The organism is Roseateles sp. 22389 (assembly GCF_052044995.1).
Taxonomy (GTDB): domain Bacteria; phylum Pseudomonadota; class Gammaproteobacteria; order Burkholderiales; family Burkholderiaceae_C; genus Roseateles.
This window is the reverse complement of the sequence record NZ_JBQEOF010000006.1, coordinates 57,672-113,621: the sequence shown is the minus strand read 5'-3', so window position 1 is coordinate 113,621 and position 55,950 is coordinate 57,672. Positions and strand designations below refer to the sequence as shown.

At 70.5% G+C, this 55,950-nt stretch carries 49 protein-coding genes (2 of these 49 running past the window's edge); 17 read left to right on the top strand and 32 right to left on the bottom strand.

From position 1 onward, the window contains the following. The 4 genes in view from ACTJKJ_RS10615 to ACTJKJ_RS10600 are tightly spaced (at most 10 nt apart) and all read left to right on the top strand, a layout consistent with a single transcriptional unit that may run on beyond the window. Positions 1-443, top strand: partial view of a glycosyltransferase gene (locus tag ACTJKJ_RS10615; RefSeq protein ID WP_297382026.1) — the final stretch only. The gene continues 856 nt to the left of window position 1, outside the view; the window shows 443 of its 1,299 coding nt (coding positions 857-1,299); its start codon lies beyond the left edge, outside the window; it ends in the stop codon at positions 441-443. After that, positions 440-1,699, top strand: coding sequence for a GNAT family N-acetyltransferase (locus ACTJKJ_RS10610; RefSeq protein WP_297382029.1), 1,260 nt, complete (start codon positions 440-442; stop codon positions 1,697-1,699). The genes ACTJKJ_RS10615 and ACTJKJ_RS10610 overlap by 4 nt, the downstream gene beginning before the upstream one ends. 10 nt (positions 1,700-1,709) lie before the next feature. After that, the gene (locus ACTJKJ_RS10605) at positions 1,710-3,164 is read left to right on the top strand and encodes a lipopolysaccharide biosynthesis protein (RefSeq protein WP_440820415.1); all 1,455 of its coding nucleotides are present in this window, start codon (positions 1,710-1,712) and stop codon (positions 3,162-3,164) included. Next, the gene (locus ACTJKJ_RS10600; RefSeq protein ID WP_297382033.1) at positions 3,157-4,503 is read left to right on the top strand and encodes a 3-deoxy-D-manno-octulosonic acid transferase; all 1,347 of its coding nucleotides are present in this window, start codon (positions 3,157-3,159) and stop codon (positions 4,501-4,503) included. Before ACTJKJ_RS10605 ends, ACTJKJ_RS10600 begins: the two co-directional genes overlap by 8 nt. 118 nt (positions 4,504-4,621) lie before the next feature. On the opposite strand, the gene ACTJKJ_RS10595 is transcribed toward ACTJKJ_RS10600, so the two are convergent. Further along, on the bottom strand, positions 4,622-5,851 hold the full coding sequence (locus ACTJKJ_RS10595; protein WP_440820414.1) for a glycoside hydrolase family 99-like domain-containing protein: 1,230 nt from the start codon (positions 5,849-5,851) through the stop codon (positions 4,622-4,624). A 5-nt stretch (positions 5,852-5,856) separates the two neighbouring features. Then, positions 5,857-6,951, bottom strand: coding sequence for a hypothetical protein (locus ACTJKJ_RS10590; protein ID WP_440820413.1), 1,095 nt, complete (start codon positions 6,949-6,951; stop codon positions 5,857-5,859). A 209-nt stretch (positions 6,952-7,160) separates the two neighbouring features. On the opposite strand from ACTJKJ_RS10590, the gene ACTJKJ_RS10585 reads away from it, so the two are divergent. After that, the gene (locus ACTJKJ_RS10585; RefSeq protein ID WP_440820411.1) at positions 7,161-8,822 is read left to right on the top strand and encodes an asparagine synthetase B family protein; all 1,662 of its coding nucleotides are present in this window, start codon (positions 7,161-7,163) and stop codon (positions 8,820-8,822) included. On the opposite strand, the gene ACTJKJ_RS10580 is transcribed toward ACTJKJ_RS10585, so the two are convergent. The 17 genes from ACTJKJ_RS10580 to ACTJKJ_RS10500 all read right to left on the bottom strand — a co-directional run bounded on the left by ACTJKJ_RS10580 (position 8,716) and on the right by ACTJKJ_RS10500 (position 30,086). Further along, the gene (locus ACTJKJ_RS10580; protein ID WP_440820410.1) at positions 8,716-10,038 is read right to left on the bottom strand and encodes an AAA family ATPase; all 1,323 of its coding nucleotides are present in this window, start codon (positions 10,036-10,038) and stop codon (positions 8,716-8,718) included. The genes ACTJKJ_RS10585 and ACTJKJ_RS10580 overlap by 107 nt on opposite strands. 187 nt (positions 10,039-10,225) lie before the next feature. After that, positions 10,226-11,188 (bottom strand): polysaccharide deacetylase family protein, encoded by a 963-nt coding sequence (locus ACTJKJ_RS10575; RefSeq protein WP_440820409.1) that lies wholly within the window; start codon positions 11,186-11,188, stop codon positions 10,226-10,228. Then, complete coding sequence (locus tag ACTJKJ_RS10570) at positions 11,188-12,504, bottom strand: putative O-glycosylation ligase, exosortase A system-associated (RefSeq protein ID WP_440820408.1); 1,317 nt, start codon at positions 12,502-12,504, stop codon at positions 11,188-11,190. Before ACTJKJ_RS10570 ends, ACTJKJ_RS10575 begins: the two co-directional genes overlap by 1 nt. Continuing rightward, positions 12,497-13,657 carry a glycosyltransferase family 4 protein gene (locus ACTJKJ_RS10565; RefSeq protein WP_440820521.1) on the bottom strand — a complete coding sequence of 387 codons (1,161 nt, stop codon included), beginning with the start codon at positions 13,655-13,657 and terminating at the stop codon, positions 12,497-12,499. The genes ACTJKJ_RS10570 and ACTJKJ_RS10565 overlap by 8 nt, the downstream gene beginning before the upstream one ends. A 47-nt stretch (positions 13,658-13,704) precedes the next feature. After that, positions 13,705-14,913, bottom strand: a complete 1,209-nt coding sequence (locus ACTJKJ_RS10560; RefSeq protein WP_440820407.1) for a glycosyltransferase family 4 protein — start codon at positions 14,911-14,913, stop codon at positions 13,705-13,707. Positions 14,914-14,935: 22 nt separating this feature from the next. Beyond that, positions 14,936-16,855: an XrtA/PEP-CTERM system amidotransferase gene (locus tag ACTJKJ_RS10555; RefSeq protein WP_440820406.1), complete on the bottom strand. Its 1,920-nt coding sequence runs from the start codon at positions 16,853-16,855 to the stop codon at positions 14,936-14,938. Between the two features lie 21 nt (positions 16,856-16,876). Then, complete coding sequence (locus ACTJKJ_RS10550) at positions 16,877-18,073, bottom strand: TIGR03088 family PEP-CTERM/XrtA system glycosyltransferase (protein ID WP_440820405.1); 1,197 nt, start codon at positions 18,071-18,073, stop codon at positions 16,877-16,879. After that, positions 18,070-19,680, bottom strand: a complete 1,611-nt coding sequence (xrtA, locus tag ACTJKJ_RS10545; protein WP_440820404.1) for an exosortase A — start codon at positions 19,678-19,680, stop codon at positions 18,070-18,072. The genes ACTJKJ_RS10550 and xrtA overlap by 4 nt, the downstream gene beginning before the upstream one ends. 79 nt (positions 19,681-19,759) lie before the next feature. Then, positions 19,760-20,995 carry a TIGR03087 family PEP-CTERM/XrtA system glycosyltransferase gene (locus ACTJKJ_RS10540; protein WP_091732851.1) on the bottom strand — a complete coding sequence of 412 codons (1,236 nt, stop codon included), beginning with the start codon at positions 20,993-20,995 and terminating at the stop codon, positions 19,760-19,762. A gap of 10 nt (positions 20,996-21,005) precedes the next feature. After that, positions 21,006-22,136, bottom strand: coding sequence for a FemAB family XrtA/PEP-CTERM system-associated protein (locus ACTJKJ_RS10535; protein WP_440820403.1), 1,131 nt, complete (start codon positions 22,134-22,136; stop codon positions 21,006-21,008). Beyond that, positions 22,133-22,993 carry an XrtA system polysaccharide deacetylase gene (locus tag ACTJKJ_RS10530; protein WP_440820402.1) on the bottom strand — a complete coding sequence of 287 codons (861 nt, stop codon included), beginning with the start codon at positions 22,991-22,993 and terminating at the stop codon, positions 22,133-22,135. The genes ACTJKJ_RS10535 and ACTJKJ_RS10530 overlap by 4 nt, the downstream gene beginning before the upstream one ends. Next, the gene (locus tag ACTJKJ_RS10525) at positions 22,990-24,078 is read right to left on the bottom strand and encodes an XrtA/PEP-CTERM system-associated ATPase (protein WP_440820400.1); all 1,089 of its coding nucleotides are present in this window, start codon (positions 24,076-24,078) and stop codon (positions 22,990-22,992) included. The genes ACTJKJ_RS10530 and ACTJKJ_RS10525 overlap by 4 nt, the downstream gene beginning before the upstream one ends. A 13-nt stretch (positions 24,079-24,091) precedes the next feature. Beyond that, the gene (locus ACTJKJ_RS10520) at positions 24,092-25,708 is read right to left on the bottom strand and encodes a TIGR03016 family PEP-CTERM system-associated outer membrane protein (protein WP_440820399.1); all 1,617 of its coding nucleotides are present in this window, start codon (positions 25,706-25,708) and stop codon (positions 24,092-24,094) included. Further along, positions 25,668-26,645, bottom strand: a complete 978-nt coding sequence (locus ACTJKJ_RS10515) for an XrtA-associated tyrosine autokinase (RefSeq protein ID WP_440820398.1) — start codon at positions 26,643-26,645, stop codon at positions 25,668-25,670. The genes ACTJKJ_RS10520 and ACTJKJ_RS10515 overlap by 41 nt, the downstream gene beginning before the upstream one ends. A gap of 13 nt (positions 26,646-26,658) precedes the next feature. Further along, the gene (locus ACTJKJ_RS10510; protein WP_091732827.1) at positions 26,659-28,251 is read right to left on the bottom strand and encodes an XrtA system polysaccharide chain length determinant; all 1,593 of its coding nucleotides are present in this window, start codon (positions 28,249-28,251) and stop codon (positions 26,659-26,661) included. Positions 28,252-28,390: 139 nt separating this feature from the next. Beyond that, positions 28,391-29,029, bottom strand: coding sequence for an XrtA/PEP-CTERM system exopolysaccharide export protein (locus tag ACTJKJ_RS10505; RefSeq protein WP_091732823.1), 639 nt, complete (start codon positions 29,027-29,029; stop codon positions 28,391-28,393). 175 nt (positions 29,030-29,204) lie between these two features. Next, on the bottom strand, positions 29,205-30,086 hold the full coding sequence (locus ACTJKJ_RS10500; RefSeq protein ID WP_297387779.1) for a ThiF family adenylyltransferase: 882 nt from the start codon (positions 30,084-30,086) through the stop codon (positions 29,205-29,207). Between the two features lie 373 nt (positions 30,087-30,459). Between ACTJKJ_RS10500 and ACTJKJ_RS10495 the strand changes: the two genes are divergently transcribed. Further along, positions 30,460-31,416: a PEP-CTERM sorting domain-containing protein gene (locus ACTJKJ_RS10495; protein WP_297387782.1), complete on the top strand. Its 957-nt coding sequence runs from the start codon at positions 30,460-30,462 to the stop codon at positions 31,414-31,416. A gap of 65 nt (positions 31,417-31,481) precedes the next feature. Here ACTJKJ_RS10495 and ACTJKJ_RS10490 read toward each other — a convergent pair whose 3' ends face one another. The 6 genes from ACTJKJ_RS10490 to ACTJKJ_RS10465 all read right to left on the bottom strand — a co-directional run bounded on the left by ACTJKJ_RS10490 (position 31,482) and on the right by ACTJKJ_RS10465 (position 40,247). Next, a complete protein-coding gene (locus ACTJKJ_RS10490; RefSeq protein ID WP_297387785.1) occupies positions 31,482-32,798 on the bottom strand; it encodes a type II toxin-antitoxin system HipA family toxin in 1,317 nt (438 codons plus the stop codon). A gap of 1 nt (position 32,799) precedes the next feature. After that, positions 32,800-33,168, bottom strand: a complete 369-nt coding sequence (locus ACTJKJ_RS10485; RefSeq protein ID WP_440820397.1) for an XRE family transcriptional regulator — start codon at positions 33,166-33,168, stop codon at positions 32,800-32,802. A gap of 89 nt (positions 33,169-33,257) precedes the next feature. Then, on the bottom strand, positions 33,258-34,670 hold the full coding sequence (locus tag ACTJKJ_RS10480; RefSeq protein ID WP_147241964.1) for a TolC family protein: 1,413 nt from the start codon (positions 34,668-34,670) through the stop codon (positions 33,258-33,260). 94 nt (positions 34,671-34,764) lie between these two features. Further along, positions 34,765-35,973 (bottom strand): HlyD family type I secretion periplasmic adaptor subunit, encoded by a 1,209-nt coding sequence (locus ACTJKJ_RS10475; protein ID WP_147241965.1) that lies wholly within the window; start codon positions 35,971-35,973, stop codon positions 34,765-34,767. Between the two features lie 10 nt (positions 35,974-35,983). Then, on the bottom strand, positions 35,984-38,374 hold the full coding sequence (locus ACTJKJ_RS10470) for a type I secretion system permease/ATPase (protein WP_440820396.1): 2,391 nt from the start codon (positions 38,372-38,374) through the stop codon (positions 35,984-35,986). A 19-nt stretch (positions 38,375-38,393) separates the two neighbouring features. Continuing rightward, positions 38,394-40,247 carry an O-linked N-acetylglucosamine transferase, SPINDLY family protein gene (locus tag ACTJKJ_RS10465; RefSeq protein ID WP_440820395.1) on the bottom strand — a complete coding sequence of 618 codons (1,854 nt, stop codon included), beginning with the start codon at positions 40,245-40,247 and terminating at the stop codon, positions 38,394-38,396. A 434-nt stretch (positions 40,248-40,681) separates the two neighbouring features. Between ACTJKJ_RS10465 and ACTJKJ_RS10460 the strand changes: the two genes are divergently transcribed. Next, positions 40,682-41,194: a hypothetical protein gene (locus ACTJKJ_RS10460; protein ID WP_440820394.1), complete on the top strand. Its 513-nt coding sequence runs from the start codon at positions 40,682-40,684 to the stop codon at positions 41,192-41,194. A gap of 194 nt (positions 41,195-41,388) precedes the next feature. Here ACTJKJ_RS10460 and ACTJKJ_RS10455 read toward each other — a convergent pair whose 3' ends face one another. Then, positions 41,389-41,901, bottom strand: coding sequence for a DUF1993 domain-containing protein (locus ACTJKJ_RS10455; protein ID WP_091733819.1), 513 nt, complete (start codon positions 41,899-41,901; stop codon positions 41,389-41,391). A gap of 132 nt (positions 41,902-42,033) precedes the next feature. Between ACTJKJ_RS10455 and ACTJKJ_RS10450 the strand changes: the two genes are divergently transcribed. From ACTJKJ_RS10450 to ACTJKJ_RS10420, 7 genes are all read left to right on the top strand, one after another. Next, positions 42,034-43,041 carry a D-2-hydroxyacid dehydrogenase family protein gene (locus ACTJKJ_RS10450; RefSeq protein WP_091732794.1) on the top strand — a complete coding sequence of 336 codons (1,008 nt, stop codon included), beginning with the start codon at positions 42,034-42,036 and terminating at the stop codon, positions 43,039-43,041. Then, positions 43,038-43,673 carry a chromate transporter gene (locus ACTJKJ_RS10445; RefSeq protein ID WP_440820393.1) on the top strand — a complete coding sequence of 212 codons (636 nt, stop codon included), beginning with the start codon at positions 43,038-43,040 and terminating at the stop codon, positions 43,671-43,673. Before ACTJKJ_RS10450 ends, ACTJKJ_RS10445 begins: the two co-directional genes overlap by 4 nt. Beyond that, positions 43,670-44,245 (top strand): chromate transporter, encoded by a 576-nt coding sequence (locus tag ACTJKJ_RS10440; RefSeq protein ID WP_440820392.1) that lies wholly within the window; start codon positions 43,670-43,672, stop codon positions 44,243-44,245. The genes ACTJKJ_RS10445 and ACTJKJ_RS10440 overlap by 4 nt, the downstream gene beginning before the upstream one ends. Before the next feature lie 54 nt (positions 44,246-44,299). Then, complete coding sequence (locus tag ACTJKJ_RS10435; protein WP_440820391.1) at positions 44,300-44,578, top strand: hypothetical protein; 279 nt, start codon at positions 44,300-44,302, stop codon at positions 44,576-44,578. A 91-nt stretch (positions 44,579-44,669) separates the two neighbouring features. Continuing rightward, a complete protein-coding gene (locus ACTJKJ_RS10430) occupies positions 44,670-46,799 on the top strand; it encodes an acyl-CoA dehydrogenase (RefSeq protein WP_440820390.1) in 2,130 nt (709 codons plus the stop codon). Positions 46,800-46,984: 185 nt separating this feature from the next. Continuing rightward, the gene (locus ACTJKJ_RS10425) at positions 46,985-48,244 is read left to right on the top strand and encodes a hypothetical protein (protein ID WP_440820388.1); all 1,260 of its coding nucleotides are present in this window, start codon (positions 46,985-46,987) and stop codon (positions 48,242-48,244) included. A 66-nt stretch (positions 48,245-48,310) separates the two neighbouring features. After that, positions 48,311-48,679, top strand: coding sequence for a glyoxalase superfamily protein (locus tag ACTJKJ_RS10420; RefSeq protein ID WP_091732772.1), 369 nt, complete (start codon positions 48,311-48,313; stop codon positions 48,677-48,679). Between the two features lie 17 nt (positions 48,680-48,696). On the opposite strand, the gene ACTJKJ_RS10415 is transcribed toward ACTJKJ_RS10420, so the two are convergent. Further along, entirely contained in the window at positions 48,697-49,014 is a 318-nt protein-coding gene (locus ACTJKJ_RS10415; RefSeq protein ID WP_440820387.1) for a YciI family protein, read from the bottom strand. Positions 49,015-49,028: 14 nt separating this feature from the next. Further along, positions 49,029-49,676: an FMN-dependent NADH-azoreductase gene (locus tag ACTJKJ_RS10410; protein WP_440820520.1), complete on the bottom strand. Its 648-nt coding sequence runs from the start codon at positions 49,674-49,676 to the stop codon at positions 49,029-49,031. 147 nt (positions 49,677-49,823) lie between these two features. Here ACTJKJ_RS10410 and ACTJKJ_RS10405 point away from each other — a divergent pair, with 147 nt between their 5' ends. Further along, positions 49,824-50,771 carry a LysR family transcriptional regulator gene (locus ACTJKJ_RS10405; RefSeq protein WP_440820386.1) on the top strand — a complete coding sequence of 316 codons (948 nt, stop codon included), beginning with the start codon at positions 49,824-49,826 and terminating at the stop codon, positions 50,769-50,771. An 8-nt stretch (positions 50,772-50,779) separates the two neighbouring features. On the opposite strand, the gene ACTJKJ_RS10400 is transcribed toward ACTJKJ_RS10405, so the two are convergent. Next, positions 50,780-51,724, bottom strand: coding sequence for a LysR family transcriptional regulator (locus tag ACTJKJ_RS10400; protein WP_440820384.1), 945 nt, complete (start codon positions 51,722-51,724; stop codon positions 50,780-50,782). 86 nt (positions 51,725-51,810) lie between these two features. Between ACTJKJ_RS10400 and ACTJKJ_RS10395 the strand changes: the two genes are divergently transcribed. Next, positions 51,811-52,704 (top strand): twin-arginine translocation signal domain-containing protein, encoded by an 894-nt coding sequence (locus ACTJKJ_RS10395; RefSeq protein ID WP_440820382.1) that lies wholly within the window; start codon positions 51,811-51,813, stop codon positions 52,702-52,704. A 356-nt stretch (positions 52,705-53,060) separates the two neighbouring features. Continuing rightward, positions 53,061-53,831, top strand: a complete 771-nt coding sequence (locus tag ACTJKJ_RS10390; protein WP_440820381.1) for a hypothetical protein — start codon at positions 53,061-53,063, stop codon at positions 53,829-53,831. A gap of 24 nt (positions 53,832-53,855) precedes the next feature. Here the strand turns inward: ACTJKJ_RS10390 and upp are convergent, their stop codons facing one another. From upp to ACTJKJ_RS10375, 3 genes are all read right to left on the bottom strand, one after another. Further along, entirely contained in the window at positions 53,856-54,488 is a 633-nt protein-coding gene (gene upp / locus ACTJKJ_RS10385; protein ID WP_091732743.1) for a uracil phosphoribosyltransferase, read from the bottom strand. A 104-nt stretch (positions 54,489-54,592) separates the two neighbouring features. Continuing rightward, positions 54,593-55,348, bottom strand: a complete 756-nt coding sequence (gene rlmB, locus ACTJKJ_RS10380) for a 23S rRNA (guanosine(2251)-2'-O)-methyltransferase RlmB (RefSeq protein ID WP_440820380.1) — start codon at positions 55,346-55,348, stop codon at positions 54,593-54,595. A gap of 39 nt (positions 55,349-55,387) precedes the next feature. Further along, on the bottom strand, positions 55,388-55,950 hold the 3' portion of the coding sequence (locus ACTJKJ_RS10375; protein WP_440820379.1) for a DUF1624 domain-containing protein. Its footprint extends 238 nt past the window's final position; the window shows 563 of its 801 coding nt (coding positions 239-801); its start codon lies beyond the right edge, outside the window; it ends in the stop codon at positions 55,388-55,390.

Here is a 55,950-nt window from a genome sequence, read left to right as displayed (position 1 = left end):
TGCTGGCGCTGGCGCGCCGGCTGGACGTGGCCGACCTGGTCGAGGTCGCGCCGCCGCTGCCCTATGCCGACGCGCTGGCCGAGATGCTGCGCGCCGACGCGCTGCTGCTGCTGCAGTCGAACGACTGCAACGACCAGATTCCCGCCAAGGCCTACGAATACCTGCGCGCGCGCCGCCCGGTACTGACGCTGGCCGACCCGGCCGGCGACACCGCGCAGCTGATGCGCCGCGCCGGCCTGCCGCAAATCGCGGCGCTGGAGGACGGCCCCGGCGTCGCGGCGGTGCTCGACCGCTTCCTCGATGACCTGTTCCATGGCCGTGCCGCGCTGCCCGCGGCCTCGGCCATCGCCGCCGCCTCGCGCGAGTCGCGCACCGGCGAGCTCGCCCGCGTGCTCGACGAAGCCTGCGCCCCCCAGATGCCCACCGCCGAGGCCCGCCCATGACCCCGACGACACCCCACACACCGGCCACGCCGCCCCTATCCACCAACGCCCGCTGGACGCTCATCCCATTGCCGGACGCGGCCGCCTTCGCGCCGCACGCCGCCGCCTGGGATGCGCTGCAGGCGCGCGTGGCCGACCTGCCCTTCCTGGAGAGCGCCTTCCTTGCGCCGCTGCTGCGCTCCTTCGGCACCGGCCGCGAGCGGCTCGCGCTGTTCGGTGACCCGAAGGCGCCGCGCGCCGCGGCCATCGTAGCGCCGGCCGGCGCCGGGCAGTGGTCGACCTTCCAGCCCTCGCAGCTGCCGCTGGGCGCCTGGCTGAGCGACGCCGGCGCGCCGCTTGAGGCCCTGGCCGACGGGCTGCTGCGCGCGCTGCCGCTGTCGGCGCTGGCGCTGGGCCTGACGCAGCTGGACAGCCTCTTCCATCCACGCGCCGACGATGGCGCGCGCTGGCGCGGCCAGGACTACATCGACACCGCCTGGGTGGACCTCGCCGGCGACTTCGAGACCTACTGGGAAGCCCGCGGCAAGAACCTGCGCCAGAACCTGCGCAAGCAGCAGAAGAAGCTGGACACGGCCGGCACGGTCACCCGGCTCGAATGCCAGACGCGGCCCGAGGACGTCGCGCCGGCGCTGGTGCGCTACGGCCAGCTCGAGGCCAGCGGCTGGAAGGGCTCCGAAGGCACGGCGATCGCGCCCGGCCATCCGCAGTACGAGTTCTACCGCGCGATGCTCGAGGCCTTCGCGCGGGACGGCCGCGCGCGCCTGTACCAATACTGGTTCGACGACGCCGTTGTCGCGATGGACCTGTGCATCGAATCGGGCTCGAAGATCGTGATCCTCAAGACCGCCTACGACGAGGCGCACAAGGCGGTGTCGCCGTCGACGCTGATGCGGCAGCTGCAGTTCCAGCAGCTCTTCGAGGCCGCCGCCGCGGGCGGGCCGATCCGCCGCATCGAGTTCTACGGCAAGGTCATGGAGTGGCACACGCGCTGGACCGCCGACGCGCGTCCCATCCACCACGCCACGCTGTACCGCTGGGGCTGGGTGCCGCGGCTCAAGCAGTGGCTGCGCCGCGGCCCGGCCACGGCGACCGCGCAGCCGGCCGAAGCCGGCCCGGCCGCCGCCGAAGCGCTGGCACCGACGGCCTCAGCCACGACGGCGCCCGCCCCGACCGGTGCGCCGGTCAACACGCCCCACGCGGGCGCCGCGACGGGCGCGCCGGGCGCTTCGTCCGCACGGGCGGAGTCCGCGCCATGAAGGGCGACGCATGAGCAAGTCGCCGACCGTGCGCGGCGCGCTGGCCTGGTCCTTCGCCGAGCGCTACCTGAGCCTGCTGATCACCGTCCCGACGACGATGATCCTGGCGCGGCTGCTGACGCCGACCCAGGTCGGCGTCTATTCGCTGTGCGCGGTGGTCACCAACCTGGCCTCGATCCTGCGCGACTTCGGCGTCAGCGAATACCTGATCCAGGAGCGCGAACTGGACCGCGAGAAGCTGCGCAGCGCCTTCACCATCACGCTGCTGATGGCCTGGGGCATCGCGCTGGCCATCCTGGGCAGCCGCTTCCTGCTGGCCGACTGGTACCACGAGCCGCTGCTGGCCGACCTGCTGCTGGTGCTGAGCCTGAATTTCGTGATGCTGCCGCTGGCCTCGCCGACCTTCGCGCTGCTCAACCGCGAGATGGCCTTCCACCAGGTCTTCATCGTCCAGGTCAGCGCCAATGCCGCCAACGCCGTCACCAGCATCGCCCTGGCCTGGCGCGGCCATGGCGCGATGAGCCTGGCCTGGGGACCGGTGGCCGGGATCGCGGTCCAGGTCGCCGTGCTGGTCTGGCTGCGGCCGCGTGACGCGCTGCTGCTGCCGCGGCTGCGCGGCGTCGGCCGCCAACTGCGCTTCGGCGCGATGTTCACCGGCTCGCGGCTGGTCGAGTCGGGCTCGCGCAACGGCCATGAACTGATCATCGGCAAGGTCTTCGGCTTCACCGCGCTGGGCCTGTTCAGCCGCGCCACCGGCTTGATCGACCTGCTGGCGCAGACCGTCAGTTCCGCGATCCTGCGCGTGGCCACGCCGGCCCTGGCCGCGGACCACCGCGCCGGCCACAGCCTGGTGGCGCCCTACGCCAAGGGCACCGCCATCTTCACCGGCATCGCCTGGCCCTTCATGGGCGGCGTGGCGCTGCTGTCGGGCGACATCATCGCGCTGCTGTTCGGCCCGCAGTGGCACGAGGCCGCGCCGCTGGCGACGCTGCTCGCGCTGGCCGGCCTGCCCTACGCGCTGACGATGCTGGCGCCCAACGCGCTCGCGGCCACCGGCCAGATCCGCCGCCGGCTGTCGGTGGCGCTCTGGTACGGGCCGACGCACCTGGCCTGCGTGGGCCTGGCCGCCGTGTGGAACCTGCATGCGGTGGCCGCCGTCTTCGTGATCGGCAACCTGGTGCAGGTCGCGATGTACACCCGCCACCTGACCGAGGTGCTGCAGGCCCGCCCGCGCGAACTCTTCGGCCCGAGCGCCGTCAGCGCGCAGCTCGCGCTGGGCTGCTGCGCCGGCCTGGGCCTGGCGCAGCTGGCCAGCCACGAGCTCGGCCTGCCGCTGGTGCCACGCCTGGCCCTGTGCGTCGTGGCGGGCGCGCTGGCCTGGCTGGGCTGCGCCACGCTGCTGCGGCATCCGGCGATGACCGAGGTGCGACGCGCCCTCACCCATTTGCGGAGCCGCCATGCCTGAGCTGACCCCGTCCCTGCCCGCGCCGGTGGCGCCGGCCCCGAGCCGGCGCGGCGAAGCGCTGCGCTGGGCGCTGTTCCGCGCGCTGGAGCGCCTGAGCGACCTGCGCGGCAACAACACGCTGGGCGCGTTCGCGCTGACGCCGGCGGACGCGCGCGGCCCGGCGCTGTGGTTCTACGTCACCACCATCGGCGAGCTCAACGCGGTGGCGCCGATGATCGAATGGCTGACCGCGCAGCGCCCCGACCTGCGCCCGGTGCTGATCACCGAGCACGCGCATTATCGCGAGGCCTACCTGGCGCGCCTGCCGCAGGCGGCGGTCTGCATCAGCCGCGGCCACAGCAGCGACGCGCGCCGGCTCGCGCGCGTGCTGCCGCCGGCGATGCTGGCGCTGGCCGAGATCCCCTGCCTGCCCTCGGAGGCGCCCTGCCGCTTCTCCTACGCCTTCCTGCGCGAGGCGCGCCGCCGCGGCGCCGCCACGCTGATGCTCAACGGCTGGCTCTATCACTACGACCCGCCGGCGCGGCTGGACCAGCTCGAGCGTCGCCTGCTGGAGCGCGACTTCCTCGGCGCCTTCGACCTGCTGTGCGTGCAGGACGCCGAGACCGCGCGCGCGCTCCAGGCCCGCGGGGCGCCGCGCGAGCGGCTGCAGGTCACCGGCAACATGAAGTTCGATGCGATGCGGCGGGCCGACTGGCGCGTCGAGCAGGCCACGCGCAGTCCGCGCCTGCTGGGCGAGCTGCTGGCCACCGACCGTCCGGTGATCGTGGGCGGCTGCGTCACCGAGCTGGCGGAGCAGCGCCAGGTGCTGGGCGCCTTCGAGCAACTGCGCCGCACGCATCCGCGCGCGCTGCTGATCCTCGCGCCCCGTCATCCGGAGAACCTGGAGCGCATGAGCGCGCTGCTGGCGCAGCTCGGCGAGGCCGGCCTGGTGGTGGCGCGGCGCTCGCAGCTGGAGGACGGGCCGCTGGCGCCGCAGGTGCAGTGCCTGGTGCTGGACACCGTCGGCGAGCTGCGGGACTTCTATGCCGCGGCCAGCGTCGCGCATGTCGGCGTGGACCACAACGTGCTGGAGCCGCTGGGGCTCAACAAGCCGCTGACGATCCGCGGCGGCTGGGACACGACCTATCCGTCCTACCCCGTCTACCGGCTGCTGCGCGACCGCGGCGTGCTGCACGAGTGCGATGACGAGGCCAGCATGTGCGACTACTGGCTGGCCGCCATCGACCGCGCCCCACGCATCGCCGAGGACCTGCGGCGCACCGAGGAGGCGCTCGCGTCGATGCGGGGCTCGGTGGCGCGGCATCAGGCCGCCTGCGCGGCCTGGATCGGGCGGCGCTGAGCCGGCAGCGCCGGAACCCGGGCCGCTCGACGATTCGATGACTCGATGACTCGACGACTCGATGGCCCGGTGCCCCGCGCTCAGGGGCGTCGTCGATGGCTCCAGCCCGTGATGCCGCTCAGCGGCCCGGGCGCAGCGCGTCCCGGGTCGCTTCCAGGTAGGCGTGGCCGTTCATCGTGTCGGGCTCGAGGTGGTTGCCCTCGGCCCATTCGTTCCACGCATTGATGAACACCACCTGGCGCTGGGGCGGCTGGTGCTGGCGCGTCCAGGCGAGCGCCGCCTCGAGCCAGCGCCGGTAACGCGCCGGCGTGTTGTTCATCAGGATGGTCGCGCCGGCCGAGCGCCGCGCGCTGTTGTCGAAGCCCGGGCTGACGCAGCGCAGGAAGGGATAACGCGGCGCGGGCTTGGCCAGCACGCCGTCGACCATGCGCTGGTAGTCGAAGAAGTTGTGCTCGCCGTAGGCCTTGGGCAGCAGGCCCAGCGCCATCAGCAGCCGCGATTTCCAGCCGGTGAAGTGCCGCCCGCCCAGGCGCCGCCAGTCGGGCGCGAACTCGATCGACAGGTCCAGCCCGACCTCGCGCGGATCGGCGCCGGAGCCGCTGCCGCTCCATTCGAACTGGGCCAGCGTCAGCTCGCCGACGCCCTCCTCGCGCGCGATGCGACGCCAGGTCTCGAGCGTGCGGCGCGGATCGGGCAGGTGGTCGACCTTGTAGACGATGAACAGTGGCTTGCCGTCGATGCGGATGTAGCGCGGATCGCGGAAGTGCGGCAGCAGCGTGCGGATGTGGGCCTCGTCGTCCTCGTCGGAGTAGCGCTGCTGCATCAGCATCTCGCGCTCGCTGCCGTTCCAGGCGCGGCTCCAGTTCTCGTTGGCCCAGGCCAGGCAGTAGGGGAAGTCGGGCTCGCCGCTGGCGCGGATCTCCTCGACCGGGCGCTCCAGCAGCCGGTGGCCGTTGAACCAGTAGTGGTAGTAGCAGAAGCCGCCGATGCCGTACTGCCGCGCCAGCGCCGCCTGCGCGGCGCGCGCCTCGGGCAGGCGCAGGTCGTAGAAGCCGAGCTCGCCCGGCAGGTGCGGCTGATGATGGCCCTTGTAGAGCGGCCGCGCCTTGGCGACGTTGCGCCACTCGGTGAAGCCCTTGCCCCACCAGGCGTCGTTCTCCGGGATCGGGTGGAACTGCGGCAGCACGATGGCGATCGCCAGCGGCTCGTCGGGCGAGGACGCGGGCAGCGATCCGGCCTCCACCGGGGCGCTGGAACCAGCGGTGTCAGCGGCGCCGACGGCATCAGCGGCGGCTGGCACGGCAGCGGCGACGGGCGGCTGCGGCGTGGCGAGGGCATCAGGGGTCATGCGGCTCATCGGACAGCGGGAGCTTGCAGCGCCTCGCGCCATTGGGCGGCGATGGCGCGCGTGGAGTAGTCGCGCTCGATGGCGGGCATCGCGGCGCGGGCTCGGGCGGCCAGCGGGGCCGGGTCGACGAGGTGCTCGGCGAGGCGGTCCCACTCGTCCAGCGCGCAGAAGGCGCGCCAGGGCTGGTAGTCGGGCAAGGGATCGGCCATCACCGGCACGCCCTGGGCCAGCGCCAGCAGCATGCGGTTGTTGCTCTTGGCCATCGTGAAGGCGGTCATGCGGGCCGGCAGCAGCACCAGGTCCTGCTCGCCCAGCAGCGACAGGAAATGCAGCCGGTCCCAGGGCCGGTAGCGGTGCGGGAAGGCGGCGCGACCCAGCAGCTCGCGGTAGCGCTGCTCGGAGTTGCTGACCACCGTCAGCCGCAGCGGCTGCCGCCGCGACGCGACTTCCAGCAGCGGCAGCAGGCGTTCGAGCTCGGCCATGCCGCCGGTCGCGTAGGCGCTGCCGTGATTGCCGAACCACATCAGCTGCCGGGCTTGGCGGCGCTGCGCGCGGTGCTCGCGCAGTTCGCGCCAGGCGCGCCAATGGCCGCCCCAGCGGCCCGGATGCAGGCGATGCGGCAGCGATTCGAAGTCGCGCGCCGCCGCCGGCGTCTCGACCGGATCGCCGACGACCCGCACCGGCGCGGCGGTCCGCAGGTCCGGCGGCAGTTCGGCCTCCAGCAGCGGCTTCAGGCCCGGCGAGGAGACGGTGAACAAGCTGAACAGCGGCAGCGCCTCGCGGTAGGCGGCCAGCAGCTCGGCGCGGGCCGGATCACCGGATTCGTTCAGGAAATAGTTGTCGAAGCTGTCCAGCACCAGCCGGGCGCCGCGCTCGCGCGCCTGGGCCAGTTGCGCGGTCCGCGCGCGCAGCGCGCCGGGCGATCCCGCATCCAGCAGCCACTTCGCCTGCACCACCAGCACGCCGCCTGACGGCAGCGCCGGCGATGACGCTGCCGGATCCAGCACGCGCGACGCCAGGCCCGAGCGCCGCAACTCGCGGCTCGGCATCAGGCAGCGCAGGCGCACGCCGGCGTAGGCCGGGTTCAGCGCGTGAGGCATCCAGTGAATCTGCAAACCGGCTCCAGCACCCGCCACCGGCGGCGGGCAGGCCGCGATTGTGCGGCATGGCCGGGACGCGCACCGGGCCCGCGCTCCCCGCGAACCCAGGGGTCCGCGCGGGTGGAAGCGCCGCGTTTCCACGACAGAATCCCCCAGCCCGCGCGCGCACCCTTTCCGCACCGCGGTCGGACCCCGGACCGCCCAGAACGATGACGAGCACCGCCCTTTTCCTCTCCACCGGACAACCGGCCCTGCCGGGCCTTCCCGCCGACGCCCCGGCCGCGCAACGCGACGCCGCCTGGCAGACGCTGCTGTCGGCGACCGATCCGGCACCGGCGCTGGCGCAGGTCGGCGGCCGCTTCTCGGTGGCGTGGCGCCAGCCCGGCGGCCGCACCGTGCTGGCGACCGACCGCTTCGGCATCGAGCCGCTGTGCTACCGCATCGTCGGCCATGAGCTGCAGGTCGCCACCCGCGCGGACGACCTGGCCGGCGACGAGGTCGACCTCGATCCGCAGGCGCTGTTCGACTACCTCTATTTCCATGTCATCCCGTCGCCGCGGACGGTCTTCCGCAACACCTTCCGCCTGCCGCCGGGGCATGTGGGCATCTTCGAGCGCGGCGAGCTGCGCGTGCTGCCCTACTGGACGCCGACCTTCCGCGCCGAGCCGGCACCGCGGCTCGAGGACCTGAAGGACGAGTTCCGGCAGATCCTGGAGCGCTCGGTGCAACGGGCGATGCAGGCGCCGGACGCGGCCTGCTTCCTGAGCGGCGGCACCGACAGCTCGACGGTCGCCGGCATGCTGAGCCGCGTCGCGGGCCGGCCGGCGGACACCTACTCGATCGGCTTCGAGGCCGAGGGCTACGACGAGATGGCCTTCGCGCGCGTCGCGGCCAAGCACTTCGGCTGCCGGCATCACGAGTACTACGTGACGCCCCGGGACCTGGTCGACGGCATCGCCAAGGTCGCGACCCACTACGACCAGCCCTTCGGCAACAGCTCGGCGCTGCCGGCCTACTACTGCGCCCGGCGCGCGCACGACAACGGCGTGCGGCACCTGCTGGCCGGCGATGGTGGCGACGAGCTCTTCGGCGGCAACACCCGCTACGCCAAGCAGACGGTGTTCTCGTGGTACGGGCGCGTGCCGGGACCGCTGCGGGACTTCGTGCTGCAGCCGGTGTTCGGCTCGCCGGTGGGCAAGCTGCCGCTGCTGAAGAAGGGCGCGAGCTACATCGACCAGGCCCGCGTGCCGATGCCCGACCGCCTGCAAAGCTACAACCTGCTGACGCGGCTGGGCCTGGGCGAGGTGCTGGAGACCGACTTCCTGCGACGCGTCGATCCGCTGGGTCCGCAGAAGCAGCAGCGCCAGGTGTGGAACGCGATCAAGACCGGACGGCTGGTCGACCGCATGCTGGCCTTCGACTGGCGCTACACGCTGGCGGACACCGACCTGCCCAAGGTGGTGGGCACGACCTCGCTGGCGGGCACCTCGGTCGGTTTCCCGATGCTGGACGACGAGCTGCTGGCCTTCTCGGAGCGCCTGCCGGCGGACTACAAGCTCAAGGGGCTGAAGCTGCGCTGGTTCTTCAAGGAGGCGCTGCGCGGCTTCCTGCCCGACGAGATCATCGTCAAGAAGAAGCAGGGCTTCGGCCTGCCCTTCGGCGTCTGGGCGACGCGCGACGCGCAGCTGCGCGCGCTGGCGGAGGATTCGCTGGGCAGCCTGGCCACGCGCGGCATCGTCCGGCCGGCCTTCATCGAGAGCCTGCTCAAGCAGCGACTGCCGGAGCACCCCGGGTACTACGGCGAGATGGTGTGGATCCTGATGATGCTGGAGCAGTGGCTGCGAGGGCGGCGGCCGAACTATCGGTTGTGAGTCTCGACAGCTCCAGCTCCCTCAGCCACACCGCGGCTTGTGCGTCCTCCAACACGTAGGGGCCGTCGCCGCTCCACACCAGGTTGGCCTCGCAGAGCCGGGTGAGCGCAACGCGGATGTCGCCCGGCGAGGTGGGCCGCGCCGGCGTGCCCGGCATCGCTGCCAGCAGCGCCGAGATCCGCTCCCCCGCCGCCGGAAAGAACGGCGCGAAGGACGGCCCTGCCTCCGCCATCGATCGCAGCACCGCCTGGTCCAGCGGATCCAGCTTCATCAGCCGATGCAGGAACTCCTGCCGCTCGGCATCGATGTGCCGGCGTGCCATCCGCAACAGCAACTGCTCCTGGCTCTCCGCGGTGGTCGCCACCCGGGCGCTGGCAGCCTGGCAGGCGATGTGGAACACCTCCGGCCGGCGCAGGCAGATCTCGAAGGCCTGGCCCATGGCGTCGAGCGCGGGGAGAAAGGCCGGCGCGTGGGCGGCCCGCTCCCATTCGAAGTAGTCCTCGCCCCCCAAGGTCGGCATCGCCTTCAATGGGGCGCAGTAGAACGCCTCATGCTTGTAGCGGACCAGCCGCTCGATCTTCGCGTGGTGCGAGCCGGTCATCAGCAGCCGGAACATCAGCAGCTCCCGATTGCTCAACTGGTCGCGTGCCGACTTGAGCATGAACATCACTTCGCGCCCGTAGGCGGTGGTCTGCGTGTGCTGGGCTTCGTCGACGATCAGCACGACGGTGCGCCGCGTCAGGTTCGAAAGGCGCTCCAGCGATTGGCGCAGCGAGGGTTGCAGCGCCGGCGCCGGGGCGGCCTTGTCCATGTCGAGTTCGAGGCCCGGCACCTTCAGTCGGGACAGGCGGAACCGCTCCAGCACCGCTTGCGCCGCGGATTTGCGCGCCTTCAGCGCGCGGGCCACCAGTCCGACGATCACGGCGCCCGGGTCCTCGGCGCGGTGCTCCCAAAGGTCGGCGTAGAGGACAAGCGCGCGATGCTGACGCTCGAGTGCGGGAATCAGGTCATGGCGGATGAAGGTGCTTTTCCCCGTGCGGCGGGGCGCGGTGAGGAACATCCCGGAGGCGTAGGAGCGCGACATCAGGCTCGCGGCCAGATCCTCGGCCAGCGCCGGACGGTGGAAGACCCGCTCATCGATCGCGGGGCCGGCGCGGTGCTCCGGCTCGCGCGCCGCGCGGATGCGATCAAGGATGCGATGAAGGACTTGCAGCATGGGTTCACCTCCAGGCCGTCCATTCTTGGGCCGCCAGCGCGCGGTGAATTTCACCCAGGTCATGTCGGCCGGTCGCTCGTTGCGCCGCGCCGACGATCGCGTGATCCACTACTTTGCGTGATTGCGCCCATCCGCTGGCGCGCCATCGGTCACGCGCCATCGGTCACGCGCCCTCGAGGGCGCGCGCTCAGACGACCGCCGCCGGCCCGCCCATCCGCGCGTTGCGCATCATGCGGGCCGCGAACATCGCGGTCGATCGCCCCCAGGGCGTGTAGCGCGGCAGCTGGAAGCAGTCCGCGCCCGGCAGCGCCACGCCGGCCGCGGTGCTCACCGCGGCCTCGAAACCCAGCTCGCGCAGCATGGCCGCATGGCCGGCGTCGTAGTCGCGCACCGGCCGCCCGTTCGGATACGCGAAGCTGCGCACCGGCCGGTCCAGCAGCGCGGCCAGGTGGTCGCGCCCGGCGCGCACCTGCTCGCGCGCGCCGTCCGGCGTCAGCGTCGTCAGCACCGTGTGGTCCACCGTGTGGCCGCCGATCTCATGGCCCGCGTCGGCCAGTTGCCGCAGCTGCGCGTCGGTGAGCATCAGGTCGTCCGGCATCGCGCCCACCGGCAGCGCCGCCAGCATCCGCCGCAGCTGCGCCTCGCGCTCGTCCGGCGCCAGGTACTTCAGCTGCACCTGCAGCGCCGACACCGCCTTCAGCCGCTCCTCCACCGTCGCCACCGGATGCACGCCCATGCCCACCGCCGCCAAGTCCAGCACCGGCCCCGGCACGCGCCGCACGAATTCGATCACCGTGTCGCTGAACATGCGGCCGCCGTTGAGGTAGCCGGTGGCGACGAACACCGTCGCGCGCGCGCCGTGGCGCGCCAGGATCGGATGGGCCACGGTCCAGTTGTCGGCATAGCCGTCGTCGAAGGTGATGCAGGCCGCGCGCCGCGGCAGGCGACGCTCGCGCAGCGCGGCCGCGGCGTCGCTGACGGTCATCAGCGTGAAATGCCGCGCCAGGAAGGCCACCTGCGCCTCGAAGCGCGCCGCGTCGATCTCGCCCGGGCGCAGCGCGTCGGGCGACGGCAGCACGCGGTGGTAGATCAGGATGCTCAGCGCGGACTCGCCGCGCGGCCAGCCCAGCAGGCTCAGCCCCGCCAGCATCAGGCGCTCCCCCAGTACGGCGAATGGACGTCGCGCGGCCGCTGGCCCGCGGCGATCGCGGCCTGCTTGCGCTGCGCCATCTCGGCCGCGACGATCCGGTTCACCACCACGACGATCAGCACGAGGTAATACGGCAGGTCGAAATAGACCAGGCTCAGGAAGGCCCCGCCGGTGGCGTAGCCGATCAAGCCCACCTGGCACATCGCCGCCAGGTCGCGCGCCCACTGCAGGTCCGGCTCGGCCTTGCTGGCGCGGATCGTCGCGCCGGCCAGTCGCCAGGTCATCGCGAAGATGCCCACGAACAGCGCCAGCCCCATGAAGCCGTGCTCGCCCATCGCCTGGAAGTAGATGCTGTGGGCCGTCAGCGGGATCGAGGGATCGGGCGCGTACTTCGCGAACACCGCCGCCCCCGCCACGGTGAAGCCGCCGCCGAACGGGAACAGGTCGGTCGCCAGCCGCCAGGCCATCTGCCAGGCGTTGATGCGGCCCATGGCCGACGCGTCCTGGTCGTAGGTCCTGATGGTCTCCATCCGGTCGGTCCAGCTGTCCGGCATGAAGACGAAGATCAGCGGCAACGCCACCAGCACCACCAGTGCCAGCGGCAGCTTGTTGCGGCTCTTGAGCCACATGAAGAAGGACATCATCACGATCGCCAGGAAGGCCCCGCGCGACTGCGAGCCCACCGCCGAGGCCATGCACAGCAGCATCGCCACCGTCGCCAGGTGCCGCTGCCAGCGCTGGGTCGACTGCAGCTGCAGGTAGCGGATCAGCGGCACCGTCATGATGGTCGCCAGCGCCAGCGAGTTGTTGTCCTCGATGAAGGAGCCCTCCGGCCCCCACACCCGCGCCGAGCCGCCCGACAGCACGGTGAACACGCCGCCCTTGATGCCGTAGTAGCCGATCGAGACCACCAGCACCAGCACCAGCCAGTCCAGGTCTCGCCGGCGCTGCACCACCAGCAGCGACACCAGCACCATCAGCAGCACCTTGAAGGCGCGCGACCAGAAGTGCATCTCCTTGTCGGGATAGAACGAGAACAGCAGGGGCGACACGCCGATCCACACGATCCAGATCCCCAGCAGGATCGTGACCGCGTTGACCGGGAACTTCACCAGCTTGTCGCGGTGGATCAGCAGGCTCAGGAACAGCGTCAGCGCGATCAGCATCGACCACGGCGCGTCGTGCGCGAAGCCGTAGGCCAGCCGGTGCGGGTTCATCACGCCCATCCACACCCAGCCCAGCACGCCCCAGAGCGGGTCCTTCAAGGTCTTGTAGATCAGGGCCGTGAACAGGCCCAGCATCAGCAGGTCACGCATGGCGCAGCTCCGGCGACCGCCGCGCGGCCAGGATGCGGTGGAAGAGATCAAGCTGGCCCTGCGTCGTCGCCTCCCAGCTGAAGCGCTCGGCATAACGACGGGTCGCGGACCGGTCGCGCGGCGCGGCGCGCAGCCGGCGCACCGCCTCGGCCACGCCGGCGGCGCTGCGTTCGGGCATCAGTTCGCCGGCCTCGGGCGCGGCCACGACTTCGGGCGTGCCCCAGACCTTCGACGCCGCCACCGGCGTGCCGCAGGCCATCGCCTCCAGCAGCACGTTGGCCCAGCCTTCGCGGCTGGAGGCCAGCACCAGCGCGTCCACGCCGGCATAGACCTCGCGCAGGCGCGCCTGCGGCAGCGCACCCAGGAAGCGCACGCGCGAGTTCACGCCCAGTTGCACCGCGAGGCGGCGCAGCGCGCCCTCCTCGGGGCCGGCGCCGGCGATCAGCAGGTCGACGTCGGGCAGCTCGGCCAGCGCGCCGATCACCAGCTCATGGCCCTTGCGCTCGATGAGGTGGCCCACCGAGGCCAGCGTGAAGCGACCCGGCGCGAGCTGCAACGCGGCGCGCGCGTTCTCGCGTCCACCGGGATGGAAGAGCGCCAGATCCACGCCGTTGCGCAGCGCGGTCACCTTCGCCGCATCGGCGCCCAGCGCGACCAGCTCGTCCTTGAGCGCCTCGCAGACGGTGATCATCGCGTCGGCCTGCTCAGCCGCGCGCAGGATCAGCTTGCGCGGGAACGGGTACTCGGGGATGAGGTTGATGTCGGTGCCGCGCGCGGTGATCACCAGCGGCTTGTTCAGCGCCTTGGCGACGAAGGCCGCGGCCACGCCGTCGGGATAGAAGTAGTGCGCGTCGATCAGGTCGAAGTCATGGCCCCGCGCCTGCAGGCGCCTGGCCGCGCGCAGGAAGGTCCAGGCCAGCGTGTAGGGCGCGCTGCTCATGCCGACCTTGGGCAGGCGGATGAAACGCGGATGCTCGACCTCCAGGCCGTGGCGCGACTCGCGCGCCGGCGTGGCGGCGAACTTGCCGTATTCGCCGAAGCGCTCGCCCTTGAGCGGGAACCAGGGGACCGGCGCGATCACGCGCGACTCGGCCTGGCCCGAGGCCACCAGGTGGCGCAGGCGCGTCTCCACGAAGATGCCGTGGCTGGGCATCACCGCGCTCGGGTACAGCGTCGAGAAGGTCAGCAGCTTGAGCACGCTCAGACCCTCGCATCCGTGGGCCGGGCCGCGCCGGCCACGCCGCGGCCGGCCCGCAGCGACTGGCCCAGCGCGACCACGCGCTCGGCGTTGCCGTGCCAGGTCAGGTGCAGGCGGCCGATGGTGGCGCGGGCGCCCTGCCCCAGCTGCTCGCGCAGCGCGGCGTCCGAGGCCAGACGCGCCAGGCACGTCTCCAGCGCACCGGCCTCGGCGGGATCGAAAAGCAGCGCGTTGAGGCCGTCATCCAGCACTTCCTCAATGTTGGGCGTGCTCGGCGCGACGATGGCCTTGCCCAGCGCCAGGTACTCGAAGAGCTTGAGCGGCGACGCGTAGGCCACCACCGCCGGCTGCAACGCGATGTCGAAGGCGGCCACGTGCGCCGGCACCTCGTCGCGCGAGACCACGCCGGTGAAACGCACGCGCTCGCCCAGCGCGAGCTCGGCGGCCAGCCGCTCCAGGTTGGCGCGCTCCGGGCCGTCGCCGACGATCAGCAGCCGCGCGCTCGCGGGCGCCGCGGCGGTGGCCATCCAGCGGATCACCTTGTCCATGCCGTGCCAGTCCCGCACGAAGCCGGTGAAGCCCAGCACCAGCGCGTCGTCCCAGCCCAGCGCGCGCTTGGCCTCGGCGGGCGAAGGCGCGGCGTCGAAGTGGGCCTCGTTGATGCCGTTGGGGATCACGACCATGCGCTCGACCGGCACGCCGCGCGTGGCGACCATCGATCCCAGCACCCGCGTCACCGGCAGCACCGCGTCGGCGCCGCGCCAGACCGTGTCCTCGGCCCAGCGCGCGACGCGCGGCAGCGCCAAGCCGCCGAACCTGGCGCGCTCGTCCACCAGCGGCGCGTTCACCTCCAGCAGCAGCGGCAGGCCGAGCCGCTTCTTCAGCATCAGCCCGCTGAGCAGGTAGAGGTTGTAGCGCTCGTAGATCAGGTCGGGCTGGAACTCGCGCGCCGCGGCGGCCAGGCGGCGGTAAGCCACCAGCGAGTAGGCCAGCTCCAGCAGCTCGTAGACGAACTTGGGCAGCTTGGCGCGCAGGCGATGCACCCAGCCGGCGTCGTCGCCCATCTTCGATTTCTCTTCCGGCGCGGATTCGCCGCCCGGCGCGACGACGCGCACCTCGTGGCCGAGCGCGCGCAGCGAGCCGATCATTTCCTCGATGTGAACCGCCTGGCCATCCTTGGACGCGGTGCGATGGTGATACAGGATCTTCATGCCGTCTGCTTCGCCGGGCCGGTCAAGCGGCCTCGCGCATCGAGGACGCGCCCATGACGTTGCGCAGGAACGCGTCGTACATCAGCAGCGTCCACAGCGGCGTGCTGTGATCACGCGAGCCGTTCTCATGCTGCTCGACCATCGCGCCGACGGCCTTGAGGTCGAACAGCCCCGAATCCGCCAGCGGTCCGCCCAGCAGCGCGCCCCGCACGCGCTGGCGCAGCGGCCCGCGGAACCAGCGCGCCAGCGGCACCGCGAAGCCCATCTTGGGCCGGTAGAGCACGTCGTTCGGGAGATGCGGCTCAAGCGTCTTCTTGAACAGGTACTTGCCCTCGCCGCCGCGCAGCTTCATGTGGGACGGCAGCGTGGCTAGCCACTCGACCAGCGGGTGGTCCATCAGCGGCTCGCGCACCTCCAGCGAGTGCGCCATCGACGCGCGGTCCACCTTGGTGTTGATGTCGCCGACCAGGTAGGTCTGCAGGTCGATGTACTGGATCAGCGCCAGCGGATCGTCGGTGCCGGCGCGCTCGGCATGCTGCAGGAACAGCTCGCGCGCGTTGTAGCCGCCCAGCTCCGACTTGAAGCGCGCGCTGTACAGCGGCATGCGCTCGTTGTCGCGGATCACGGACATCGTGTGGAAGTAGGCCTCCACCGAGTTGCGCGCCAGCGCCTGGAAGGTCGTCTTCGCGCGGAACACGCGCGGCGCCCAGTCCGCCTTCGGATAGAGCCGGCCCAGCGTGCCGAACAGCGGCTTGCGCAGCCCCAGCGGCAGGCTGGCGCGCATGCGCTCCTCCATCATGTGCAGCTTGTAGCGGCGGTAGCCGCCGAAGCTCTCGTCGCCGCCATCACCCGACAGCGCCACCGTCACATGCTTGCGCGCGAGCTGGCAGACGCGGTAGGTCGGGATCGCGGAGCTGTCGGCATAGGGCTCGTCGTAGAGCCGCGCCAGCGTGTCGATCAGGTCGAAGTCGTCGCTCTGGACCATCTCCACGTGGTGGTCGGTCTGGTAGCGGTCCGCGACCATCTGCGCGAATTCGGACTCGTTGTACTGCGGATCGTCGAAGGACATCGAGCAGGTCTTGACCGGGCCGTTGGTCTCGCCGGCCATCATCGCGACCACCGCGCTGGAGTCCACGCCGCCCGACAGGAAGGCGCCCAGCGGCACCTCCGAGATCAGCCGCAGCTTGACCGCCTCGCGCAGGCGGCGCGTCAGTTCCTCCTGCGCCTGGACCTCGTCGATCTTGTTGTCCGTGGTGAAGCTGACGTCCCAGTAGCGGCGCGGCTGGCCCAGGCGCTGGTCGCCGCGCTTGATGACCAGCGTGTGCGCGGGCGGCAGCTTCAGCGCCTGGCGGAAGATGGTGCGCGGTTCGGCGACGTAGCCCAGCGCGAAGTACTCCTCGACCGCCTGCGGCACGATGTCGCGCTTCATCGCCGGGTGCGCGAGCAGCGCTTTCAGCTCGGAGCCGAAGACCAGCGTGCCGTCGTCCAGCAGCGCGTAGAACATCGGCTTCACGCCGAGCCGGTCGCGCGCCATGAAGAGCTGGTCGCGCGCCTGGTCCCACAGCACGAACGCGAACATGCCGCGCAGCTTGTGCACGCAGTCCTCGCCCCAGGCCGACCAGGCGTGGACGATGGCCTCGGTGTCGCTCTTGGTCTGGAAGACGTAGCCCAGCGCGGTCAGCTCCTCGGTGAGCTGCTGGTAGTTGTAGATCTCGCCGTTGAAGACGATGCCCACCGAATGGTCCGCGTTGAACAGCGGCTGCTGGCCGGTGGCGATGTCGATGATCGACAGCCGGCGGTGGCCGAAGGCCAGTCCCGGTTGCAGGTGGATGGAGCCTTCGTCCGGGCCGCGGTGGTGCAGCGAGTCGTTGATGCGATGCATCAGCGCGCCATCGAAGTCGCGCCGCCCCCGGGTGTCGAAGAGTCCGCTGATTCCGCACATGCTCGTTCCCCTGCCTATCCCTCAGTTGTTCTTGTCGGCGCCGGCACGGTGGCCGCGCAGCGAGTCATACAGCCCCTGGTAGCGGGCGACCATGGCGCGCATGCTGAAGTCGCGCTCGACGCGCGCGCGGCCGGCCTCGCCCATCGCCGCCGCCCGCGCCGGATCGCGCGCCAGCGCCAGCAGCGCCGCGGCCATCGCCTCGGGCGCGGCGGCGGGGACCAGCAGGCCGCTCTCGTCGCGCGTGACCAGGTCCGCATTGCCACCGACCTCGGTCGCCACCACCGGCAGCCCGCTGGCCATCGCCTCCAGGATGGTGTTGGAGATGCCTTCCGCCAGCGACGGCAGCGCGAACACATGCAGGCCGCGCATCACGGCCGGCACGTCGGTGCGCTCGCCCGGCAGCCAGGCCAGCGCGCTCAGGCCCGCCTCGTCGAGCAGCGCCTGGCACTGCGCCCGCAGCGGACCGTCGCCGACCAGCACCAGACGCGCGCGCTCGCGCAGCTCCGGGGCCGCGCCGATCATCGCGATGAAAGCGCGCGTCAGCATCAGTTGGTCCTTGACCGGCGCCATGCGGCCCACGGTGCCGATCAGCCAGTGCGCGGCCGGATCGAAGGGGCAGCCGGGGATGGGCTCGGCGTGCTGGCGCTGGAAGCGCTGCGTGTCGACGCCGTTGACGAACTGGCTCACGCGCGCCGGCGGCACGCCGACCGGGCCGGTGAGGTACTCGCCCAGGTCGCGCGACAGCGCGATGTAGTGCGAGACGAAGGGCTTGTAGAAGCGGCGCACGCGCTGGTAGGCGCGGTTGCGGCCGTCCAGGTCGCCAACGTCGCGGCCATGCTCGCCGTGGATGCGCACCGGCACGCGCGCGGCCCACGCGGGCAGCTGCACCTCCAGCGCGGCCAGGTTGCGGCTGTGCACGATCGCGGGCCGGAGCGTGCGGAACAGCCGGTACAGCTTCGGATAAAGCCAGAAGCCCTGCCCCGGCGGCTTGTTCAGCGCGAAGCACTCGACGTCGTCGCGCTGCAGGCGCTTGCGGAAATCGGTGACCTCGGTCAGCGCGACGATCGCGTGCCGGTAGTCCTTCGCCGGCATGTGGTTGATCAGGTTCACCACGCCGTTCTCGAGACCACCGGTGTCGAAGCGGTACATCACGTGCAGCACCAGCGGCCGCTCGTCGGCCACGGCCATCGCGCGCTCGACGCTCATGCCGGCGCTCATCGCGCGGCTCCCGTTGCCGCGCCGCGCTGGCCGGCATCGCGCACCTGGCGCAGCTCGGCGTCGATCGCGGCCCAGTGCTGGCTCAGGAAGGCATCGAGCCGGCGCGGCGCCTGCTCGTCGGCCTCGGTGTAGACAAGCACCAACGCGGCGTCGTCGCCCTGCCCGCGCAGCCGCTCCAGCGCGCCCCAGACCCGCGCGCGCCAGGCGCTGGTCATCGGTCGGCCATTGATCCAGTAGACATGCCACATCAGCATCCGCGGCGCGGTCACCGCGTCCAGCGAGGAGGCGCGCACCTGCGTGCTCAGCAGCGGGATCGCCGCGGCGGCGCGGCCGTCCGCGCCGGCCGGCACGACGTCCACCGTGCCGCGGCCGGTCACGGCCCACTGCTTGTTCTCCGGCGACACGACCGCGTTGCTGGAGCTCACCAGCTTGCGTTCGTAGTCCTGGTCGCGGAAATACTGCAGGTGCAGGCCCACGCGCGGCTGGTTCGCCGGTCCGGTGAACTGCTGGTGGCGCGTGGCATTGGCGCCTTCGAAGTCGGGCGTCCACGCGTCCGAGGGCACGACCTGGGCCTGCCAGCCCGGTGCCGCGGCCACGGCGGGCAGCGTGTCGATCGGGGCCGAGTGGCCCTGGCGCAGCCAGGCCCCCGCGGCCACGGGCAGTGCGACGGCCAGCAGCACGGCGACGGTCGCGCCCCAGCCCCTGGCCCGGGTCGCGGGCGCGGCGGCCTCGCGGGCCGGTGGGACCAGCGGCAACTCCGGCTGCGACCAGCGCGCGCCGATCAGGAACATCGCCAGCATCACGACGCCGAAGAACAGCCAGCCGTAGATCAGGTGGTCCACGCCCACCGCCAGGGTGTTGCCCGACAGATGGCCGATCATGACGATCAGGTAGGCGCGGGCCCAGTTCGCCACCAGCGGCAGCGCCAGCGCGAAGGCGATGAAGCCCAGGCGACGCCGCGTCGAGTGGTAGCTGAGGTAGGCGTAGAGCGTGCCCACCATCGCCGAGGCGATCAGGTAGCGCACGCCGGAGCAGGCCTCGACGACGGACCACTGGCCGCTCGGGATGATGAACTGCAGGCCTTCCTGGTAGACCGGCAGGCCGCTGAGCCGCAGCGCGAGGACGGTGAACTTCGCCGTCCAGTCCATCAGCTGCGGCAGCAGGAACTCGCCCACCGGGACGCAGAAGAAGAGGAAGCCCAGCGGGAAGGCCATCTCGCGCGCGACGCGCCAGCCCAGCACCGCCGGCACCAGCAGCACCAGCATGGCCACCAGCGCGAACTGGGTGGCGGCGTTGATCGCGGCGAAGTCGGCGAACAGCCAGATCGCGCCGAGCAGCGCGATCGGCAGCGCCAGCCCGGGCACCGGCCGCGGCGTCAGCGGCGCGACCATTTCGCGCCGGCGCCAGGCCAGCCACAGCGCGATCGGCGGTACCAGGAAGGCATGGGTGAAGGTGCCGGAGCGCCACCAGATGGTGACCATGCCCAGCGCGGTCTGGCGGTACAGCAGCAGCAGAGCGATGGTCAGCAGGACCAGCACCGCGAGGGGACGACGCCAGGTGGCAGGAATGCCTCGCTCGGGCAGCGCGGACGGGGTAGTAGCGCTCATGTGAGCCCCTCGCCCGTGGCCCGCCACGGCCGGTCCCCCAAGGGGACGCGAGCTTGCTTGGGACGGCCCTGCGCTGCGCTCATGCCGCCTGTCCCTGCGCCGTCTCGCGCGGCAGGTAGCCGTCGAGCTTGGCCAGATGGGCCTGCCAGCTGAACTGGCGCAGCACCCGCTCGCGAGCCTGCTGGCCGATGGCCTGGGCGCGCGCGGGCGCGCTCAGCAGCGCGTGGACCAGCTCGAGGTAATCGGCGGCGCTGTCGGCCGAGAGCAGGTCCTGGCCGGCCAGCACGCCATCGGCGCCCAGCGCCTCGACGCAGCTGCGCGCCGCCACGACCGGGCGGCCGACGGCCATCGCCTCCAGGATCTTGTTCTGCACGCCACGCGCCAGGCGCAGCGGCGCCACGACCGCAGCCGCGTGCTGCAGGTAGGGCCGCACGTCCGGCACCGTGCCGGTGACACGCACCGCGTCGCCGGCCAGCGCCAGCACCGCCGGCGTCGGCGCGCGGCCGACGATGGTGAAGCGCAGCGTCGGCCAGCGCTGGCGCAGCTGCGGCAGCACCTCGGCGGTGAACCACTGCACCGCGTCGACGTTGGGCCAGTAGTCCATCGCGCCGGTGAAGACCAGCGGCAGCTCGTCCGCCTCGAAGGGGTTGGCCTGCTGCGGCAGCGGCGCGAAGTAGCCGCTGTCGACGCCGTTGCTCAGCGCCTCGATCGGCGCGCCGGTGGCGGACAGACGCTGGAACAGCGCCTTCTCGCCCTCGGTGACGAAGAAGGAGCAGCGCGCCTGCTCGGCGACGCGGCGCTCGTAGGCGAGCAGCTCGCGGCCCTCGCGGCGATACAGCCACGACATCGGCCAGCGGTGCGCCTTGGCGTAGTCGGTCCACTTGGCCGAGTCCACGTCGACGAAGTCGATCAGCATCGGCACCGGGCCCGCGATCTCGCGCAGTTGCTCGGCGTACTGCGCCATCGTCGACGAGAACACCACGACCGCGTCGAAGCGCTGGCGCCGCGCGAGCTGCGCGATCCAGTCGCGCATCGCGCGGTGGCGGTAGTAGGGCAGGCTCAGCGCCTCGCCGGTGGCCAGGCCGCGCAGGCTGGCCACGCGCGCCAGCAGCGGGTTCAGGTCGGCGGCGAAGACCTCCTCGCACTGCGCCTGCAGCGCCGGCACATGGGCCCAGTCCTCGGCATCGTCGACGAAGGTGCCCAGCCACACCCGGTGCTGCGCGGTCAGGTGCTTGAGCAGGTGGTACGAGCGCAGCTTGTCGCCCTTGTTGGGCGGATACGGCAGGCGGTGGACCAGGTAGAGGATGTCGGCCACGGTGCCCTCCTCAGCCGAGGCTGCGCACGATGTGCGGCCCGAGCCAGTTGGCCACGCCGATCGGCAGGCGGCGCCAGGCCTTGATCATCAGCTGGTACTTGGCATTGCTGGGGTTGTTCTGCGGCACCGCGTCGCGCTTGTAGAGGCGGTACTCGTAGTTCAGCGGCGTCGGCTCGAAGCCCCAGTTCTTCTTGAACGCATAGCTGCCGGTGCCCTGCTTGCTGCGGCCGTAGTCGAAGACCTTGAGCCCGCGCGCGCAGGCGCGGCGCATCAGCTCCCAGTACTTGAAGTCGTTGGCGGCCAGGTCGCGCGCCGCGACCGCGTCGCCGGCGTAGTACGGCAGCACCTCGTCACGGAAGTAGAAGCTCAGCACGCCGGACAGCGGCTCGCCCTGCGGGCCGGTGACGATCAGCACCTCGGCCGCGTCGCCGAACTCGTCCAGCAGCGCCTGGAAGTAGCGCCGCGGCATCGCCGGCGTGCCGTGGCGATGGACGTTGTCCGCGTACAGCGCGAAGAAGCGCTTCACGTCGCGGTCGATCTCCGCCTTCAGCGCGTTCTTGATGCCCTTGCGCACCATCGCGCGCTGCTTGCGCGGGATGGCCAGCATGTTGGCCTCCTCGTCCTCGAGGATCTCCTTGCGGAAGGTGACGTACAGGTCCTGGTGCGGCCAGTCCTGGTGACGGCGCTGGATGTTGCGCAGCTCCAGGTGATCGGGCGACAGCGTCTGGCACAGGCGCTGCGCCATCTGCTCCAGATGGTCGGCCGCCTCGGGCGTCTCGGCGGCCACGCCGCCATAGACGGCGAAGGGCAGGCTCACCAGCGCATGGCCGAACAGCCGGCTCTTGACCTCGGCCAGCGGCAGCACGCCTTCGATGCGGCCGTCGCGCTCGACGTAGAAGAAGAAGCAGCGGTGCTTGAACTGGCGCTGGATGACGCGCTGCCAGCCCGAGAGATGGAAGAAGGTCGCGGACGGACAGCCGCGCACGAACTCGTCCCAGCGCCGCGCCGTGGCGGCGTCGTCGACCTGCAGCTGCTTGACCTCCAGTTGGGCCGCCGCGCCCGCTCCGGAGGATGCGTGGGCGGAGGCCGGGGCGCCGCGCTGCGTGTCGACGTCCGGGAGGGCCGGTGCTGCCGCGCTCATGCCGCCTGCCGCTCGGCGCCGNGGAAGAGCTCGTCCATCCGCGCCCAGGCGAAGTCGCCGAGCAGCTGCTCGATGCGCGACTCGGTGCGGTCGATGTTGACGTAATGGCGGAAGCGCGTCTTCGCATCGATGCCGGGGATGCGCGGCTGCGCCGGATCGATCTCCCACGGATGGAAATAGAAGACCGCGCTGCGGCCCTCGATGCGGTTGAAGCGCTCGATCATCCAGCGGGTGACGCCGTAGGGCAGCAGCCGGAACCAGCCGCCGCCGCTGCTCGGATAGTTCTTGCCCCGGAAGCGCAGCGTGGTCACCGGCACCTCGATCAGGCGCGGGCGCACCTCATGCGCGAAGCGCGGCGCATCGGGCATGCCGTAGTGGTCGTGCTGGATCGGATAGACGCTGGAGCTGTAGCGGTAGCCGCAGTCGCGCAGCACGTCGAAGGCCCAGAGGTTGTCCTTGCCGATCGAGAAGCTCGGCGCGCGGTAGCCCTTGACCTCGACGCCGCCCAGGTCCTCGAGCAGCGCCTTCGCGTCGCCGACGTCCTTCTGGAAGGAGGCGCGGTCCAGGTCGCTGGCGCGCTCATGGCCGAAGCCATGGCTGGCGAGTTCATGGCCGCGCGCGACGATCTCGCGCACCAGCTGCGGATAACGCTGCGCGATCCAGCCCAGCGTGAAGAAGGTCGCCTTCACGCCCTTCGCGTCAAGCAGGTCCAGGATGCGATGGACGTTGCGCTCGACGCGGCATTCGCGCGCGTCCCAGTCGCCGCGCGCGATGTAGGGCGCGAAGGCGGAGACCTGGAAGTAGTCCTCGACGTCGATGCTCATCGCATTGCGGATCACCGTGCGGTTCGGGCTCATCGCATCGCTCCCACCAGTTTCTGCAGCAGCGCCAGCGTCTGCTGGTTGATCCGTTCCAGGCGCATCAGGCTGTCCTCGATGCGCTGCAGCCGCGCGTCCTGGCCGTCCAGACCCAGGCCGGCGAGTTCGTCGGCCAGCGCGCCGAGCTCGCCGTTCATGCCGCCCTGCCCCACCCGCGCGCGCAGCCGCGACAGGTCCAGGTCGACCGCCAGCTCCGCGCCGGACGCATGGCCGTTGAGCTCCGCAGCATGCAGCGCCGGCGCGGGCGCCGAGGCCGATTCCTTGGACAGGTCCTCGACCACCTCGTCGACATCGGCCGCGGTGAGGTGCGGGTTCTCGTGCATGAAGCCCAGCAGCAGCAGGCGGTCGCACAGCGTGTTGATGCGCCGCGGGATGCCGTGGCTGGCGCGGTGCAGCGCGGTGAAGGCGTCGGCGTCGAAGCTGGGCTTGCCGCTCGCGCCGGCGCACTTGAGACGGTGCTCGATGTAGCGCTGGGTGTCCTCCTCGTCCAGCGGGCCGATGTGGCAGCTGGCCGCGATGCGCTGGCGGAACTGCTCCATCTCGGGCCGCTGCAGGATGGCGCGGAACTCCGGCTGCCCGACCAGGAAGGTCTGCACCAGCGACTGGTTGCCGAACTGGAAGTTGGACAGCATGCGCAGTTCCTCGACCGCGCGTGCGGTGAGGTTCTGCGCCTCGTCCACGATCAGCAGGCAGCGCTTGCCGCGGCTGGCCTCGCTGACGAAGAAGGCCTCCAGCGCCATCAGCAGCTCGCTCTTGGGCAGGTCCTTGACCCGCACGCCGAAGGCCGCGCCCACCAGGCGCAGCGTGTCCTCGGCGTCCAGCTGCGTGGTGACCACGTTGCCGATGACGACGTTGCTGCGGTTCAGGCTGTCGAGCAGCCCGCGCACCAGCGTCGTCTTGCCGGCGCCGATCTCGCCAGTGATGACGATGAAGCCGTCGCTGCGCAGGACGCCGTAGTCCAGGTAGGCCTTGGCGCGGCGATGCTGCTTGCTGCCGAAGTAGAAGCTGGGGTCGGGACTGAGCTGGAACGGCTTGCTGGCCAGCCCGTAGAAGGCCTCGTACATGACGGTGACTGCTTTAGAAGCGCTGGGTCAGCGATGCGTAGATCGCGTGTTCCTGATAGCTGTTGGCGAACAGGCTGGTGTCGTCGAACTTCGTCTGGCGCAGGCCGAAGGCGGCATCGCTGCGCGGCCCCAGCCGGAGCGTGAGGTTGGCGGTCAGCGACCGCATGTCGTTGCCGCCGACGCCGTCGCCGCGGGAGTTCTGCCGCGAGTAGCTCAGGTTGGCATTGGCCAGCGGGGTGAGGCGGTAGCCGACCGAGACCGTCGCGCCGCGCTGGCGCACCCGGTCGGTCAGGGCCAGGTCGCCGCTGCCCGTCGGCGCGGTGTTGATGCGCCGGCTGTTGTTGTCGTTGGCGCTGAAGGTGGTGGTGAGCCGCGGGCCGCTCCAGATCAGCGACACGTCGGTGCGGCGCTGCAGCGTCGCGGTGTTGCTCAGGAAGCCGGCGCCGCTGAACGAGTTCGGGCTCAGGCCCAGCGCCGCCAGCAGCGCGCGCACCAGCGCGTCGCGCTTGACCGGGTCGGGCTCGGTGCCGCTGAACTGCAGGTCCAGCAGCTGGTAGTTGGTGGCCTGCGTCGGCGTCTCGCCGGTGTTGACGCTCTGGCTGCTGTTGACCCGCAGCGCGAGCTGCGACATGCGGTGCTCGAAGCTCAGGTTGTGGCTGTTGCCGTAGCTGTGGTGCTGCCAGTCGGCGGCCAGCTTGGTCCGCGGCCCCGGCGACCAGCGCAGGTTGGCGCCGTAGACCGAGGTGGTCTCCGGGCCGAAGTAGTCGCTGCGCTCGCGCCCGCCGGTGACGCCCAGCATCCAGTCGACGTCCGGCACCCAGTTCAGCGAGCCCACCACGCTGGTGGTGCGATAGTCGATGCCGGTCTGCTCGAAATGCATGCGGCTGGTGGAGGCGTTGAGCCCCCAGTTGAGCTGGCGCCCGGCCGGGCCGGCCAGGTTCAGCATCAGCGAGCCTTCCTTGCTGTTGCCGCTGCCGCTGGCCGCGCCGGCGCCGCCCTCGCTGGAGTCGCGCATCTGGCCGGTGGCCCGCAGCTCGAAGGTCGCGGCGCTGCCCAGCCGCCCGCGCCAGTACGGCGAGACCTGCAGCATGCGGGTCTCGGTGCGATTGGGGCTGTCCAGCGTGCCGTCGGGCGACTGCTGGCCGAAGGCCGAGATCGCCTGCTGGCTGATGTTGCCGGTGACGTCCACGTACAGCGCCGTCTGCACCAGCTCCGCGGTGAAGCGGGTGCTGAGCTGGTTCTGGAGCCGGCTGTCGCGCTCGCTCTTGGCGTAGACGATGCCGTCGAGCGTGTAGTCGAAGCTGCCGCGGATCGCGCCGCTGCTGCTGGCGATCGTCACCCCCGGCGAGACGGTGGTGATGAAGGCGCGGTCGCGCGAGTTGTCGGGCGACAGCGCGAGGTTGTCGGTCCAGGTCTCCGAGACGCTGATCCGCGGGATCACCGCGATGCCCTTGCGCGATCCGCCGGCGGACGCGGCCTCCTCCTGCGCGACGGCGGGCGCCTGCGCCACGGCGGCGACCAGGCCCAGCGCGGCCAGGGCGACCCGGGACAGCGGCCGGCGGCGAAGGTCGAAGGCCCGCGTCATCGTGTCAGGCCCGGTCCGCGCCGGGTTGCGCGTCGCCCTGGCCATCGGCCTGGCCATAACCGTAACCGTAGCCATACCCGTAGCCGTAGCCATAACCGTAGCCGCTGCTGCGCTTGTTGCTGGCCTGGTTGAGCAGCAGCATCTTGAGCGGGCAGTGCTCGATGGCCGCGACGGCCTGCTGCACCGCGCTCTGCGGCGTGCGCTCGGCCTGCACGACGATGACGACCTGGCCCATGTGCGTGGCCAGCACCCGCGACTCGGTGGTCAGCAGCAGCGGCGGGCTGTCGAAGATGATGATCCGGTCCGGATAACGCTTGGCCATGTCGTCCAGCAGCGCGCTCATCGCGTCGCTGGCCAGCAGCTCGGTGGCGCGCGAGTGCGGGCGGCCGCTGGGCAGCAGCGTCAGCTTGTCGACGTTGGTCTTGAGCAGGACGCTGGCCATGTCGGCCTCCTTCTCCAGCACGTCCAGCAGGCCGGGGCCGGGCGGCAGGCCCAGCATGCGCAGCATCGACGGGCGGGCGACGTCGGCGTCCACCAGCATCACGGTGTTGTCGAACTCGGCCGCGATCGACATGGCCAGGTTCAGGGAGGTGAAGCTCTTGCCCTCGCCGGGCAGCGCGCTGGTCACCATGATCAGGTTGGCGTGATTGAGGGTCGAGGCACCCTTGTTCATCGCGTTGCGGATCAGCGGGCGCTTGATGTTGCGGTACTGGTCCGCCATCACCGTGCGCGGCGCGTTCGGCGTCAGGAAGCCCTGCGCCGCGAGCGCGTCCAGGTCGAGGTCGACCCGCTTGGAACTCACGTCGCCGGGCGATCGGATCACCGCCGGGGCCGGGATCGGCACGACGGTCGCGGGCGCGGCCGATGTCGAGGTTGGTGTCGGTGTCACCGCCGGCGCGGCCGCGGTGGCCAGGCCGACGTCGACGCCGGCTTGCTTGAGTTGCTCGAGCCGCTGCGCGGCTTGTTCGATCAGGCTCGTCATGCGAAAACTCCCCTCACCCGGCCTGGCGGCTGATCCAGATGGCCATGCCGATCAGGCCCATGGCGTACAGGCTGACCAGGCTGCCCGACGCGACGCCGAAGCGCAGCAGGTCCACCTTGACGCGGCGCCGGTCCTCCGGCGTCTCCTGGCGCGAGACGGCGCCCAGGATCGGCAGCTCCAGGCGGTGGCGCAGTTCGTTGAGGTCGTGGAACACCGGGCGGATCTGGCTGGCCGCGAAGGCGGTGACCAGGCCGGCGCCGAGCGCCACCACCATGCCGGCGGCCAGCAGCATCAGCCGGTTCGGCGCCACCGGCTTGGGCGAGGCGCGCGGCGGGTCGATGATGCGGAAATCGGCGACGCCCGAGGTGTTGTCCAGGTCGGTCGACAGCGAGGCCGATTCGCGGCGCTCGACCATCTCCTGGTAGTTCTTCTTGATGATGTCGTAGTCGCGGTTGAGCTGGGCGAACTCGGCCTCGAGCTGCGGCGCCAGCTTGATCGCGCCCTGCGCGGAGGCGTAGCGCGCGCCGAATTCGTCGACGCGGGCGCGGATCTGCGCCACCTCGACCTCCTTGGCGGCCAGGATGCGGGCCAGCTCCTGGTTGGCCAGGCTGTCATTGGGGCCGCCGGTGGGCACCGGGTTGGCCAGCGCGGCCTTCTGCAGGTCGGCCACTTCCCGCTTGCGCTGCTCTTCCAGGTCGCGGATCTGGCGCTTGATGTTGACGATGTCCGGATGCTGGTCGGTGTAGCGCTGCTGCAGCTGGTCCAGGCTGCGCTTGAGCTCGGCGATGCGGTTGTCCAGTTCGGGCGTCGCGAACTTCTGCGAGCTCTCCTGCATGAGGCTCTGCAGGCTGGTGCCGGGCTGGCTGCGCTTGCGCTCCATCTCGATCTGCAGCCGGGCGGCGTCGCGGGCGTTCATCGCCTCGCGCAGCTGCAGCCGGGCGGCCTCGAGCTGGTTGCTGGCCTCGGCCAGGCGCGACGCGGCGTCCTTGCCGTCGGCCTGCGTCAGCTGCAGGTTGCGCAGCCGGAATTCCTTGCGCCGCGCTTCCGCCTCCTCGAGCTTGGTCTCGTAGGTCTTGATCTGCTCGTTCAGGAAGGCCGCGGCGGTGGTGCTGTCCTTGCGGCTGGCGCCCAGGCTGGACTCCATGAAGATCGACAGCAGCGAGGCGACGACCTTCTTGGAGATCTCCGGCGAGGAGTCGCGGTAGGACAGCAGGTACAGGTTGTTGGCCGAGTTGCCGGCCGTCTGAATCGAGAGGTTGCGCGTGACCCGGTCGATCAGCGCTTCCTGGTCGGACTTGCTGGTGGCCTTGAGGTCCAGGTCGGCCATGCGCACCAGCTTCTCGACGTTGGGGCGGCTGATCAGCGTGCGGCTGAGCATGTTGACCTGCTGCTCGGTGTTGGTCAGCACGGCCATGCCGGACATCAGCGGCTTGAGGATGGACTGGGTGTCCACGTAGACGCGGGCGCTGGCCTCGTAGCGGTCGGGCACGACGAACACCACGATGGCGGCGGCGATGCCCACCAGCCAGGCGGCGATCAGCCCCGGCCAGCGGTAGCGCCACATCCGCTTGAAGACGGCCATCAATTGCGCGATGAGGGAATCCATGCGGCGATCTCGGTTGCGCCGGCGTCGGCGCCGGTCGAGGCCCGGTCGGGAACGGGCCGGTACTTCGGGAAACGGGCGGGACTGGCCGGGACCGGACCGGGCCGTCGCGCCGCGGGCGCGCGGACCGGCCGGGCGGCGGTCAGAAGAAGCTCTGCGGAATGATCAGGATGTCGCCCGGGCGCATCTCGACGTTGGCGGAGACGTCGCCGCGACGGATCAGGTCCTTCAGACGCACCGAGTACTGCTTGTTGCCCTCGGCGGTGCGCAGGATGGTGGCGGAGTTGCCGGCCGCGAAATCGGTCAGGCCGCCGACGGCGATCATCACGTCCAGCAGCGTCATCTTCTGCTTGTAGGGCAGGAACTGCGGCTTGGCGGCCTCGCCCACGACGCGGATCTGCTCGCTGTACGGGCCGATGAAGCTGGTGACGATCACGGTGACGACCGGATCGCGCACGTACTTGCCGAGCTGCTTCTCGATGTCGCGGGCGATCTCGACCGAGTTCTTGCCCTGCACCGGCAGCTCGTCGATCAGCGGGGCGGCGATCTTGCCGTCGGGGCGTACGGGCACGGTCAGCGACAGTTCCGGATTGCGCCACACGATGATGTTGAGGTTGTCGCCGGCGCCGACCACGTAGCTGTAGTCGGCCTGCGAGGCGGACACCGGCGCGGGCGGCAGGCTGCCGGTGGTCGAGCAGCCGGCCAGCACCGTGGCGACGGCCAGCAGCGCGGTCTGTGCCGCCTTGATGGAAGCGATCTTCAGTCCAGTGTTCTTCAACATGTCCACCCCTGCAGGAAGCTGCCCGGATTGCACCTCAGCGCGCCCGGGTGTGGAACCCCCTGGACTGAGGGCGATCCCTTCCTGACGTGATGGAATTCCGTGCTAGCGGAGCCCCCCGAATCCCCCTGTGGGGGGCCCTCGAATCCCTCCTGGACCGGCCGGGAAAACCCCCGGTTCAGCGCCCGCGGAGCACCGGCTTGATCAGCGCGATCAGCAGGCGCTGCAGCGGGTGGGAGTTTCCGCCGGGCCGCCAGGTGTGCTTGAGCGTGCCGCGATAGGCATCGAAATGCATGCCCCAGGGCGCCGCGCGCAAGGGGCCGCGATTCAACAGCAGCTTCAGCACATTCGTGCCCATGACGCCGGCGCACAACTCGCAGGCCATACCGGTCGACGGGCCGCGCCGTTCCTTGAAATTCACCGCCTCGGGATCCACCAGATACTGCCGGCTGAGCATGGCCGGCGATACCCCGGCGATGAAGCGCGCATATTGCTCCTCGTGCGCCGCGCCCTCGACCTGGAAATAGTCCTCGAAACTCATCCCGGTGGGGCTGAAGTAGAGGAAGGCGGTGCCCATGCCCAGAGGAGCGGCGGTCATCGCGGGAATGCCCAGTTCGCGACAGCGGCGAAACACCTTGCGGCGCACCTCCAGCACGAAGAAGTCGAGGCTGTCGACATACACGTCGACATCCTTCAGGAAATCATCGAGGTTGGCGTCGGTGACGCCGTCGCGGAACAGGCGGATATCGCTTTCCGGATTGATGTCGCGGGCCATTTCGGCGACGACCTCGATCTTGGGCCGGCCCATCGACGACATGAAGGCCGCAGCCTGCCGATTCATGTTGTGGACATCGAATTCATCGAAGTCCGCGATATTGAAATTGGCGATCCCCAGACGCGACAAGGTCAGTACATGGGCGCCGCCGACGCCACCCAATCCGGCCACCGCGACGCGGGCGCGGCGCAGCCGCTGCTGTTCATCCCGGGTGACCCAGCCGATATTGCGCGAGAAGGCGCGGTCGTAATCGAAAGTAAAACCGGAGGGCGTGTCGCGGCTCATGGGGTCTCCCTGTATTCGAATCGCGCCACCGCCGGTTCGCGGGACCGGTCTGCGGGACGCAGCCGCCGAGTATGCGCCTGCCGCCATGACGGCCATCGGCCGAAAAACGGGACGAAAGCACGCGCCGATCGCCCTCGGTCCCACCCCTGCCCCACGCGTCGCGACACCCCCTCGACACCCCCGAAATGTGGGCCAGGCCGCTGTCGAAAAACTTGACAGCAAGCGCCGAGGATTCCCGCATCCGATTACCAAGTCCTTGATTCACAAGGATGAAAGTGCATTGGCACGGTCCTCGCTTTGATCCCGGGCAAGAAGCCGGCACGTGCCGCTTCCTAACGTGCATCTGGCAAGACGCATCCTCAAGGAGAGACACATGTTCAAGCAAGCAAAGCTCGCACTGGCCGCCACCGCGCTGGCCGCTGCGACGTTGCCGGCGATGGCGGCCCCGCTGTACATCAACACCGGCCAGGACTTCGTTCCGGAGCCCAATGGCTCGACGAACACCACCGTGTTCGACCAACTGGGTTACAGCGGCACGCTGGCGACCTCGATCTACCTGGGTTCGCCGGCCACGCCCGGCACCACGGTGATCGACACCAACATCCCGTCCGTGATGAACGGCTACGGCTTCAGCGCGGGCACCAAGCCCACGCTGAGCGGTGGCACCGCCTCGTTCAGCTACCCGAACGCGCCGGCGCAGACCAACATCGACTCGCTGAACAACCCGCAGAACCCGACCGACCTGAACGGCTTCGTCGGTGGCGTGGGCTTCCCGGCCTACGGCTTCGGCAACGTCGGCGGCCTGGGCGGCGCCTGGGGCCTGACCTACGAGTACGAGATCCAGGGCGTGACCGTGGACGGCGATGGCGACGGCGTCTCCGACTTCGTGCGCTACAACACCGGCGTGTTCAGGGTGTTCTACCAAAGCGCGGCGACCGACCCCAACGACGGCAAGGAAGTCCTGCGCCTGATCGTCACCGGTTCGGACATCCAGCTGACCAACCTGAATGTCAGCGGCTACGTTGACTACAGCTACGCGGGTGGCGACACCTTCATCCAGAACTTCTTCAACTCTGGTGACGGTCTGGGCACGCTGTACAGCAACTGGCTGAACAACAACATCTCGGTGAGCTGGGTGCTGGACACCAACGTCGATCCCCCGATCCCGACCCCGGACCAGCTGTGGAACGCTGGCGGCGGCCTGATCCGTCAGTCGACGCTGGACGGCTCCCTGGTGATCAACGTGCCGGAACCGGGCTCCCTCGCCCTGGCCGGCCTGGCCCTGGCGGGCCTGGGCTTCGCCCAGCGCCGCCGCGCCCTGCGCAAGTAATCAGCTTCGGCTGAATGCGAAAACCGCCCTTCGGGGCGGTTTTTTTCTTTGGGGAATCGGAAGATTCAGGCGCGCCCGAAGGGCCCCGGCCTACGGGTTCGGCGCACGGGCGACGCGTGGCGGCTCGGATCGAAACTTTCGCGCTGGACCCGCAGGGCGTCGCCATCGACGCTTTCAGCGAGCAGGTCGATGTCGCGAGCGGTCACGCCGACCTCGGCGAAGTGCTGCCGCCAGCCGTTCACGACATCGATGACCGCAACCACTTCTTCCGCCGCCTCTTCCGGTTGCAGGCCAAACGCCTCGCATTGCGACATGGCGTTCTCCAGGGTCGATTCCTGGCCCAGAGCGCCGCAGATGAATTCCTGACAGCCCTGCCCCGAGTGGGTCGGCAACACGTCATACGCCGGCGCCAGGCGCAGACGCCCGTTCTCATGCGGGCTCACCACCAGCAGCGCATGGTTCTTCTCATGGTCGTCCGTGTTGTCCAGCAGCATGTTGAACACCATGCGGCGGAACAGCTCGCGCGCGTCCTGCCGGTTGATGCCGTCCCGCGCCACCCCGATGCGACGAAGCAGTCGCGCCAGCTCGGGATAGCCCATCTCCGGCTCCATGCCGGAGGGCGTGGCCGCACGGATGGCCGTTCCCGCGGACATGCTGTGAATGCGTCGACCGTCGCATCGGTCGAAGCGCCGGATGGCGATCGCGCTGGCGCCGGCCAACGGAACGATGCGCGTCTCTGCCACCGTGATGCCTGCTCGCGCGGCCAGCGTCATCGTCGCGTGCTCGACCAGCGGTGAATCGACCGCTTCCCCGCTGTAGAACTTGATCACCCATTGTTCGCCGCCGATGTCGATGAGCGCCTTCGGCTTCGCGCCGCCCAGCGGACTGCCACCGCCAGCGATGAGCCTCGCCTCGATCGCGCTAAGCGGCTCCGAACTTTCGATCTTCGCCACCACCTCGCTGAGCGCCTGGGCGTCGGCGAGGCGAGGCAACGGGCCGCCCGGCCGGGGCTCATAGGCGACCGCCGACGAAGACACCCCCAGCGCGCCAAATCGGTCATCGCCGGCGTAGTACAGGAATTCCATCAACGACAGGCGCTTGGGGCGATCGGCGAATCGGATGACCTTCTCGCCCCAGCGGTCCGGACGCGCGTCATCGACCGCGCCAACCGCACGCTGGCTGTCGCCCGCCAACCGGCCGGGCGGCAGGAACTCGATGTCCCTGAGCGGCAGATCCTCGCTCAGCGCGAAGCCCTCGGTCAGCCAGGAGGCGCCGTATCGCAACGACACGCCCTTGCCGTTCGCGACCAGCCTGAGCGCACCGACATACGCAGGCGCCGACGGGTCGCCCAGATACCAGAGATGCAAGTCGTCCCAGCGCATGTCACTCCTTGTCATGCGATGAACGCAGGCGCTCCTGCGCCGCGGCCAGCGCGCGGGCGCGGCCGAGTTCGACGGCTTCGCGGACGTCCAGTTCCAGGGCGCCGCGGTCGTGTTCGGGGGAAGCGAGATTGCCCAGTTCGCCGTCGCGCTGGATGAGCCACAACGCGCTGGCAATGATGCCGATGCTGATCGAGGGGTCGCCCGATTCCAGCCGTCGCAGCGTGGGCACCGTGGTGCCCAGCCGCTGCGCCCAGGATCTCAGCGATTCTTTGCGGCGCAAGCGCGCGACCGCAAGGTCGGCCCCGAGTTTCTCGAGGGCTCCGAGCGTGGCGGGAGGAAGTTGAAGCAGTGCACGCGCTGTCTTTGGCATGCATGTAGATTAGTACAAAAAGCGGAGTTTTGTACCTATCTATAAACACAAATCATTGCACAGCCTCAAGCCATGGCTTGGAGGCAAGATCAACGCAACGGCGTCACGACCCCCCGGCCCTGGGACCAGATGATCGCCACCACCTGCTGGGCGTCGTACAGCGCGTTCACATGGGCGACCCGCATCGAGTAGTAATCGCCTTCCGCGGCCATCACGTCGAACAGGGAGCGCTTGCCGAGTTGCTGCCACTGCTGCAGCGTGAAGCCGCGGACGCGTTCGCTGTTGCGCAGGATGTCGACCAGCCGTCGCGAGCGGTCCAGCGACGAGGACGCCGCCTCGTACATCTCCTGCACGCGATAGCGCTTGGCCTCGATGGTCTCGTCGCGCTGCAGCGAAGCCGCCTGGGCGCGCCGGCGCGCCGAGGTCAGCGCCGAGTCGGCGCCCGGCTGCACGATCGGGATGTTGACCGTCACGCCGCCGATCCAGTCGGTCTGGCGGGCCTGGCCCACCGTCGAGTTGCCCGACACCAGCAGGCTCACGCTGGGCTGCTGCCCAGCGCGCACCGATTCCGCATAGCTGCGCTGCGCCTGCGCCTGGGCCGAGGCGGCCGCCACGTCGGGCGACACCATCACGTCGGCCAGCATCTCGTTGAGGTCGGGCAGGCGCGCCAGCACCGCGCTCATCGCCGCGCCGCGCGGCAGCTCGTCGCCGACGAAGCGCTTCAGGCGCACCTCGGTCTGGCGCAGCGCGGACGTGGTCTGTTCATAGGACAGGTCGGCCTGCTGCAGGCTCTTCTGCGCCTGCACCAGCTCGCTGGCGCGGCCGCGGTCGGCCTTGGTGATGATGTCCAGCGCCTCGACCAGGCAGGCCATCTTGCGCACGTACTGGCTGTAGACCTGCGCCTGCAGCTGATAGCGGCCGCGGTCCAGCGCCAGCGACACCGTCTGCAGCGCGACCTGTTCCTCGGCGCTCGACTGCCCGAAGCGCGCGGCCTCGAGGAGCTGTGACTTCCATTCGGTCAGCTTGGTGATGCGGCCCGAGTCGTAGATCGGCGCGGTCACGCTCAGCGAGCCGCGTCCCTGCAGGCCGCTCGAGTGGTTGCCCGGGCCGTCGCCCGGCAGCACGGTGCCGGTGTGGGCGGCCGACAGGCCCAGCGTCACCGTGGGCAGGCGCTGCGCCTTGGCTTCCTGGTAGTCGGCCTCCGCGGCCAGGGTCAGCAGCCGGGTGGCGCCCAGCGCCTTGCTGCGATTGAGCGCGCGGTTGACGAGCTCCTGCAGCTGCGAGCGCGGGTCGGCATCGCCGACGTCCAGCAGCGCGGTGTCCTTGGCCGAGAGCTGCGCGGGCGGCAGCGTCCGCTCGTCGGAGCAGCGGCTCGGCGGCGGATCCTGCGCCCAGACGGGTGCGCTGAAGCTGGCGAGCGCCGTCAGCACGACGGCTGCGCCGGCGCTCAGGCGAAAGATGGAGGTACGCCGCGGGCTCCGGCGTGGAGTCGAGATGGTCATGGTCACGCGTACTGCAAGCAATTTCCCATGCCCTCTACTGGACCAGCTTGGCAGCAAACCGAAGCGCCGATAAGGCGGCGCCGGACCGGCCAGTTCAGCGCTCTCGCAGCGCCTCTTTCGACTTCATCATCGGGCGCAACAAGTAGCTCAGCACCGAGCGCTCGCCGGTGCGAATATCCACCATCGCCGTCATGCCGGGGATGACCGGCAGCGGCTCGCCCTTGGCGCGCAGCGTGTTGTGCTCGGCGGTGATCAGCACCCGGTAGTAGGTGCCTTCGTTGTTCTTCTCGGTCTCGCCCAGGGCGTCGGGGCTGACGTACTCGATCTTGCCGTGCAGGCCGCCGTTGACGTTGAAGTCGTAGCCGTTGAGCTTGACGATCGCCGTCTGCCCGACCTGCACGTAACCGATGTCCTTGGGCTTGATGCGCGCCTCGACCAGGATGCGGGGGCCGATGGGCACGATCTCCATGATCGGCGAGCCGGACGTGATCACCCCGCCGACCGTGTTCATCTTGATGTTCTTGACCAGGCCCTTGACCGGCGACTTCAGCACCGAGCGCGTGACCGCGTCGCGGCGCACGACCAGTTGCTCGTCGAGCTGCGCCAGGTCGGTCTGCGCCTTGGACAGCTCCGTGCTGGCGTCCTGGCGGAAACGGCTGATGCGCTCGTTGCGCTGCTGCTGGAGCTCGTTGACCTGGCGCGTGACGCGCATCACCTCGACGTTGGACATCAGGCCCTTGGACGCCATGTCCTGCGCCATCTTCTGCTCGGTGGCGAGCAGGCCGATGCTGCGGTTGATGCTGGACGTCGCCTCGTCGAGCACGCGGCGGCGGGTGTCGAAGACCTCGCTCTCGCTGTCGACCAGACGCTGCACGCCCTTGACCTCGTCGGGGAACTTCAGCGGCACGCCCAGCGCCTCGGCGCGCAGCCGCGCCACCTGCGCCATCAGGCCCAGGCGCTTGGCCTGGCTCTCGTTCTCGGCGGCCTCGGCGCGGGTGGGATCGAGCTCGGCCAGCGCCTGGCCGGCCTCGACTTCCTCGCCTTCATGCACCAGCAGCTTGCCCAGCGTGCCGGACTCCAGGCTGGCGATGACCTGCTCCTTGCCGTCGGGCACGATGCGGGCGTCGCTGCGGGTGACCTCGTCGACGGTGGCGATCGAGGACCAGACCAGCCCCACCAGCAGCACGGCCGCCATCAGGTACAGGGCCCAGACGGCGCGCGGCAGCGGCTCGTCGATCAGCGCCGACTGGACGCTGCTGACGAACAGGCCTTCTTCGCGGCTGAGGGTGGTGGACTTGGACATGGCGCGAGGCTCAGACGGACGCGGCGCGGTTCATGGCCTGCGCGGCCGGATGCACGTGGACGGGAGCGCCCTGCGGCGCCTGGCCCGGCTGGGGCTGCGGCTGGGCGGGCTGCTGGCCCGGCGGGCGGGCGCCGGACAGCGCGGCCAGGACCTGGTCGCGCGGACCGTCCATGACCAGCCGGCCGCTGTCGACGACGACGATGCGCGAGACCAGCTCCAGCACCGCCGGGCGGTGCGTGACCATGATCAGCGTGCAGCTGCCGGCGGCGTCGCGCAGCTGGCGCAGGAAGGCGATCTCGGACTGCGCGTCCATCGAGCTGGTGGGCTCGTCCATCAGCAGGATCTGCGGCTTGGTGACCAGGCTGCGCGCGAGCGCGACCAACTGGCGCTGGCCGCCGGAGAGCAGCGAGCCCATCTCGCCCACCGGCAGGTCCCAGCCCATCGGGTGGCCGGCGACGACGCGGTCCAGGCCCGTCAGCTTGGCGACCTCGACCAGGCGCTGCGCATCGACGTGGCGGCCCATCAGCACGTTGTCGCGCAGCGTGCCGTGGAACAGCCGCGGCTCCTGCGACACGAAACCGACCTTGCCGCGGAACTCCGCCGGATCGACCTGGCGCAGGTCGATGCCGTCGATCTCGACGTTGCCCTCGGTCGGCTGGTACAGGCCCGCCAGCATGCGCAGCACGGTGGACTTGCCGCTGCCGATGCGGCCCAGGATCGCGATGCGCTCGCCCGGCTGCACCCGCATCGTCACGTTGCGCAGCACCTTGGGCGACTGGGCATCACCCTGCGCCGGGTAGGAGAAGCCGATGTCGTTCAGGCCGATGCGGCCGGTGATCTGGTTCAGCGGGACGTAGTTGCGGGTGGAGTCGCGCTCCACCGGCGCGCTCATCACCGAGTTCAGCGACAGCATCGCCGCACGCGCGCCCTGGTAGCGGGTGGCCAGGCTCACCAGGCTGTTCAGCGGCACCGTGGCGCGGCCGGCGAACATGACGGCGCCGATCAGCGCGCCGGCGCTGATGACGCTCTCGTTGATCAGGTAGACGCCCCAGACCAGCATCACCAGGTTGATCGCCTGCTGCATGGTCATCGAGATGTTCATGCTCCAGCTGGCCATGGTGCGGGCGCGCAGCGCGGACTCGGCGACGATGGCGGTGCTGTGCTCGTAGCGGCGCAGGAAACGGCCCTCGGCGCCGGTGGTCTTGAGGTCCTCCAGGCCCTCGAGCGCCTCGACCAGCGTGCCGTGCAGGTCGGCCGACTCGGTCATGTTGGTGCGCATCGCGCGGCGCAGGTAGCCCTGGATGGCGAAGCTCATCAGGAGCATCAGCGGGATCGCGATCATCAGCACCCAGCCCAGCGGGCCGCCGATGATGAAGGTCATCGCGACGAACAGGATCACGAACGGCAGGTCGGTCAGGACCGACATCGTGGCCGAGGTGAAGAAGTCGCGCACCACCTCGACCTGGGCCAGGTAATGCGCATAGGAACCGGCCGACGCGGGGCGATGCTCCATGCGCACGCCCAGCGTCTGGCGGAACAGCTTGGCGCCGACGATCAGGTCGGTCTTGCGCCCGGCCAGGTCGATCAGGTGGGCGCGCAACTGGCGGGCGAACAGGTCGAAGACCAGCGCCAGCCCGGCGCCGACGGCCAGCGTCCACAGCGTGACGAAGGCCTGGTGCGGGATGACCTTGTCGTAGATGACCGAGGTCACCAGGCCCGACACCATCATCAGCACGTTGCTCAGCAGCGCGGCCAGCATGGCCGAGCGGTAGTAGGGGACGAAGCGCTTGAGGGTGCCGAACAGCCAGTGCGAATCGGCCTGCAGCAGCGGGGTCTCGTCCTGGGCGCCGGCGATGGGCTTGGCCTGGGACACCTCCTGCGGCGTCACCGCCAGGATGAAGCCGCTGTATTCCTGGTCCAGTTCCGCGGCCGGGGCCACGCAGCTGGCGGCCTCCGGGCCGGGGAAGACGACCTCGTAGCGCACGCCGCCGGCGGCATCGTCGTCCAGACGCCGCACCAGCACGCAGGCATCGCCGCCGTTGAGCAGCAGCACCGCGGGCAGCAGCAGCTGGTGGATCTCCTCGATGCCCTTGCGCAGCAGCCCGGCGTTGTAGCCGGCCTCGCGCATCAGGCGGATGGCCTGGTCGGGGCTGATCGCGCCCTCGACCGGGGCGCCGGCGCGCAGCGAATCGGCCGAGCGCGCGCGCCCGTGGTGCTGCGTCAGCCAGGCCAGGCACTGCAGCAGCGGATCGATCGCCGGCTGCTGCGCCAGGTCGGCGAGCGGGTCCTGCGGCTCGTCCGGCATGCCGGGCGCGCGCTGGCCGTCCTCGGCCGCCAGGCGCAGGCCGGGGCGGCGGGCGCGCTGGTCACCGTCGAAGAAGGGGTCGTGCGGCCGGTTCATTTATCGAATCTTCGTCACTTCAAGCGCGATGGGCGAGGGCCAATTGCTCGAATTCGCGCTCGATGTCGCGCACGATCGCCGGCATGTCGAAAAGTGCGCTCTGGCGGCCCTCTTCGCGCAGGTAGCGCTTGTAGGAACGGGCGCGGCCGGGATTGAGGCCGATCTGGATGGCGCGCTCGACGTAGTCGTCGAGCGAGAAGGTGATCAGGTCCGGCAGGCCGACGGCCGTCAGCAGGCTGCCGCACATGCGGGAGATGTAGCTGCGGCCCGAGCGGGTCAGGATGGGCGTGCCCATCCAGAGGCAGTCGCTGGCGGTGGTGCCGGCGTTGTACGGGAAGGTGTCCAGCACCAGGTCCGGCAGCTGGAAGCGGGCCAGGTAGTCCGGCGGCGCGACGCGCGGCGCGAAGATCAGCCGGGAGGCATCGATGCCGGCGGCCTCGGCCTCGCGGCGCAGGTTGGCCTTGGCCCATTCGTTGTCCGCCAGCAGCCACAGCACCGAGTTCGGCACCCCGTGCAGGATGCACATCCAGGCGCCGAACATCTCGGCGTTCATCTTGTGGTTGTTGTTGAACGAGCAGAAGACGAAGGCGTCCTCGGGCAGCTCGTACTGGGCGCGGGTCGGATCGGCGCCGACCTCGCGCTGACGGTCGCTGACCTGGTAGCAGTGCGGCAGGTAGATGGGCTTTTCGGAGCAGTACGGCAGGTATTCGGGCGGCATCACGAAGCGATCCGCGATGATCCAGTCCACGCCCGGCAGCAGCGAGGTGGCCGGCAGGCCCAGGTAGCTGACCTGCACCGGCGCCGGCCGGTGGGCCAGGATGTTGGGCCGGGCGCCGCTGGTCAGGCCCTGCAGGTCGACCAGCACGTCGATGCCGGCCTGGGCGATCAGCTTGGCGGCGGTGGCGTCGTCCATCGCGTTCAGGCGCCAGACCTTGTCCATCGACATCAGCAGCCGCTTGCGCAGCGCGGTGCCGTCCTCGCGGCTCCAGTCGAAGGCGTGGATCTCGAACTTTTCGCGGTCGTGCAGCGCGTAGAGCTCGGCGGTGAGCAGGCCCACCGCATGCATGCACAGGTCGCCGGAGAGGTAGCCGATCTTGATCTTCCCCTGCTGGCGGGCGGCGACCGAGACCGGATGCTTCCAGAGCGCTTCCTTCTGCTTCGTCACCTTCTCGTGGACGAAGCGCTGGGCGGCGCCCATCTGCAGCGCGGGATCGTCGGTGGCGCTCAGCGTGGCCAGCAGCGAGGTCGCGATCAGCAGCTTGTTGTGGGTCACCTCGCCGAAGGGCTGGTAGACCGGCCACTTGCACTGCTTCTGGCGGATGTGGACGTAATGCTGCATCACGTCCGTCTGTTCGGGATTGAGGGTGAGGCTGCGGACCATCAGCGCCTCGGACTCCTCGTAGCGCCGCTGCAGCTCGAGCAGCCGGGCGGCGTTGTTGAAGGCGTGGGTGCGCAGGCCGTCGGTGTCCGCGCCGAGGGCCTCCATGGGGCCGGTGGCGTCGTAGACCGCCTGCCAGGCGGCCAGCGCCTCGTCGACGCGGCCCAGGTGCTCCAGCTGATGGCCCAGGTTCAGGCGCGCCTGGGCGAAGCCCGGACTGATCGCCAGCGCCTGGCGGTAGACCTGCTCGGCGCGCTCATGCTGCTGGATGTTGCCCAGCACGGTGCCCCAGTTGTAGAGCGCCACCAGGCGGGCCGCCGGCGGCTGGCCCTCGTGCGCCAACCAGGTCTCGTACAGGTGGGCGGCGGCGTCGCCGAGTTGCTGGGCTTGGAGGAAGTTGCCGCGATCCATCAGCTCCGGCAGCGGGAGCGAGCCCTCGCGGGCGCGGGTCAGCAGCTGCTCCCATTCCTGGGCCAGGGGGGCGGGAACGCTCAAGTTCGGCATGCTGGGGCGGGCGATGTCCATGGGATCGGGCTTTCGGGGCACGGTGGGACGGCCTGGCGGACACGGCCGGGCGAGCCGGCGCGGGCCCTGAGGCCGCCTGTAGGGATTGTGTCCGCGCGTTCCCGGGGGAATCCCGGCAAATGGACGGTGCCGACCGTCCATTTCCCTGCCTGGAAGCTCCCGCCCTGGGCGCGCCGCGGACACCGGCGACCCGCCCATCTGGCCCGTTATCGGCCGCCGGAGCGAGAACTTGAGCACGATTTGCAGGCCCCGTCACCGCCTTATCCAGGCTTCGAGGGACAAGGCGGACTTCCACAATCGCCCCGCGATCCTGGCCTCGAAGCCGGGACGCCGCGCGATGAGCAGGCCCGGAAAGGGACGTCGAGGGACGCGCGTTCGATCCACCACGCCAAGAAGAACTCACCATGAAGGCGATACGGAGCCAGTCGGGTTGGGATGAGATCGTCGAGGAGGCGCAAGCCGTCGAGCTCGACGACCTGGAGACACGGGCCGCCGACGACCCGAGCGAATTGGCGCCGGCCAGCCGCCTGAGCGGCACCGGCGGCGCGGCGATGAACGACGCGCCGGTCCGGCGGCGCAATGGGGATTCGATCTTCCAGAGCCTGATGCGGCTGTGGCCCGGCGAAGGTCGCCGGCCCCAGGCGAGCGCCCGGGCGATGGCCAAGCTGCGGACGGCGTTCCGGGCCAGCGTCGCAGACCTGGCCGAGGAGGCGGAGGCCCCGGCGCTGGAGCGGGTGAACGCCCTGCGACGCCATATCGTCCATGCGCGGCATCCGCAGGACCTGTGGCACCTGCGGACGGCGATCTACACGGAAGTGGCGCGGGCCGTCGACCAGGCGGAAGCCGAGGCCCGACTGCTGATGCTCAACCGGCAGCTCGAGCAGGGAAAGAGCCTGCTGCGGAGACTGCTCGGCTGACGCGAGAGGGCATGAGCACTGCCTCGGCTGCTGGTCCTCACCCCTTCCCTCTCCCGCAAGCGGGAGAGGGTGCAAGAAAAGCGCCGCCGGTCGGTACGACCTCGGTTGTCCTCTCTCTTTCCCCCTCTCCCGCTTGCGGGAGAGGGAGGGGTGAGGGCCAGCGGCGCCACGCAGTCAGCGACTGCGGCTGACCCTCACTTCGGCTGCCCCAGGAAATCCATCTTCCCCAGCGGCACGCCGGCATGACGCAGCAGCGCGTACAGCGTCGTCGCGTGGAAGTAGAAGTTGGGCAGGTTGAAGAAGCGCGCGAAGTCCTGGCCCTGGAACTGCAGCGGCTCCTTGTCGCGGCGCGGCACGCTGACCGAGCGCGTCTCAGACCCGTTGATCTGCTCGGCGCTGACGGTCTTGAGGAAGTCCCGCGTCTTCTGGATGCGCTGCAGCAGCTCCTCCAGCGAGGCCTCGGTGTCGGGCCAGCTCGGCACCTCGATGCCGGCCAGGCGGGCGGCGCCGCTCTTGGCCGCGTCGCTGGCGATCTGGACCTGGCGCGGCAGCGGCAGCATGTCCGGCGCCAGCCGCAGGGTCAGGTAGACGGATTCGTCGAAGCCCTTGGCGATGGCGTGATCACGCGCGGTGCGAATCCAGGTCTGCATGTTGGCCAGCATGCGATCGAACACCGGCACGGTCGCGGCGTACATGTCCATGGAGATCTCCTCGTCTTGGAAGCGGTTGGGATGCGAAGCGGGCGCGATGCTAGTGCCTGTTCCGATCTGTTGCACGACGCTCGCCCAATGGCCTTGGGCCGGCCGTTTCAGGCGAGTAGGATCGGTGCCCGCACGCCTATGAACATCATCATCCTCGACGACTACCAGGACGCCGTGCGCAAGCTGCCTTGCGCCGCCAAGCTGGACGCGCTGAACGCCAAGGTCTTCACCAACACCGTCAAGGGGATCGGCCAGCTGTCGATCCGGCTGCGGGATGCGGAAGTCCTGGTAACGATCCGCGAACGCACCCACTTCTCGCGCCAACTGCTGGAAAAGCTGCCCAAGCTGAAGCTGATCTCGCAGACCGGCCGCGTCGGCAAGCACATCGACCTGGACGCCTGCACGCGGCTGGGCATCGCGGTGGCCGAGGGCGGCGGCTCGCCGATCGCCCCCGCGGAACTGACCTGGGCGCTGATCATGGCCGCCATGCGCCGCCTGCCGCAGTACATCGCCACGCTCAAGCACGGCGTGTGGCAGCAGTCGGGGCTGAAGTCGGGCTCGATGCCGCCCAACTTCGGCCTGGGCATGGTGCTGCGCGGCAAGACGCTGGGCATCTGGGGCTACGGCAAGATCGGCCAGCTGGTCGCCGGCTACGGCAAGGCCTTCGGCATGCAGGTGCTGGTCTGGGGCAGCGAGGCCTCCCGGCTGCGCGCCCAGGCCGACGGCCACCAGGCGGCCGACAGCCGCGAGGCCTTCTTCGAGCAGGCCGACGTGCTGTCGATGCACCTGCGGCTGTCGGACGAGACCCACGGCATCGTCACCGGCGAGGACCTGGCGCGGATGAAGCCGACCGCGCTGTTCGTCAACACCTCGCGCGCGGAACTGGTCGCCGATGGCGCGCTGGTGTCCGGCCTGAACCGCGGCCGCCCCGGCATGGCCGCCGTCGACGTGTTCGAGTCCGAACCCATCCTGCAGGGCCACCCGCTGCTGCGGCTGGAGAACGCGGTGTGCACGCCGCACATCGGCTACGTCGAGCAGGACAGCTACCAGATGTACTTCGACGCCGCCTTCGACAACGTCCTGAATTACATGGCGGGCAAGCCGACCAACATCGTCAATCCGGATGCGCTGAAGGTGCACCGGTGAGCGGGCCCGACGGCCGCGCCGCCGCGGACCGCGATGGCGGCGACGCACCGCCAGTCGCGCTGGCGCGGCCCCGCTCCCTCTCCCATCTGTTCTGGGCCTTCAGCTGGCTGGCGCTGCAGGGCTTCGGCGGCGTGCTGGCGGTGGCGCAGCGGGAGCTGGTCGAGCGGCTGAACTGGATGTCGCGCGAGGAATTCGTCGAGACGCTGGCGGTGGCGCAGGTGCTGCCCGGGCCGAACGTCGTGAACATCTCGCTGATGATCGGCGACCGCTTCTTCGGCCTGCGCGGCGCGCTGGTGGCGCTGGCCGGGATGATGACCTTCCCCGCGGTGATCGTGCTGGTGCTGGCGGCGCTGTCGACGACCTGGCTGGCATCGCCGCGGATGACCGGCGCGCTGCGCGGCATGGGCGCGGTGTCGGCCGGGCTGATCCTGGCCACCGGCTTCAAGCTGCTGCCGTCGCTGAAGAAGAATCCGGTCGGCCTGATGCCGGGACTGGCCCTGGCGGCGCTGGTGTTCGGCGCGACGGTCTGGCTCAAGCTGCCGCTGTTCTGGATCGTGCTGAGCGTCGGCGGCCTGGGCATGACGCTGGCGCTGATCGCGCTCAAGCGTGGCCGCGCCGGAGCCCGCGCATGAGTCCGGCGCTCAGCCAGATGCTGGTGGGGACGCTGAGCTGGCCCGAGCTCGGCGCGCTGATGCTGCATTTCCTGATGCTGTCGCTGCTGTCGATCGGCGGCGCGATCACGACGGCGCCCGACATGCACCGCTACCTGGTGGACGAGCGCCACTGGCTGACGGACCAGAGCTTCACCAGCTCCATCGCCCTGGCGCAGGCCGCGCCGGGGCCGAACATCCTGTTCGTCGCGGTGCTGGGCTTCAACGTGTCGGGACTGCTCGGCGCGGCGGCGGCGATGGCCGGCATCCTGCTGCCGTCGACGACCCTGGTCGTCGCGGCCACCCGCTGGGCGCGCAACAACCGCGAGCACCTGGGCGTGCGCGCCTTCACCGTCGGCATGGCGCCGCTGACGCTGGGCCTGATGATCGCGACCGGCTGGCTGCTCGCGGCGCCCTACCTGGTCGAGCCCGGCCACCGCTGGGCGACGCTGGCGATGATCGTCGCCACCGTGATCCTGACGATGCGGACGAAGATCGGCATCGTGTGGCTGGTGCTCGGCGGCGGGGTGCTGGGCGCGCTGGGCGTCGTCTAGGCCGCGGCCATCGATCGCGCGCTCGCGCCCCTCCTCTTCCCCACGTTGCTCCTCATGCGCCTCTCTGCCGTTCAAGTCGTCGCCGGCGTCGCCGCCGTGGTCCTCGCCATCGCCGGGCTGGTCCTCGCGACCCGCTTGCGCGAAGCCGCCGTCGACATGCTGTCGGCCCCGCGCCACCGTGCGCCCGCGACGGGCGTCCAGGCGCCGCCGCAGCCCGATGCCAAGGCCTCGCCCGCCGGCGTGCGGGTGATCCCCATCGGCGTCGCCCCGGCGAATCCGACGAATGCGAATGCGGCGAGTTCGCCGCAGCCGGGCCGACCGAGCGGTCGCTGAGGCGGCCGCCCCCCGACACCGCCTCGCGTCCTACGCGCGCACGCGCCCCAGGCCGACCTCGTCGCCGCACGCGCGGGCCTAGGCTCGCCACATGGGATTGCACCGACTCCTCGGCCGCCTGGCGATGGCGCCCTTCGCCAGGGCCCTGCCCGCGATGGGCGACACCGAACGCGCCGCGCTCGGGGCCGGCACCGTCGGCTTCGAGGGCCAGCTCTTCGCCGGACAGCCTGATTTCGACGCGCTGATCGCGCGCGGCCCCAATCGCCTCACCGAGGAGGAACGCCGCTTCCTCGATGAGGAGGTCGGCACGCTGATCGGCATGCTCGACGACCACGCCATCGACGAGGCCGGCGACCTGCCACCGCAGGTGTGGCAGTACCTGCGCGAGCACCGCTTCTTCGGGATGATCATTCCGAAGGCATTCGGCGGGCTGGGCTTCGGCCACTACGCCCACGCGGAAGTCGTGACCCGCATCGCGACCGTCAACACCGCCTGCGCGGTGACGGTGATGGTGCCGAACTCGCTGGGACCGGCCGAGCTGCTGCTGCGCTACGGCACGCCGGAACAGCAGCAGCACTACCTGCCGCGCCTGGCCGACGGGCGCGAGCTGCCCTGCTTCGGCCTGACCTCGCCGTATGCCGGCTCGGACGCCGCGTCCATCCCCGACCGCGGCGTGCTCACCGAGCGCCTGGTCGACGGCCGGCCGGTGCGCGGCTTCAGCGTGCGATTCGACAAGCGCTACATCACCCTCGCGCCGGTGGCCAGCGTGGTGGGGCTGGCCTTCCAGGCGGTGGATCCGTCGCGCCCCGAGGGGCAGCAGGCACTGGGCATCACCTGCGCGCTGCTGCCGGTGCCCACGCCGGGCATGGAGATCGGCCGCCGCCACCGGCCGATGGATTCGGCCTTCATGAATGGGCCGATCCGCGGCGAGGACGTGTTCGTGCCGATGGACTGGGTGATCGGCGGTGAAGCGCGGGTCGGCCAGGGCTGGCGCATGTTGATGGAATGCCTGGCCGCGGGCCGCGCCATCTCGCTGCCGGCGCTGGGCGCGGCGATGCAGCAGACGGCGCTGTTCGTGGTCAACGGCTACGGCCAGGTGCGCGAGCAGTTCGGCCTGCCGATCGGACGATTCCACGCCATCGCCGGCATCACCGCGCAGATGGCCGCGCGGCTCTACGCCACCGATGCCGCGCGCCGCTACACCGCGGCGGCGCTGGATGACGGCGAACGGCCCAGCGTCGCCAGCGCCATCCTCAAGGTGCAGCTCACCGAGGCGGGCCGCCGCGCGGTCAACGACGGGATGGACGTGCTCGGCGGCAAGGGCATCATCGCCGGGCCGCGCAACCTGCTGGGCGTGGCCTATCGGCATGCGCCGATCGCCATCACGGTGGAAGGCGCCAACCTGCTGTCGCGGGCGCTGATCATCTTCGGCCAGGGCGCGACGCGCTGCCATCCGTTCGTGCTGGAGGAGATGGCGGCCGTGCAGGCGCAGGAGCCGGAGCGGCTGGGCCGCGCGCTGGTCGGTCATGTCGGCCATGTGATTCGCAATCTCTGGCGCAGCCTGGCGCATGCGCCGCTGCGCGGGGAGCCGCCGGCCGACCTGCGCGCCGAGGCGCGCCTCATCAACGCGCTGTCCGCCCGCTACGCGCTCACGGCCGATCTCGCCATGGGGCTGCTGGGCGGCAAGCTCAAGCGCATGGAGCTGCTGTCGGCCCGCCTGGGCGACGTGCTCGCCGGCCTCTACCTCGCGGCCGCCTGCGTGTGGCGCTACCAGGTCGAGAACGACCCGGCGATGCTGCCGGTGGCGCGGGCAGCGATCCGCCTGCAGCTGCACGAGGCCGCGACGCTGCTGCGCGAGCTCTACGCCAACCTGCCCTCCGCGGCGCTGCGCGCGGTGGCGCCGCTGATCCTGCACGGCACCGGCCACCTGGCGCCGCTGCGCGACCGCGAGGCGATCGCGCTCGCCGATGCGCTGCGCACGCAACCCGCGCTGATGCGCCGCCTGTGCCCCGACGTGTCGCGCCCGATGCGCGGCGGGCTGCTCGACCTGATGCGGGCGCTCGACGCGGCGGGCAAGCTCGGCGACGAAGTGCCCGAACTCAACAAGGCGCTGCGCCGCGCGGGATCGCTGGAAGCGGTGGCGAAGGGGTCGCGCGATCCCGAGGCGGTGCTGGCCTACCTCCAGGCGGCCGAGCAGGTGATTCGCGTGGACGAGGACTAGACGACCCTCCGCCCTCCTGCGCCATTCGACGAACGGTCATCCTTGCGCCCCACGGTCTTCGATGACGTAGACGGCACGCGCCCCACTGACCTGCGACAGATTCCGCATCCTGCCCCCTCGCGCACCCGCGACCTCGGCGGCGTCCTCGGACAATCGCTCGCCAACAGGATGGCGGGGAGTGGCTCATGAGGGAATGGATTCGATGGCAGTTCGGACGGCCCACGGCGGCCGATGTCTTGAAGCGCCTCGTCAGGCGTCTCGAGGAGATCGGGGCAACCGGGACCACGGTCAACGAAGACCCGCCGGAGATCCACTTCACGCTCAACGGCGTGCAGATGCACTCGCACCTCACCCACCTCGTGAGGGACCTTCTCCGCGCCAAGGGCGGACGCGCGCGTGACATCGAATTCGATCGCTATCTGGAAGGCACCATGCTGCGCCCGGTCGGCGCCGACGTGCCCGAACTCTCCGAGGACTACGCCAGCGTGCGGGCGCGCCTGGTTCCCTTGCTGCGCACGCGCGCCGACATGGCCAAGAGCACTCTGGACTTGGCCAACGCGCTGACCCAGGACGAGGCGGCCCTGACTCGCGCATCGAACCAGACGCCCTTCCGTCCCCTCGTGGGCGACTACGTGGCGATCCTCGGGCTGGATACGCCGGAGAGCACCGCCCGCGTCGCCCAGGGGATGCTGGACAAGTGGGGCGTGAGTTTCGACGCCGCCTTTGACGATGCCCTCGACAACCTGCGCGGCCTGCCCGAAGACCTGGGCTGGCAGCAGATCGCGCCGGGACTGTGGCAAGGGGCCTGGAACGATTCATACGAGCCGTCGCGGCTGCTCCTGCCGGATGTGATCTACCGCTCCGGCGTCGCCCATCCGGTGGCGATGGTGCCGCTGCGTCACGTGCTGCTGGTCGCCGACGCGAACGACATCGCCGGACTCGCGCTGATGGCCGCGATGTGCAAGCAGTTGCGCCAGGAGCATTCGCGCTGGCTGTCCTGCCGCCCGCTGCAGCTCGTCGAGCGCGCATGGCAGCCCTTCGAGGCGCCCGAGCCGCTGCGGCCGATGTTCCAGGAGCTGATCTCGGTCGAGGACTCCGAGGACTACAGCGCGCAGAAGCGGCTGCTGGAGCAGCGGCGTCCGCAGGAGGCTTCGGGGCCGTTCGTGGGCTCGGTGAAGCTGGTGCAGTTCAAGGACAGCGAGCGGGTGATGAGCTATTCGGTGTGGCCGGATGGCGTGGACACGCTGCTGCCGCTCACGGACCTCGTGGCCTTCGCCTCCCACGACAAGCCGGACCAAGCGGTGATCGTGGCCTGGGCGGATGCGGTGCGCATCGCCGGGCATTACATGCAGCCCGTCGACGGGCTGCACCCGCCGCGCATGCGCGTCAACGTCTTCCCGAACGGGGACGAGCAGGCTCAGTTGAGAGCCGTGAAGGCCGTCTGAACGACTTCGTCGCTCCCCCTTTTTCGCGATAGGCAAAGGGTCACGTCGCCGAAGAACATCGCCCGTATGAAATTCGCTCACACCACCCCAATCCTGCGCATCTTCGACGAGGCCAAGGCGCTGGAGTTCTACGTGCAGTTCCTCGGCTTCCAGGTCGATTGGGACCACCGCTTCGAGCCGGGGCTGCCGCTCTACCTGCAGGTGTCCCGGGACGGCTGCGTGCTGCACCTCTCGGAACATCACGGCGACGCCTGCCCCGGTGCGGCACTGCGCATCCAGACGGACGACATCGAGGGCTTCCACGCGGAACTGATCGGCCGGCGTTATGGGTACGCCCGTCCCGGGCTGGAAGAGACGCCCTGGGGATCCAAGGACGTCTCGGTGACCGATCCCTTCGGGAATCGGCTGACCTTCACCAACGCCATCAGCACCTAGGGCGCGCTGCGATCAGATCAGGCGGCTGCCACCGCCTGGGCCGTGGCCGCCCATCGCGCCGGGAAGTCCGCATGCCGCAGCGCGGGCGAGACAGCCAGCACCGTGACATCGACCAGCCCGTACACGACGAACGGGTCGCTGGCCATCAGCGCGTCCAGCGCGGCGCGGTCCTCGCCGTGGGCGAGGATCAGGCCACCCGTCGGGGGATCGAGCGGCCCGGCGAAAAGCACATGACCGGCGCGGGTCTGGTCCGCCAGCCACGCGCGGTGCGGTCCCAGGTGCTCGTCGATCTGGGCGGGGGGCGTCCGATAGGTCAAGGTGACGGCAAACAGCATGGCGATGGTTCCTCTCAGGCGGAAATAGGGGTGGTCAAGGGGGTGGCCAGGGTGTCTGCCACGGCGCGCGGTACCTGCGCGAGGGCGTCCGCCATCGAGGCGTCCCGCGCCCCGGCGCCCTGGGTCAGCCGCTCGGCGCGGACCACCTGCACCTCCGCGATGCCGAGGAAACCGAAGAACGCGCGCAGGTAGGACTCCTGGAAGTCCATGCCCGCCCCGGCGCCGAGCGAGTACAGGCCGCCGCGGGTCGAGGCCACGATGACCCGACGGCCACCGGCCAGGCCAACCGGCCCCTCGGCGGTGTAGCGGAAGGTGCGGCCGGGCTGCGCGATGCGGTCGATCCAGGCCTTGAGCGGGCTCGCCACTGAAAAGTTGTACATCGGCGCCCCGACCACGATGACCTCGCTGGCGAGGAACTCGGCGACCAGTTGCTCCGAGCGCGCGCGCTCCGCGGCGACGTCCGTCGGCGCGGGACCGGCGGCACCGCGGAAGCCGGCGGCGATGTCGCCCGTGAGGTGGGGCACCGCGTCGGCGGCCAGGTCGCGGTGGCGCACCTGGGCGGCGGGCGACGCCCGCAGGAGCGCGTCGACGATCGCGCGGCTGAGCTGGCGCGAAGCCGAAGCCTCGCCCTGGAGGCTGGAATCAAGGTGAAGGATCTGCATGGCAATCAAAAGCGCAGTGGGAATGTCCGTCACGATAGGGAGCCCGGCGTTGTTGCACTAGCCGCTGCCGACAGGACAGATCGTTCTGGAATCAGGACAATCGCCCGTCCCCCTCCTCTCCTTCGACACCCGTGATCGGAAGCGCCCGTGGATGACCTGAATGACCTTGTCCTGTTCGCCGCGGTCGTCTCGCATGGCGGCTTCTCCGGCGCGGCGCGGGCGCTGGGCATCTCCAAGTCGCGCGTGAGCCGGCGCGTGGCGGAACTGGAAGAGCGGCTCGCCGTGCGGCTGCTACATCGCTCGACGCGTTCGGTCAGCGTGACCGAGGTCGGCGCCGCCTTCTTCGCCCATTGCGAGTCGATGTCGGCCTCGGCGAAGGCGGCCTACGAGGTGGCCGCCCGGGCCAACGCGAAGCCCTCGGGCCGGCTCAGGGTCAGCTGCCCGATCGGCGTCGCCCACCTGTTCCTCGCGCCGATCCTGCCCCGCTTCCTGAAGGCCAATCCCGAGGTGCGGCTGGAGCTGGACCTGACCAATCGCCGGGTGGACGTGATCGGGGAAGGGTATGACGTGGCGATCCGCATCCGGTCGGCGCTCGAGGACTCGGACCTGGTGGTGCGCCATTTCGGCACCAGCGACCAGGTGCTCGTGGCGAGCCCGTCCTTCATCGCGGCGCAGGCTGCCGTCGATTCGGCCCAGGCGCTGCAGGGCGTCCTCGGCGTGGGACCGGCCGGCGTGCGGGGCGAGAGGCCCCGCTGGCGGATGACGGATCCGCATGGCGCGGCGGTGGAGATCGACTACCAGCCGACCTTCGCGACCGACGACGTGTACCTGATGTCGCGCATGGCGGTCGCCGGCATCGGCGCCGCGCAACTGCCCTTCCACCTCTGCGCCGACGACCTGCGCGCGGGCCGCCTGTTGCCGCTGCTGCCCGATCACGGGATGCCGGCGCACCAGCTGCACGCGGTCTATCCCACCCGGCGCGGCATGGTGCCCGCGGTCAAGGCGTTCATCGAGACGCTGGTGACGGCGCTGCCCGATTCACTGGAGCGCGCGAACGACGAGTTCCGGCAGGCGATGCAGGGCGCGGGCGGATAGCGGGCTCCTCAGGGCCGGTCCGGCGCCTTCTGGAATCGTTCGCCCAGGACCTCGACGAACTGCCGCACCTTGGCGGGACGGAAACGCGCTGTCGGATAGACCACATGGATGCCGCCGCTGGGCAAGGTCCACTGCGGCAGCAGGTGGACCAGCGTGCCCTGCTCCAGTTCCGCGGCCACCGCGTAGTCCGGCAGCACCGACAGACCGGCGCCCAGGCACACCGCCGCGCGGACCGCCAGCGTCGCGTCGAGGCGGATCGCGGACGCCACCGTCACCGCCTGGCGCTCGCCCTCGCGGTTCGTGAACTCCCAGTGCTCCGGCGCCTTCAAGGCCGTGTTGGCGACGAAGGGCAAGGCGGCCAGCTGCTCCGGCCCCTGCTTGCGGTTCAGCCGTCGCGCCCACGCCGGCGTCCCCACCAGCAGCTGCCGGAAGCTGCCGATCTGCCGCGCCTGCAGCTGCAGGTCGGTCAGCCAGCCGACGCGGATCGCCAGTTCGGCTTCCCCCGCCAGCAGGTCCAGCGGCAGGTCGCTCAGCGTCACGTCGACCTTGCATTTCGGATGGCGCCGCGAGAACTCGACGATGGCGGGCACCACCGCCGTGAGGCCGTAGTCGAACGGCGCGGTCAGGCGCAGCGTGCCGGTCGGCTCGGTGGACACGTCGAGCAGTTCGTCGAAGGCATCGCCCGCCTCGCGCAGGATGACGGCGCAGCGCTGATAGAACGCGAGCCCGGCATCGGTGGCGATCACCCGCCGCGTACTGCGGGTCAGCAGCTGCGTCCGGTACTCCCGTTCCAGCCGCGCGACCTGCTGGCTCACCACCGCCTTCGTGACCCCCAGCCGCTCCGCCGCGGCGGTGAAGGTGCCAGCCTCCACCACCGCGGCGAAGTAGGCCAGGCGCTTCAGGTTGTCGAATGCGACCGGGCTGGCCTCGGGCTGATTGTTTGCTTTTGACATACGGAAAGTCTACCGAAGAGCAGTTTTTCTTTACTCCGGGGCTTCCTACGATGCGCTCATCCGATTCGAGCCTTGAAAGGACTCCCATGATGACCCGTCGCGATTTCGTCCAGACCGCCGCCGCTGCCGGCGCGGCCTTCTCCGTGGGCGGTGCCCACGCTCAGGGCGCCGCGCCGCTGCGGTGGCAGGCCCTGCCGGCCGGCGAGCGCGGCTTCTTCCGCGCGCCGGTGCTGCTGTCCGGCGCCAGGGAGGCCATCCTGATCGACGGCGGCTTCTCGCTGCCGGACGGCCGCGCGGTCGTGGAGGCGATCAGGGCCTCGGGCAAGACGCTGACCACCATCTACGTGAGCCAGAGCGATCCCGACTACTACTTCAGCCTCGGCCCGGTCAAGGCGGCCTTCCCGTCGGCCAAGGTCATCGCCGCCTCGGCCACGATCGCCGCGATCAAGGGGAACGTCGAGAAGAAGCTGGCGGTCTGGGGCCCGCAGCTGAAGGAGAACGGCCCGCAGACCCTGGCCGACGTCGTCATGCCCGAAGCCTTCGACGGCCCCGCGCTGCAGCTGGAAGGCCACGCGATCGAGATCGTGGCGGCCAGCGAGCTCGAGAACCGCCGCCACCTGTGGGTGCCGTCGCTGAAGGCGGTCTTCGGCGGCGTGCTGGTCTTCTCCGGGCTGCACGTCTGGACGGCCGACACGCCGACGCCGCAGGCGCGCGCCGCGTGGATCCGCAACCTCGAGGCCATCGCCGCCCGCAAGCCCGCGATCGTCGTGCCGGGCCACCTGGCGGCCGGCGCCGCGCTGGACGTCTCGGCCGTGACCTACACCCGCGACTATCTGCTCGCCTTCGAGGAAGAGGCGGCGAAGGCGGCGGACAGCGCCGCCCTGATCGCCGCGATGAAGCGGCGCTACCCGTCCGCCGGCCTGGCTCCCGCGCTGGAGATCGGCGCGAAGGTGGTCAAGGGCGAGATGAAGTGGGGCTGAGCGGAGGCCGGAAAAGAAAAGACCCGGTCGCTTGCGCGGCCGGGTCCCAAAGTCGACCCCAGGTGGTCTGCCTGCGGTCTCCCTGCTCGTGAGAGGAGAACAAGGGCCAGCGCGAGCTAGGACTCGGCGCTGACAGTCGTCATTCTGCGGATCGGCGACGGCGCAGGGAAGCGGCGGATGCCGCAAGTTCGCGTACTTCTTCGCCGGACCCCGTTGCCGGTTGCCCGACAAGGGCGGTGCGATTCCCTGACAGACGGGGCCGATGCGACACTACCGCCGCCCCGGCCTCCGGCGCGTCGCGAGAGGCGCTGGAGAGCCGCCTGAGGGGCGCCCGCCTGTCCGTCCGCCTTCCATTCATGCGCACCCGCCGCTTCAACGCCATCCGCCGTGTCGACGAGGTTTACGAGCCCATCGATGCCGCCCTGCTGCCGCTGGGCTTCACCCGGACCGGCAATGTCTACCACCGCCAGTCCGAGCACGATGTGTTTCCCGGCATCGAAGCGGTGACCTTCGGGTTCGACTACGGCTTTCGCACCTGCTGGATGCACACGACCGTCAAGATCCCGGCGCTCATCGAGCTGCTGGCGGAGGTCCGGCCGTTTGCCTATGCCAAGGCGCTCGCCTGGCGGGTGCCCGATCACGCCAGCCATGTGGCCTGCATGCTCAGGCTGTCGGAGATGGCGGGGACGGCGGACGCGCCGTTGCCGCAGGGGCTTCGCTGGCGAGACGACGGCCGCCTGCAACGGGTGCGTCGCCTGCCCGCGGCGACGCTCGGCGACACCCTGGCCGCGCTGGTCCGGCAGTTCGCGTTGCCCGCCTTGCGAGAACGCCTGACGCTGCGCCGCCTGGCCGCCGCGGCCGACGCGCCCGGGTATGGGCAAAGCGGCATCGCGGGCGCCTGGCCGCTCGCGGCGAGGCTGGCGCTCGGCGACCTGGACGGCGCGGCCCGGGCGTTTCGCGCGCATCCGTATGCCCTGGGATCGGACCGCCTGCGCTTCTCGGCAGCCAAGGCCTGGCTGCGGGGCTGCGGCCTCGTCCTGGACGATGTCGAGTGGGACGCCGCCGCGGCCGAGGCTGCGGACCCTTGGGACGCCCGCCCGTGGCTGACCGGCGAGTTGGTGAGCTGACCCGCCGCCTTCAGAAAGGCAGGCTCAAACGTCCTTCGTGCCGAAGATCTTGTCGCCCGCGTCGCCCAGGCCCGGGATGATGTAGCCGTTCTCGTTGAGGTGGGAATCGATCGCCGCCGTCCAGCAGCGCACGTCCGGATGCGCCTTCGTCAGCGCGGCCACGCCCTCCGGCGCCGCCACCAGCACCAGCGCGCGGATGTCCTTGCAGCCGCGCTTCTTCAGCAGGTCGATCGTCGCGATCATCGAGCCCGCCGTCGCCAGCATCGGGTCCACGATCAGCGCGGTGCGCTGGTCCAGCTGGCCGACGAACTTCTCGAAGTAGTTCACCGGCTGCAGTGTCTCGTGGTCGCGGGCCAGGCCCACCACGCTCACCTTGGCGTTGGGCATCATGTCCAGCACGCCGTCCAGCATGCCCAGCCCCGCGCGCAGGATCGGCACCACCGTCACCTTGCGGCCGGCGATCTGGTCGATCTCCACCTCGCCGCACCAGCCCGCGATCGTCGTCTTCTCCAGCGGGAAATCGGCCGTCGCCTCGTAGGCCAGCAGCCGCGCGACCTCGCCGGTCAGCTCGCGGAACTTCTTGGTGGACATGTCGCCCTCCCGCATCAGGCCGATCTTGTGCTTGACGAGGGGGTGCTTGACTTCGATGACGGCCATGGCGGTAGGAGGTCCGGTAAGGGTGTCGGGCCCCGGTCAGGACCCCTGGAATGTCGGCGCGGCCCCGTGGGGCCGCAGGGGCGCGATTATCTCGCGCCGCGGGTTCAGTCCCGCTTCTGGCGCTGGCGCAGCGCCTCGTACAGGCACACGCCGGCCGCGACGGAGACGTTCAGGCTCTCCACCGCGCCCTGCATCGGGATGCGCACCAGCTCGTCGCAGGTCTTGCCGGTCAGCTGCCGCATGCCGGCGCCCTCGGCGCCCAGCACCAGCGCCACCGGGCCGCTCAGGTCCAGGTCGTACAGGGTCTTCTCCGCCTGGTCCGAGGTGCCGATCACCCAGATGTCGCGCTCCTTGAGCTCACCCAGCGTGCGCGCCAGGTTGGTGACCATCAGGTAGGGCACCGTCTCGGCAGCGCCGCTGGCCACCTTGGCCACCGTGGCATTGAGGCCGACCGCATGGTCCTTGGGCGCGACCACCGCATGCGCGCCCGCGCCATCGGCCACCCGCAGGCAGGCGCCCAGGTTGTGCGGATCGGTCACGCCGTCCAGCACCAGCACCAGCGGCGGGCCCTCGACCTCGTCCAGCAGGTCGTCCAGCGAGTGCTGCTGCGCCACCGCCTTCACCCGCGCCACCACGCCCTGGTGACGGGTCGTGCCGCAGAGCTTCTGCAGCCGGTCGTCGTCGCTCTCGACCAGCCGCGCGCCGGCGGCCTCGGCCTTCTCGAGGAACCCGCGCATGCGCTGGTCCTTGCGGGTAGCGTCGAACAGGATCTCCTGCACCGACGCGGGCGCCGTCTTCAGGCGCACGGTCACGGCGTGGAAGCCGAACAGGATCTGGGTCTTGGAGGGAGAGGAGCTCATGGGGCGCGATTGTCGCAGGCCGCGTTCCCCGCCCCGGCCTCAGAGCCAGCCGAAGTGCCGCGCCGCCATCAGCGCGCCGATCATCACCGGCTGGTGGACCATGTAGTACGACAGCGACCACTGCCCCATCACCGACAGCGGCCGCCACGCGGGCCGCAGCGGGCGCTGCATCCAGCGCCGCACCGACGCGGTCCGCATCAGCGCGCAGCCCCAGAGCATCGGGCCGAGCCAGGGCAGCAGCGGCACGTAGTCCTCGGTCAGCGGCTTGCGCGTGACCAGGCCCACCCAGTTGGTGGTGCGCGCGTCGAAGAACGGATGCGCCACCAGGAAGGGCAGCGCGATCGCCAGCGCGCCCAGCCCCCACAGCGCCAGCGTGGGCAGCCGCGCGAAGCCGAAGCGCACCAGGATCAGCATCAGCGCCATGCCGTGCAGCACGCCGAAGCTGATGTACGAGCGCGGGAACATCCACCACGAGCCGATCGACACCAGCAGCGCGCAGGCCATCACCTGGCCCCAGCGGCGCCAGAAGCGGTAGGCGGTCTGCCCCTGCGACAGCGCCACCGCCTGGCCCATGCCGGCGCACAGCAGGAAGAGGCTGACGA

Excerpts from the sequence above, each read along its gene's own strand:
- ACTJKJ_RS10610 (WP_297382029.1), top strand. The coding sequence starts at position 440 with ATGACCCCGACGACACCCCACACACCGGCCACGCCGCCCCTATCCACC.
- ACTJKJ_RS10605 (WP_440820415.1), top strand. The coding sequence starts at position 1,710 with ATGAGCAAGTCGCCGACCGTGCGCGGCGCGCTGGCCTGGTCCTTCGCC.
- ACTJKJ_RS10600 (WP_297382033.1), top strand. The coding sequence starts at position 3,157 with ATGCCTGAGCTGACCCCGTCCCTGCCCGCGCCGGTGGCGCCGGCCCCG.
- ACTJKJ_RS10595 (WP_440820414.1), bottom strand. The coding sequence starts at position 5,851 with ATGACCCCTGATGCCCTCGCCACGCCGCAGCCGCCCGTCGCCGCTGCC.
- ACTJKJ_RS10590 (WP_440820413.1), bottom strand. The coding sequence starts at position 6,951 with ATGCCTCACGCGCTGAACCCGGCCTACGCCGGCGTGCGCCTGCGCTGC.
- ACTJKJ_RS10585 (WP_440820411.1), top strand. The coding sequence starts at position 7,161 with ATGACGAGCACCGCCCTTTTCCTCTCCACCGGACAACCGGCCCTGCCG.
- ACTJKJ_RS10580 (WP_440820410.1), bottom strand. The coding sequence starts at position 10,038 with ATGCTGCAAGTCCTTCATCGCATCCTTGATCGCATCCGCGCGGCGCGC.
- ACTJKJ_RS10575 (WP_440820409.1), bottom strand. The coding sequence starts at position 11,188 with ATGCTGGCGGGGCTGAGCCTGCTGGGCTGGCCGCGCGGCGAGTCCGCG.
- ACTJKJ_RS10570 (WP_440820408.1), bottom strand. The coding sequence starts at position 12,504 with ATGCGTGACCTGCTGATGCTGGGCCTGTTCACGGCCCTGATCTACAAG.
- ACTJKJ_RS10565 (WP_440820521.1), bottom strand. The coding sequence starts at position 13,657 with ATGCCCAGCCACGGCATCTTCGTGGAGACGCGCCTGCGCCACCTGGTG.
- ACTJKJ_RS10560 (WP_440820407.1), bottom strand. The coding sequence starts at position 14,913 with ATGAAGATCCTGTATCACCATCGCACCGCGTCCAAGGATGGCCAGGCG.
- ACTJKJ_RS10555 (WP_440820406.1), bottom strand. The coding sequence starts at position 16,855 with ATGTGCGGAATCAGCGGACTCTTCGACACCCGGGGGCGGCGCGACTTC.
- ACTJKJ_RS10550 (WP_440820405.1), bottom strand. The coding sequence starts at position 18,073 with ATGAGCGCCGGCATGAGCGTCGAGCGCGCGATGGCCGTGGCCGACGAG.
- xrtA (WP_440820404.1), bottom strand. The coding sequence starts at position 19,680 with ATGAGCGCTACTACCCCGTCCGCGCTGCCCGAGCGAGGCATTCCTGCC.
- ACTJKJ_RS10535 (WP_440820403.1), bottom strand. The coding sequence starts at position 22,136 with ATGAGCGCGGCAGCACCGGCCCTCCCGGACGTCGACACGCAGCGCGGC.
- ACTJKJ_RS10525 (WP_440820400.1), bottom strand. The coding sequence starts at position 24,078 with ATGTACGAGGCCTTCTACGGGCTGGCCAGCAAGCCGTTCCAGCTCAGT.
- ACTJKJ_RS10520 (WP_440820399.1), bottom strand. The coding sequence starts at position 25,708 with ATGGCCAGGGCGACGCGCAACCCGGCGCGGACCGGGCCTGACACGATG.
- ACTJKJ_RS10515 (WP_440820398.1), bottom strand. The coding sequence starts at position 26,645 with ATGACGAGCCTGATCGAACAAGCCGCGCAGCGGCTCGAGCAACTCAAG.
- ACTJKJ_RS10510 (WP_091732827.1), bottom strand. The coding sequence starts at position 28,251 with ATGGATTCCCTCATCGCGCAATTGATGGCCGTCTTCAAGCGGATGTGG.
- ACTJKJ_RS10505 (WP_091732823.1), bottom strand. The coding sequence starts at position 29,029 with ATGTTGAAGAACACTGGACTGAAGATCGCTTCCATCAAGGCGGCACAG.
- ACTJKJ_RS10500 (WP_297387779.1), bottom strand. The coding sequence starts at position 30,086 with ATGAGCCGCGACACGCCCTCCGGTTTTACTTTCGATTACGACCGCGCC.
- ACTJKJ_RS10495 (WP_297387782.1), top strand. The coding sequence starts at position 30,460 with ATGTTCAAGCAAGCAAAGCTCGCACTGGCCGCCACCGCGCTGGCCGCT.
- ACTJKJ_RS10490 (WP_297387785.1), bottom strand. The coding sequence starts at position 32,798 with ATGCGCTGGGACGACTTGCATCTCTGGTATCTGGGCGACCCGTCGGCG.
- ACTJKJ_RS10485 (WP_440820397.1), bottom strand. The coding sequence starts at position 33,168 with ATGCCAAAGACAGCGCGTGCACTGCTTCAACTTCCTCCCGCCACGCTC.
- ACTJKJ_RS10480 (WP_147241964.1), bottom strand. The coding sequence starts at position 34,670 with ATGACCATCTCGACTCCACGCCGGAGCCCGCGGCGTACCTCCATCTTT.
- ACTJKJ_RS10475 (WP_147241965.1), bottom strand. The coding sequence starts at position 35,973 with ATGTCCAAGTCCACCACCCTCAGCCGCGAAGAAGGCCTGTTCGTCAGC.
- ACTJKJ_RS10470 (WP_440820396.1), bottom strand. The coding sequence starts at position 38,374 with ATGAACCGGCCGCACGACCCCTTCTTCGACGGTGACCAGCGCGCCCGC.
- ACTJKJ_RS10460 (WP_440820394.1), top strand. The coding sequence starts at position 40,682 with ATGAAGGCGATACGGAGCCAGTCGGGTTGGGATGAGATCGTCGAGGAG.
- ACTJKJ_RS10450 (WP_091732794.1), top strand. The coding sequence starts at position 42,034 with ATGAACATCATCATCCTCGACGACTACCAGGACGCCGTGCGCAAGCTG.
- ACTJKJ_RS10440 (WP_440820392.1), top strand. The coding sequence starts at position 43,670 with ATGAGTCCGGCGCTCAGCCAGATGCTGGTGGGGACGCTGAGCTGGCCC.
- ACTJKJ_RS10435 (WP_440820391.1), top strand. The coding sequence starts at position 44,300 with ATGCGCCTCTCTGCCGTTCAAGTCGTCGCCGGCGTCGCCGCCGTGGTC.
- ACTJKJ_RS10430 (WP_440820390.1), top strand. The coding sequence starts at position 44,670 with ATGGGATTGCACCGACTCCTCGGCCGCCTGGCGATGGCGCCCTTCGCC.
- ACTJKJ_RS10425 (WP_440820388.1), top strand. The coding sequence starts at position 46,985 with ATGAGGGAATGGATTCGATGGCAGTTCGGACGGCCCACGGCGGCCGAT.
- ACTJKJ_RS10420 (WP_091732772.1), top strand. The coding sequence starts at position 48,311 with ATGAAATTCGCTCACACCACCCCAATCCTGCGCATCTTCGACGAGGCC.
- ACTJKJ_RS10415 (WP_440820387.1), bottom strand. The coding sequence starts at position 49,014 with ATGCTGTTTGCCGTCACCTTGACCTATCGGACGCCCCCCGCCCAGATC.
- ACTJKJ_RS10410 (WP_440820520.1), bottom strand. The coding sequence starts at position 49,676 with ATGCAGATCCTTCACCTTGATTCCAGCCTCCAGGGCGAGGCTTCGGCT.
- ACTJKJ_RS10400 (WP_440820384.1), bottom strand. The coding sequence starts at position 51,724 with ATGTCAAAAGCAAACAATCAGCCCGAGGCCAGCCCGGTCGCATTCGAC.
- ACTJKJ_RS10395 (WP_440820382.1), top strand. The coding sequence starts at position 51,811 with ATGATGACCCGTCGCGATTTCGTCCAGACCGCCGCCGCTGCCGGCGCG.
- ACTJKJ_RS10390 (WP_440820381.1), top strand. The coding sequence starts at position 53,061 with ATGCGCACCCGCCGCTTCAACGCCATCCGCCGTGTCGACGAGGTTTAC.
- upp (WP_091732743.1), bottom strand. The coding sequence starts at position 54,488 with ATGGCCGTCATCGAAGTCAAGCACCCCCTCGTCAAGCACAAGATCGGC.
- rlmB (WP_440820380.1), bottom strand. The coding sequence starts at position 55,348 with ATGAGCTCCTCTCCCTCCAAGACCCAGATCCTGTTCGGCTTCCACGCC.